This is a genomic window from Limnoglobus sp. (assembly GCF_059499385.1).
In genome coordinates, this window is the sequence record NZ_JCABYM010000056.1 from 1 (window position 1) to 57,671 (window position 57,671).

The following is a 57,671-nucleotide window of genomic DNA, read 5'->3' on the forward strand; positions in this document are numbered from 1 at the left end:
CGCACACCACCGGCACGCTTACGCCGTGCCGTTCGCCTTGCTGCGGCAACGTGTACGTCCGTGGGTGTCGCACCACGCCACACACCGGCACGCTTACGCCGTGCCGTTCGCCGGTCGTCGCGTCTACAATACATTTGCCCACCGCTCGCCGTCGTCAGGACGACCGCAATGCAGAACGACATCGACGCCCCGCCGCCGCTCTCCTTCCAGACGCCGGACGCCCGGCCGACCGCCGCGGAGAAGGTCCGCACGTTCCCGCAGACGCCCGGCGTCTACCTCATGAAGGACGAAAACGGGAACGTCATCTACGTCGGCAAGGCCAAGAATCTCCGCAGCCGGGCGGGGAGCTACTTCCTCAAGGAAGCGGCGGAGAACCTCCGCACCGCCGAACTCGTCAAACACATCCGCGACATCGACTTCATCCTGACGGAAACGGAAGTCGATGCCCTGCTGAAAGAGAACCGGCTCATCAAGGACATCCGCCCGAAGTTCAACAAGGACTTGAAGGACGGCAAGTCGTACCCGTACCTGCAAATCCGCGTGCGGGAGGAGTACCCCCGTGTCGAGATCACCCGCACCCCACGGCGACGGGGGGTGCGGCTGTACGGGCCGTTCACGAGCGTGAAGTCGCTGAAGGCGGCCGTCAACGTGCTCCAGCGGGTGTTGCAGTTCCGCACCTGCACGCTGCCGATCCAGTCGAGCGAGGACCGGTGGCGGTGGTTCCGGCCGTGCCTCTTGCACAGCATCCGGCAGTGCACCGCCCCGTGCGGGTTCCGCGTTAGCCGGGACGACTACCGCAAGCAGATCAAGAAGCTCATCCTCATCCTGGAAGGGAAGAAGGGGAAGCTCGTCCGCCGGATGGAGCGGGACATGAAGGCCGCGAGCGCGGCGTTGCAGTTCGAGAAGGCCGGCCGCATCCGGGACGAGATCGCGGCGCTGGAGAAGCTCGACCTCCGCGGCGACGCCCGGAACGACGATCAGCCCGAAGTCTTCCCGCTCGACCCGAAGAAGGGGCTACTCGGCCTGCGGAAGGTGCTCGGCCTGTCGAAGACGCCGCGGTCGATCGAGGGGTTCGACATCGCGCACCTGAGCGGGCAGGACACGGTGGCGTCGCTCGTGTCGTTCCTGGACGGCCTGCCGTTCAAGGACTACTACCGGCGGTTCAAGATCAAGACGGTGGAGGGCGTGGACGACTTCGCGTCGATGCGGGAGGTGATCTTCCGCCGGTTCAAGCGGCTGCACGACGAGGACAGCGTCTTCCCCGACATCGTCCTCATCGACGGCGGCAAGGGGCAGCTGAACGCGGCGCTGGATGCGTTCCGCGCCCTCGGCATCGAGCCGCCGACGCTGATTTCGCTGGCGAAGCAGGAGGAGGAAATCTTCCGCCCCGGCGAGTCGGCGTCGATCCGGCTGAGCCGGCACTCGGCGGCGCTGCGGCTGTTACAGTACGTGCGGGACGAGGCCCACCGGTTCGCGCAGCACTACCACCACACGCTGCGGAAGAAGAAGCTGACGGAATAGGGCGAAAGCCCAGGCACGGCCGTGCCTGGGCTTTCGCCCTTACACCTCCGTCACCACCGGGTGCGGGATGCGGCTCATCTCGACGGGATAATTCTCGAACGACATCGAGTACTGCTGCTGGAACAGCGGCTTGAGGTACGCCTCGATCGCCGGGTCGTAGCTCGGCCTCGTCACGAACCCGTGCCCCTCGACGGTCGTGCGGATGTCGCCCTCCTCCACCACGACCTCGCCGGCCTTGATGACGTACCGCGGGTGGGCGAACATCTTCGCGATGTCCTTGCTCCGGTTGTAGATCGCCACGTCCGCGTCCGCCCCGACGCCCAGGTGTCCCTTCTGCGGCAGGCCCAATGTCCTCGCCGGGCCGGCGCTCGTGATGATCGCGATCTCGCTCAGCGTGTACTCCCGCGTCAGGTCGGCGAGGCACGTCCGCGCCTTCGCCTTCTCCGGCAGCTTCGCGAACTCCTCCTTGCGGAACGTCGCGTCCATCAGCAGTTGCAGGATTTCGGGATATCGCCAGAAGCTCGCCCCGTTCGGGTGGTCGGTCGTCAGCGACACCCGCCACGGGTCGTCGATGAGCAACAGCAACTCCAGCCCGGCCGCCCACTGCACGGCGTTGACGATGTTCTTCTCCCGGTAGACGTAGGGCACGACGCCGCAGCCGGTTTCGTTCTCGACGTCGATGTTGCCCCACTTCTTGCCGGTGAGCTGGTACAGCAGGTACTGCCACGGCCCGTCGGCGGACAGCGTGACCGTGTTGCCGAACAGCACCGCCCCGGCGTCGGTCGTCAGGTTCTTGTGCGCGTTGAAGTAGTCCGCGATGACGGGGGCCTCCGAGCGGATCGACTCCCAGTCGTCGCCGCCGTAGGCGTGGTACTGGAGGTGGGCCATGTGCGCCCGGTGGCTCTCGAGCGTCTTCATCGTCTCCAGCGTGGTCGAGACGTTCCCCGGCGCGCCGAGGTTGTTGCAGTGCAGGTGAACGGGGTGCGGGATGTTTAACTCGTCCACGATGCGGGCCATGCTCGACACGATCTTGCCCGCGGTCAGCTTCTTGTACCCCTCGACCACATCGCTCAGCTGCTTCGCGTCCTTGCCCCACTTCCACGCGGCGACGCCGCCGGGGTTGACGCACTTCACGCCGTACCCCTTCGCCGCCCACAGGTACCACGCGACGACTTGCTTCGCCCGCTCGAACTCGTCGTTCTCCAACAGGTCCAGGACGACCTCGTTGTTCCCCATCAAGACGCAGCACGCCTTGTCCACGATCGGCGTGTCGTGCAGCTCCTCGTGCGTGTGCTTGGCGCTCAGCACCGGCACGGCCGCCTCGTTCACCGTCGTCCAGCCCATGCCGGCGTACAGGTAGCCGGTCGCGTAGGTGGTCGGCGTCGTCCCGCCGACGCCGGCCCGCCGCGTCGCCGACCGGAGGATCGGCACGGCCCGCCGGTGCTCCTCCGGGATCATGGAGCGGGCGAAGTTGAGCGCCGCCCCGGCGACGTGCGTGTGGACGTCCACCCCGCCGGGGAAGACGACCATCCCGGTGGCGTCGATGGTCCGCCCGCCCTCGCCGGCCGCGACGACCTTCCCGCCGTCGAGGACGATGTCCTTGACGACGCCGTCGATCCCGTTCGCCGGGTCGTAGACCGTCCCGCCCTTGATCCGCAGCATGGGCACTCCAAAAAAACCGATTTCACCGCGGAGGGCACGTGAGGGCACATGAGGAAAACCAAGAGAGATTTCAAAGACCGGGTTTTGAACTCTCTTTTGTTTTCTCTCGTGCCCTCATGTGCCCTCTGCGGTGAAAATTCTTCTAAGCCATCGCCATCAGCGCGTCGGTCGTCGGGTACCACGCCGGCTTCGCCCGGACGGCGGCGACGATCCGCCGCAGCACGTCCTCGTCCGTCGGGTACGGGGACACCAGCGGCGGGCGGAGCGGCATCGGCACCTCGTCCATCCGGTACGCCGTGCCGGGGGCGCTGATGCCGGTCGCGGCCGTCGTGATGTGGACCCTCGCCAAGCGGCTCGTGTGCGTCACCTTCGGGTCGAGGACGATCGTGTTCGTCCGCGCCAGGTGGTCGATCGCCGGCTGCGGCATCGTCGCGCCGGGGTCGGCCCCGATGATGATCGTCGCGTCGTTGTCGCCGCGGACCAGCACGTCCACCGTCGAGAACTCGCCGGGGTTGTTCCGCGGGTAGCCGCGGCTCAGGTTCACCGCGAACGGGTAGCCGGTCGTGTACCGGATGACCACGTCCGCCCCGGTCACGTTCCCGTGGCCCCGCATCGGCATCGTCACGAACTTCGTGAACGCGTTCAGCTCCGCCGCCAGCGTCATCGCGGCGGCGGAGTTCATGTGTTTACCTCGCGTCATCGACAGGCCCATGCCGAAGAACAGCACGCCGAACTTCGCCTTCTTCATCCGGTCCGCGAGGTCGCGGAGCTGTTCCATCGACAGCCCCGTCTCGGCGACGGACGACTCATCGACGCGGTGGCCCTTCACGATGGCGCGGAGGGCGGTCAGCACCTCGAAGTCCTTGCCCGGCCGGACCTGGAGGAAGATGTCGGCGGCCTTGGAACTCGGCGTCTCGCGGATGTCCACGAGGACCATGGTGCGGTCCTTGCGGCCGTTCGGGACGTGCTTGCCCTTCGGCATGAGCGCGTACTTCGTGAAGTGCCGCGGGTGGCACTCGGCCGGGTTGCCGCCCCAGTAGATGATGAGGTCGGCCCGGTTGCGGACTTCGCCCAAGGTACAAGATGCTTTCCCGCCCAACTGGGCGGCGATCTCGGTGGGGCCGTGTCACAACGACGTGTGGCTGTCGATGATGCCGCCGGTCATCTCGGCCAGCGACACGGCCTGCCGGGTGGCCTCGCACGTCGTGTTGCTGAGGCCGTACACCAGCGGCATGTGCGCGTCGTACAGGTAGTTCGCGGCGACCTCGATGGCTTCTTCGACGGTGGCTTCCTGGCCGTCGATGAGGGCGTCCGGGTAGTCCCGCTCGGCGGTGTGGTTGAGGAACCACGACTTGCCGAGGACGCACGCGGCCTTCGTCTCGACGATCCGCGTCTCGTTCGAGTGCAGCTCGATGTCGTCGCAGACGCACCCGCAGAAGGTGCAGGTCGCGTTCTTGGTGACGGTCAGTTCCATGAGGGCCTCATAGTAGTAGGCACACTCCGTGTGCCGTTTGCTGCGGGGTCGCAACAACGTCGTGCCGCTCGCCGCGGCATAGTAGTAGGCACACTCCGTGTGCCGTCTGCTACGGGGCGCAGCGGCTCGGACGAACTCTCCGGGCGCATGAACGAGACGGCACGCGGAGTGTGCCTACTACTTTGTGTCGCCGTCCGAACCGGACGGCTTCACAAACGTTCACCCCAGCTCGCGGCCGACGCAGCTGCCGCGGATGCGGCGGGGCATGTACCGCCCCTCCGCGATCTCTTCCCACGGCTTCACGTCGGCCGGCGGTTGCGCCGGCGTCGGGTCGAGGTCCGGGCCGTCCGGGTTCGGTTTCGCGTTCATATGGTCCTCCGCTTCGCGGTTAAATCAGTTCCAGGTCGATCTCCCACCCCTTCGACTGCGGCATCCCCGTGCCGTCGGTGTCGCCGCCCATGAGCTTGCACGTCGGCGGGCCGTAGGGCACGAACGCCATCCCGCGGGGCACGTTCCCATCTTTGCAGACGAACTCCGCTTCGCCGTGGTCGGTTCGGACGAGGACCTTGCTGCCGCTGGGGATGTTCCGCTCCTTCAGGTCGTCGGCGTGGACGGTCAGTGTCGTCGTCATGGTGCGGTAGTCGTCGTGGTCCTTGCCGATGTTGACTTGCTGCCCCTGCTTGCTGGTGCGGATCGGGAACAGGAGCAATCGCGGCAACGGCATGTCGGCGCACCGGGGACGAGTTTTCAAGGTGGGACAGTGGCAGGTTTATAAAATGTCGGCACACCCGACCACGGACTTCATTCCAGAATGGCCCGCCGATGACCGAGCTATATAGCCGCCGGTTTACCGGCGGGGTTTTCCGAACGCCGAAACCCCGCCGGTAAACCGGCGGCTATATTGGAACCCGCCGCGTGCGAATCAACAACGTCCCCATCGAAGACACGTTCGCCGAAGCTTTCCCCATCACCGGAACCCGGCTCGTCGTCACGGCCGAGGAGACGGCCTGGGCGCACACCGCCGGGCAGGTCGCCACCGGCTACGCCGCGTCCGTCATCGGCTGCGACGTGGAGGCCGGCGTCGAGCGCGAACTGTCGCCGGATGAAACGCCCGACGGCCGGCCGGGGGTCGCGCTGCTGTTCTTCGCGTTCAGCCGCGACGCACTTCAGAAGGCGCTCATCAACCGCGTGGCCCAATGCATCCTGACGTGCCCGACGACGGCGTGCTACAGCGGCCTCGTCGGCGACGCGGGGAAGAACATCAAGATCGGCGGGGCGCTGCGGTTCTTCGGCGACGGCTGGCAGGTCAGCAAGCGGCTCGACGGGCTGCGGTACTGGCGCATCCCGACGATGGACGGCGAGTTCCTCTGCCAGGACGTGTTCGGCACGGTGAAGGGCGTCGCCGGCGGGAACTTCCTCATCCTCGGCACGACTCAGAAGGCCGCCCTCGTCGCGGCGGCGGCGGCGGTGGCGGCGATCAAGCAGGTGCGGAACGTCATCATGCCGTTCCCCGGCGGGATCGTGCGGGCCGGGAGCAAGGTCGGCAGCAAGTACAAGGCGCTGAAGGCGAGCACGAACGACGCCTACTGCCCGACCTTGCGGGGAAGCGTGCCGACGAAGCTGCCGGACGGCGCGAACGCCGTGTACGAGATCGTCATCGACGGGTTGGACCTTGCGAGCGTCGAGACGGCGATGAAGGTCGGCGTCGAGGCGGCGTGTCGGCCGGGCGTCGTCGGCATCACCGCCGGGAACTACGGCGGCACGCTCGGGCCGTTCCACATCTACCTGCACGGCAAGAAACCCGCGTGACCGGCCGGGTCCGGGGTGGTATGCTCGCCGAATCCCCCCCATCCCGGAGCCGCCATGAAGCACCTCCCCCTCCTCGTCGTCCTCGCGGCCGCCGCCCCGGCGGCGGCGCAAGACGTGAAGCGCGACATCCCCTACGCCGAGAAGCCGCACGAGCGGCAGGTCCTCGACGTGTACGCCCCGGCCGGCGCGAAGAACCTCCCCGTCGTGTTCTGGATTCACGGCGGCGGGTGGCAGGTCGGCGACAAGAAGGAAGTGCAGCTCAAGCCGCAGGCGTTCACCGAGAAGGGGTTCGTGTTCGTCGCGACGAACTACCGGCTGCTGCCGCACGTCGAGATGGGCGAGCTGATCCGCGACGTGGCGAAGGCCGTCGGCTGGACGCACAAGCACGTCGCCGGGCACGGCGGCGACCCGGCCAAGCTCTTCATCATGGGCCACTCGGCGGGGGCGCAACTGGCGGCGATCCTGTGTACGGACGACCGCTACCTGAAGGCCGAGGGCGTGCCGCTGACGGCGGTGAAGGGGTGCGTGCCGGTGGACGGCGACACCTACGACATCCCGGCGATCATCGCGACGGCCGAGGCCCGGTGGGCGGCGCACGGGCTGCCGCGGGCGAAGTTCGGCCACCGGGAGAAGTTCGGCAACGACCCGGCCAAGCACAAGGACTTCTCGGCCGTCACGCACGTCGCGAAGGGCAAGAACATCCCGCCGTTCCTGATCCTGTACGTGGCGGACCACCCGGACGTGAGCGCGCAGGCGCAACGGCTGAACCGGGCGCTGAAGGAGGCGGACGTGCCGGTGGCGCTGTACGGCGGGCGGGACACGACGCACGGCCGGATCAACGCCGACCTCGGCAAGCCGGACGACCCCGGGACGAAGGCGGTGTTCGAGTTCGTGGGGAAGCACAAGTAGGGTAGGCATCGCCCAGCCGTGGCGGTGGCGGTGGACGAGTGGTGAAAAACGCCGGGGAAACGCCCACACCGCCACCGCCGCCACCGCCACGGGTGGCCCCGTGGCGGAATCGCCACCTGGGTTGACGCGACGGTTATAATGTCCTTTTGTACACACTCCCGGCCGGCGTCGCATTTTCTGCCCGGTCCCGAATTCCAACACTCTGGCAAAATTTCATCAAACGGTGGTGGCAGCACGTTGTTCGGCTTGTTACGGTGTTGATGGTTGTGAGACGCACTTCAAGGGGAATGGCATGTTCGCCCGCCGCAAAGACCTTCGCAAGAGGCCGATTGCCACCCGTTGAAGCTGACGCAACTGGAGCCGCGGGACGTGCCGGCCCTGTGGTCGCTGCAACTGCTCTCGCCCTCGGCCGGCGACCCCGGCGACACGGCCGCGACGCACTCCGGCGGGTTGACGCTCAGCACGACGACCATCGAGGCCCCGAACCCCGTAGACGCGGTCATGATGGCGCTCAGCGGGACGGTTCACGCCACCGTTCCCGGCGCGGCGTACAGCTACCCGTTCCCGAGCTCGGCGTACAGCCCGTATCAGGACGGGAACACGGTCGTGGTGCGGTTCGAGGACTTCGCGGCGGCCGCGCCGGGGCAGTGCGACTGGGACTACAACGACCGGTCGTGGACCGTCGCCGTCGAGTTGGTCAACCCCGGCCCGCCGGTCCCGCCGTCGCCCCCTACCACGCCGCCGACGGTCCCTCCGACCAGCCCGCCCACGTCGCCCCCGACGAGTCCACCGCCGTCGCCCCCGACCTCCCCGCCGACCAGCCCGCCGCCGACGAGTCCTCCGGTCGGGACGATCAGCGTGACGACGACGAACGGGGTCGAGGGGTCCCAGGCCGGGACGTTCACGATCATCCGGACCGGCGACCTGAGCCAGCCGGTGACGGTCACGTTCACCCTCGGCGGCACGGCCGTGCCGGGCGAGGACTACACGCAGGTCGCGTGGGCGGTGACGTTCGAGGCGGGCCAGGCGGAAGCCGACGTCATCATCCAGAACTGGGACGACGGGGTGGCGGACGGGGACGAGACGGTGCTGCTGACGCTCGACCCGGTGGAGGGGTACGAGATCCCGGCCGTGCCGACGGAGTCGATCCTGATCGCCGAGCCGATCCCCGGCGTGCCGCCGACCATCCCGGTCCCACCCCCGCCGCCGCCGCCCCCACCTCCTCCGCCCCCGCCCCCGCCCCCGCCGGGTTCGGTCGGGGACTACGTGTGGTTGGACGCCAACCAGAACAACACGCAAGACGAGGGCGAATCGGGCGTTCCCGGCGTGACCGTCAACCTGTACGCCTCGCCGGCCGGCTACCTCGGCGAGTTGCTGCAAACCGTGGTCACCGACGCCGCGGGACACTACGAGTTCTCGGGCGTCGAGGTCGGCGCGTTCCACCGCATCGAGTTCGTGAACCCGGACCCGTCCGTGTTCGAGTTCGTGTACCAATACGCGGGTACGACGAAGCTGAACGACAGCGACGCGATCTACGTCGAACCCGAGAGCGGGCTGTACGGGTTCACACACGACTTCGTGCTCCAAGCCGGTGAGACGGACATGACGATCGACGCGGGGTTGAAGACGAATGCGACCCTCGGCGACGCTTACGTTTCGGGCCGCGTATGGGAAGACCAGAATCAGGACGGCATTCAAGACTACGGCGAACCGGGTATCCCGGACGATACCGTGAAGCTCGTCCGGCCCAACGGTGAGGTCGTGCGGACGACAAGTACGAACGAGAACGGCGACTACTCCTTCGCATTCGTCCCATCGGGCGAGTACGCAGTGCAATTCGCCGTGCCGGATGGGAAACCCTTTACCGATTTCAGCCCGCCTGATGTCGGATCGGACGACGCGATCGACAGTGATGTCATCATGGCCGACGGCCGGACAGCCGTGTTCGCGCTCAACCCACAGGGCAATAAGAAACAAGACGGAGGTAAGTTCGACGAAACCAAGCCGATAGTCATCTTGGTCAATGTGTCCGGCCAACAAGTCGGGAAGGAAGGGCTGCGAGTTGCCAAATGGAGTGGCGCGTTTTCGGGCGTTAAGAAGGTGGACGCGAACGGAAATCCTGTGCTAAAGAACGGCCAAGAGCAATGGGATCCCGTGATGCGGGGACTCGACCCCGGCACGAACCACGACTTCATCGACCGCGACCCGGACCGGTTCAACGTCTACGTGTACGACTCCACGTCCTGGAACGCGGGGGTCGCGATGATCGAGGTGGACCTCTCGACCGAGAACGTCCAGGAGTTCAAGGAATACAACGATGCCCCGACCACCATCCGTCTCGTCCGCTACACGAATGCATACAACCAGAAAACGGGTTGGTACTGGTCGGACTCGCAACTGCTGACGGCCGCATACGGCGGAAAGACCCCCAACGGCACGTTCCTGGGTTTTTTTGACGACACCTACACGGCAGAACAGGTAGGAAAAGACGAGGCCGGGCCGAGTGCGACCCAAACGTACCAGAAGAACGGGTACACGTTCGCCCTGCAGGATAGAACGCACGGGATTGCCCTGGGCGGCGACGTGGTCGTGACCTACAAGAAAGGCGCGCAGACCGCAACGACTCGCGGTAAGGCAGCGGTGAAGAAAGTGGTTGACGTAAACGTGGTTCTCGCCACCCCGAGACCTGCCGGGTACATCGACCTCGACTATGACAATTGGGTGCGGTCGGCCCACCAACTCTACGCCCAGGTCGGCATCCGGCTGAATTTCCCAGCCAAGCCGAGAGAACTGCCGGCCCCCAACAACGTGACGCTGGGCAACGGGATCGACTTCCCAGACCGAGAATACCAGAACCCAACAGACACAACCTACTGGATGACGCAGGAGCAGAAAAACTTGCTTGACGGGACGAACTACCGCCAGGCCAAAAAGATCACCGTTGTGATCGGTTCGTATTTCGTCAACAGTATGGGCACGGTTGGTGACACATTGGCCCAATCTTTCACCCTGGCCGGCGTGCCACAGGCCCAATACGCGGACAGCATAATTGTTGCCGGAAATAAGGCCGGTGCTGATATGTACGTCCTAGCCCACGAGATCGGCCACGTACTGCTCAACGACCGCTACCATCCTGGGGGCGAAAGCAATCCAGGCTGGGCGGACAAACTTAACCTGATGGTTTCTGGAAACTTTGCGAAACGGCTGTCTGACTTCGGTGGTGATCGTAACTTGGGAGTTCTCGAATCCCGGCGGTTTACGAAAGAACAAGAAGAACAGATGTGGGCGCTGCGGGACAAGGTTGTGATTTTCGACCCGCAGTAGGATTTGGGGGATTTTCACGCCACGCTCGGCTGCACATAGCCTGTGGCACGGGTCTCACATGAAGATGCCATCCAAGTGTTTTTGCACCCTGTTGATTGTTGCCACATTAATCGGTGGGCTTGTGGCACTGCTTGTGCGATCCGGTGAGCAGGTACATCCAATCCAGCAAGCGGACGTGAAACAGTTCCAGCGCGTGGGCGGCAGTTTGGATGTCCCAGGACCACCGGTTGACCGGCGGCGGTTGGGGGGCTGGACGCCGAGCAGCGAACTGCCCCAGTCGGAGATTGAAGACTCGATCCGCGGTTTGCTGAATCGGACCGAGTTCTGGGAGCCGTGGGACGAAGTGTTCGCTGACTACGGCGAGCGGGCTCTGCCGCTGCTGGAGCGGATCGCCGCCGACCCGACCACTGGCTCAATCCGGTTTGGCAACCTGATGGGCTCCAGACTGGTGGTCAAGCGCCACCCGCACCGGTTCATGCCGTACGCGATCAAGCGGGCCGCCGACGGTGACGTCCGCATCCAGCATACGGTCTTCTTCTTCCTCGCCCGGCAGGACGTGGACCCGTCGGTCCTCCCGCTCTTGGTCAGTGGGTTGTACAGCGAGGACTACATCGTGGTCTACAAGGTCGCCGAGGCAATCGCGGACAAATTCGGCACGCGAAACGAACTGGTCGTGTTCGACCTATGGTTGCAACAGCATCGGGACAAGCCGGACCCGGCCAAGACGTTCGAGGCGGTCATGGCCGCCCGCAACCGACTCGCAGATCGTCTGGACCGCAAGTAATGCGTCGGCATTCAAAAATGAGTCATGAATTGCGGCATTAATGACCCGACGCGCTTTCATCGCAACCCACACAGCCCCGCGATTCGTAAAAACTTCACTACCACTGGGTTCGCACTCTGGTGCCGCGCCCGGCATCGCCTCGGCCCGTTCCGGGGCCGGTGGCTCGGGGGCCTCGTACCCCTCCACGCAGATCGGCGACGGCGTCCGCGGCCCGGGCACCCACGCCCGCTTGCCGGGGCGAAACGACCGCGACCTTCGATGCCCGGCCTTGCGATGCCCGGCCCCACGGGGTCCGCCGTCAGTGCCCGCGGCGGATGTCGGACGGCGGGTAGCGGACCTCGACGCGGTACACCTTCTTCACCCGGCACTTGATCTCCCACGTGTCCGGGTCGATCCGCTCCGGGACCTCCAACTTGTGCAGGTCCACCGTCGCGTGGAACCCCCGCTCGGAGAACACGTCGATCATCATCCGCAGCGCCAGCGGGTCGTCCAACAGCGGCTCCTCCAGGTTGATCTGCGCGTGCCCGGACATGGCGTGCGCCCGCACGATCGGGATCATCTTCGCGTCGATCAGGCCGACCACCGTGCGGAACAGGTCCGCGTTCCCCGTGTGGTACTGCTCCAGCCGCTTCACCAGGTCCTGCCGGGCGTGCAGGGCCAGTTGCGTCGCCACCGGGATCGTCTGGATCAGGTCGAACACGCCGGGGCTGAGCTCCAGCGAACTCTGATACGTGAACTCGCGGACGATGTTCGCCTGCACCGCCGGCAGGTCGCCGGCCGCGTCGATGAAGTGGAAGTGGAAGATCTTCCGCAGAGATTGCAGGGCGTCGAACGTCGTGTCCTTGAACGCCTTGTACCGCTTCCGGCACAGCACCGGGTCGAGGTCCGTCACCCGCTCCTCCAGCAACTCGCCGATGCCGGACTCGCGGACCTGGCGGTTGTGCTCGCGGATCTCGCGGCCCCGCTTCAGTTGCCGCTCGACGCTCACGTCCTCCGTCACGAACAAGAGCGCGATGCGGAACATCGGCTTGCCGTCGCCGTCGGCCGTGCCCGCGGCGGGGTCGAGGAGCTTGTGGTAGAACAGCTTCAGGAATTCGACCTGCACCTTCGTCCGCGGGAACCCGTCCACGATCACGCCGTCGCGGTACTGCGGGTCGAGCAGTTCTTCGAGCAGTAACCCGATCACCTCGCGGTCGCCGACCATCTGCCCGGCGTTCTTCAGCGCCGTCGCCTGGGGCGTGGTGAGCAGGTTGCTGATGACGACCGGCGGGGCGGTGATGTCGCGGGCGGTGGCGATGAACGGCGTGTTCGTCCCCTTCCCGGCCCCCGGCGCGCCGCCGAGCCAGATGAACTCCTGCGGGAACGCGAGTTGCCCGCCGTGCCGGGCCTTGAGGTCGGCCCAGACCGCCGGGAAGATGAGCTGCGCGTCCTTGATTTCCAGGTCGGCGTGCGACGTCGGCGGGCGGCCCGGCGGCGGGGGTTGGAGTTCGCTCACGGCCACTCCTGGCGGAAGGGTGAAAACGGCGAACGCGATCCGCCGCGGGGTGCGGGTTCGATTTTAGGGTATTTCCTCCACCGAGGCACCGGCGGCGTCCGACCGGTGGCCGGAAACGCGGCCGGCCGCCGGGGTCTTTCGATCCCCGGCGGCCGGCGCGGTGCGAGACGCGTCTCGACTTAGGCTGCCGTCGCCCGGTTGCGGAGCGTCCGGCGGATTTGCGAGAGGCCGACGCACGCCATGCCGATGCCGAGCATCAGCACGGACGGCGGGGCCGGGACGGGGTTGGTCGAAGACCCCCGGAGGACCGCCCACTCCTCGATCCCGTCGTTCGTCCCGGACCCGCCCGGCGGCGTCCCGAAGTGTGAGTACAGGATCACGTTGTTGGTCGGCCCGGTGAACGAACTGTCCCGCACGTACAGGAACATGTCGCCCGACCCGCTCCCGGCGTTGAGGGAGTAGTCGAGCTTGATCTCGTGGGACGACGAATTGATCGTGGCGTTGTTGAGCCGGAAGACTTCGGTGGCCCCGGCGAACGAGATCACCGCATTCGCCGAGACCGTCGCCGCGCTCAACCCCGTGTGAAGCATGTCGGTATTGGCCTGGAAGATCTGAATCTGGTTGAGCGAGAGGGTCGGGTTGGCCGTGGTCTGGTTGATGTCTAGGAGGAACTGCCGATAGGCGACGCCCGAGATCGTCACCACCGGAATGTCCGCCAACGAGATGGCGTGCGTAAAGCTGCCGAACTTTGTGTCGAGGGGCGAGTTGCCTTGATTCGTCGGAATACTCGTGTTGTACCCCTGCTCCGTATCGTTGTTTCCTTGAGCTTGAACCCGTACGAAGGCGTCGATGACCCCCGTGCCGGTCGATTGGTCGGGAACTTGTTGGACGATGAACTGGCCGCCGATGGCCCCGGAGTGGTTGTCGAGGATGTTGTTCGCGCCGGCCGTCGTCAGGTCGATGAAGGCGGCGCGGGCGTCGGCCGTGAACCCCAAGAACATCGCGATCGCGATTGCAAACATGATGCGGCGCATCATGGTAGACCTCCTGATTCGGACCCGTCCCGGATCGAGTCACTGACTCGGGAGACGAGTTCCTTGTTGTGGGTAATGCGTGACAGGAACGGCATAGGTCCGCTAGCACGGGGCCGGCGTGACCGAAATCATTCACGCCACCCGCGGGGGTCTGAAGAGGTAGGAGGTTGCCGGGACGGCATCGCAGTCGTCGGTCGCCGGGAGCGGACCGCCCGCCGAGGGCGGGAGGGGGAGGACAAAGGCCGTCCACGTGCCGACCACTTGCACCGCGTTCGGCCCGCCGCCGGTCGAGGCGGGAGCGCCCGCGGAGCCGTTCGACATGTGTTGGACCGGCAGACGGTCGGTCGGTCGGTCGTCGTCGCGGATCGGTTCCGCGGCATCCGTCGGGCGGCCGACAGTATCGTCGAGGGAGACCGAGCCGGTTCGTTCCGCCCGCGGTTGGTAACCCGCGTCGGCGCGAGCGGCGAACGCACCGATCATCGAAACGATCAGCACCGTTCGGGCAACGGTAAATGAGGGCGAGCCGAGCACGATTGAGTACCGGTTGGGGAAGGCCCGGCTGTCCGGTTTCCGTACACGCCGCGAAGTTCACGAACGAGGTGAAGCCGTCGCGTGTAAGGAAAAACCGAAAAGCCGAACCTGATCCGACTCAATTTTTCTCTAACACTCGTTAGTAAAGCCAGATTATGAACGAACGACAAGGGAAATCTACTGCGACGCATGGACATTAATAAATTTGTAATGAATTTGAAACGACCTGCTTCCTCCGGTTGACGGCATAGGTGGCGGACTCCGGCGGGGGTGTAGTCGCTGGACGCGAGACGGGTCATCGAACACAATGAGGCTGTCGTGCTACACGACCCCTCTCGTTGTTCGCCCGGGCCGACATGAGTAACGTTCACCCCCTCCCGAAGTACCAGCGGGTCGCGGACGCCATCGAGGGCGAGATCCGCGGCGGCAAGTGGGACGGCGGCAAGATGCCGAGCGTCCGCGAGGTGGCGTCCGCCCACCGGGTGTCGATCGTCACGGCGTCGCGGGCCATCCAGGTCATCCGCGACAAGGGGCTGATCCGGACCGTCGAGCGGGCCGGCACGTTCCGGATGCCGGCCCCGACCGCGGACACGTTCGCCCTCATGATCCGCGTCACCCACGGCGTCCTCGCCGGGGAAGTGTTCAGCGCCGTCCGGCACGGGTTCGAGCGGTTCGCCCGCCGCAGCCCGATGCACCTCGTCAGCGACGCGTTCCAGCTGGCCGCCGGGATGACGCCGGCCGACGCGACGGCCGCGGCCGGGGCGGCCGTCGCCAGCGGCATCGACGGCGTCTTCCTGTTGCCGTCCCGCGCCAGCGCGGCCGAGGCCGCCCTGGAGGCGACGTTCCTGGACGGCTGCCGCGCCGCCGGGCTGCCGGTCGTGCTGATCGAGCGGAACCTCCGCGGCCGGGACGAGCTGGAGCACGACCTCGTCGCGCTGGACGACGTGGGCGTCACGGCCGCGTGTACGCGGCACCTGATCGCGCTGGGCCGCAAGCGGATCGGCATCGCCGTCGCGTCGCCGACGAGCAGCCACCGGCACCGCGTCGCCGGCTACCTGCTCGGGCTTCAGGCGGCCCGGAAGCGGGCGGGCGACCTGCCGCCGGTCGTGCTCCACACGCCGGAGGAGCACCCGACGCCGCGGGTCGGCGAGTTCCTGGCGGACGAGGTCGTCGCCAAGCAGCTCGACGCGATCGTCTGCTACCACGACTACATCGCCCTGAGCGTCATGGTGGAACTCCTCCGCCGCGGCCGGCGGGTCCCGGCCGACGTGGCGATCATCGGGTTCGAGAACCTCCAGGCGGCGTCCGTGGCCGCCCTCGGGCTGACGACGTGCGAGTACCCCGGCGAGGCGATGGCCGAGCACGCCGTCCGGCTGTTGCACGAGCGGCGGGCGGCCCCGGACCGGCCGCCGGTCACGGTCGTCGTGCCGACGCGGCTCATCGTCCGCGGCAGCACCGACCCGACCGCCGGCCGATGACGGCGCGCGACACACTGTAACAGACGCGGGTGGCGAACATGGACCGACGGGTGGACGTGGCGGTCGTCGGCGGCGGGATCGTCGGCCTGGCGTTCGCCTGGGAGGCGGCCCGGCGGGGGAAGGCTGTCGCCGTGTTCGAGCGGTCGCCGCGGGCGGCCGGGGCGTCGGTCCGGAACTTCGGCATGGTCTGGCCGGTCGGCCAGCCGCCCGGCGAGCTGCACGACACGGCGCTGCGGAGCCGGCGGCGGTGGCTGGACCTGCGGGACGCGGCCGACATCTGGGTGGGCGAGTGCGGCTCCCTGCACGCCGTCCACGCGGCCGACGAGTGGCGGGTACTGCAAGAGTTCGCGGCGGTCTCGGCCGCCCCGTGCGAACTCCTGTCCGCCGCCTCGACGGTCGAACGGTTCCCGGCGGTGAACCCGGCCGGGCTACACGGCGCGCTGTACAGCCCGACCGAACTGGCCGTCGATCCGCGGCAGGCGATCGACCGGCTCGCCCTCTGGCTCGCGGAACGGCACGGCGTCGATGTCCTGTTCCGCACCGCCGTCGTCGGCATCGACATGCCGCGGGTGCGGACCGCGGCCGGCGACACGTGGACGGCCGACCGCGTCCTCGTCTGCTCCGGGGCGGACTTCGAGACGCTCTTTCCGAAGGAGTTCGCCGCGACCCCGCTGCGGCGGTGCAAGTTGCAGATGATGCGGACCGCGCCGCAGCCGAACGGGTGGCGGCTCGGCCCGCACCTGGCCGGCGGGCTGACGCTCGGCCACTACCCGGCGTTCGAGGCGTGCCCGTCGCTGCCGGCGGTGAAGGCGCGGTTCGCCGCCGAGTACCCGGAGTACGGCCGGTTCGGCATCCACGTCATGGCGGCGCAGAACCACCTCGGCGAGGTCGTGATCGGCGACTCGCACGAGTACGACGACGAGATCGCGCCGTTCGCCAGCGACCGGATCGACGAGTTGATCCTGGCGTACCTCCGCAAGATGCTCGTGCTGCCGGACGCCCGGATCGCGGCCCGGTGGAGCGGCGTCTACGCGAAGCACCCGACGCGGCCCCTCTTCACGCTCGAACCGCAGCCCGGCTGCCACGTCGTCGCGAGTCCCGGCGGCGCGGGCATGACGCTCTCGTTCGGCTTCGCCGAGGCGTGGTGGGACCGGAATTAATTCGCCCCGAACGACGACCCCCCGCCGATCTCACCGACCCGGTTTTCACCCCGAAGGGGTGGGAGATGTCAGCCCAGGGCAAGGGCCGCAGGCCCGCCGCCCTGGGTGGGGACCCCAACCACCCCGCAGGCTGAAAGCCTGCGACAAGGCGGTCCCAGACACGCACGTGTCCCCGCACCCCCGCGCCCAGGGCGTCGCCCTGGGCTGAGCGCTCCCAGGCTTTCAGCCTGAAAACCGCGCGACGAGATGCCCGTGTCCCTGTCCGCGGCGGCCGTATCATTTGGGTATCCGCCGTCGTTCTTCGGACCCGCCGCCGTGTCGAAACCCCGCCTCATCCTGATCCTGCTACTGACCGTGACCGCCAGCGCCGCCGGCGGGTTCCTCGCGAACGCGCTCCGCGCCCGGAAGCAACCGGACCCCGTTCCGGCCGTGGACACGAAGCTCGCGCCCGTGCCGCCGTTCAAGCTCACGGAACGCGGCGGCCGGACCGTCACGAACGATGACTTGAAGGGGAAGGTCTGGGTCGCGTCGTTCGTGTTCACCCGCTGCACCGGGCCGTGCCCGGCGGTCGCGGCCACGCTCGCGCGGTTGCAGGGCGAACTCGCGGACGTGCCGGAGCTGCGGCTCGTCACGTTCACCATCGACCCGGACCGCGACACGCCGGACGAGCTGAAGAAGTACGCCGACCACTTCCGCGCCGACAAGGACCGGTGGCTGTTCCTCACCGGGCCGGAAAAGGAGATTCACGCCCTCGCGAACGACGGGTTCCTGCTGCTCGCGAAGCGGCACGCCGACGGCAAGCCGGGCGAGGAGTTCGACCATTCCTCCCGCATCGTGCTGGTGGACAAGGCCGGCGTCATCCGCAACTACTTCAACGGCGTCGCCGACCGCACCGGCGGCCCGGACGGGTACGAGGACGGGCTGAAGCAGTTGAGCGCCCGGGTGAGAAAGTTGGCGAAAGAGTAACCGCCGGCTTCCCGGCGGCGCATCGTGTTCTACGCTTCGGCGTCTCGCCCCCGCCGGAGTCGGTCATGTCGCTCAGCGAACTGGTCTGCGACCTCAGCCTGGACCGCCTGCGGCGGTTCACCCCCGCGAAGTACACGAGCCTCGACCCGCACGACCTGCACGTCCTCGCCGATTCCGGCAAGGACGCGGAGGCGATGTTCGAGGTCGCGCACCGGTGCGAGACCGGCACGGACACGGCCCGCAACCTGCCGCTGGCGGCCACGTGGTACGAGCGGGCGGCCGGCCACGGCCAGGCGTGCGCCGCGTTCAACCTCGGCCTGATGCTGTGCGAGGGGCCGGCCGCGTTGCGGGACGAGGTGCGGGCGGCGAAGTGGGTCCACTACGCGGCCGAGCGGGGCTTCCCGGAGGCGGCGTTCGCCCTCGGCACGTTCTTCCACACCGGCCGCGGGGTGACGAAGAACCACCACGAGGCGATCCACTGGTACCGCGTGGCGACGAAGCAGGGCTACCGCCCCGCGAAGCTGAACCTGGGGTCGCTGTTGGTCGCCGGCGAGAACGTGAAGCCGAACCACCTGGACGCGGCGCAGCTATTCCGCGAACTGGCGAAGTCCGACCACCCCGGCGGCATGGCGAACTTCGGCCTGATGCACGACCGCGGCTGGGGCGTGCCGGAGAATCCGGGGCTGGCGGTGAAGTGGTACCTGGAGGCGGCGGAGCACGCCGTCCCGCAGGCGATGTACCACCTGGGGAAGCTCCACCTCGACGGCCGCGGCGTGGCGCAGGACGCGGCGACGGCGATCGACTGGCTGAACCGTGCCGCGGAGGCCGGGTCCGAGGACGCCGCGTCGGCGCTCGGCGAGATGCTGGTGGTGGAGTGAGGGGCGCTACGCCCGGTCCAGCTCGGCGCGGAATTCGTCGATGCCCGCACAGACGGAAGCCGTGTGAAGGAGTGCCTTTAGCCGGGTCAAGTCGGTCAACTCGTTCACCCGATTCACTACGCTCGCCGGGAGAGGGCCGAAGCGGGCATCAAGCACGGACAACAAGTATTCCCGCGACACGCGCAGACTTATTTCCGCTTCGGCCTTCGCAGTGGCCTTCGCCGTAGCTTCTTCGATTTCCCATTCAATCAGTGGAAACTGGACCATTCCCTTTCCTCCACGAAAGCGGTTCAGGAGCATTCGGTCGAACACCAGACTCGCCAGGATCAGCGTCACACTTTGAAGGCTGTCACGCGCCGTTGCATCGTCCACGACCGCGATCCGGTCCCAGCAGACGTTCAGCAATTCTTCGGGCTCCCGCGCCGTCCGCGTCAACGGCAACCACGGGACCAACCCCACGTCGTTGAATTGTAACAGGTCGTCGTCGGAAAGGTCCCACAACCGCACGACCGGCCACGTCCCCGTCAGCCGCGTCGAGCCGCGCGGGCTGGCCCGCTCGACGCCGCCCGCCAGTTGAACGTTGCCCTTCGGCCGCAGCACGAGGGACACGACCTCCGGGATCACCCGCCGCTCCAGCGCGGTCAGTATTAGGTCGTCGAACACCTGCCGGTCCGCACCCCGGTCCGGGTACGTCTCGATCTCGATTAACACCAGCGTCGGCTTGTCGTTGCCCGCGAACTGGACTTCCAACAGCCCGTCCGGCAGCCGCCGCGGGGCGATGGTTTCCGACGCCACCGTCCGCCAGGACGTGAACCCGGTCAGCCCGGCGAGCTTCAGAATCGAGTCGCCGTGGTTCGCGATGAGCCACTTCGCACTCCGGTCCTTGTCCTGGCGCATGGGCGGCTCGCGGGGGCGGTTTCCATCCGAAGTGTACCATCGAACACCCGCCGGGTGAAACGATAGCTTTTCCCGGCCGGTTCGGGTATGCTCACACCATCCCGCCGGGCCTCCCCATGCTGAACCTCGGCCAGCAGACGCAACGCACCTGCCGCACGCTCGACCGCCGGGCGTTCGTCCAGGTCGGCGCGTCGTCCGTCCTCGGCCTGTCGCTCGCCGACCTGCTCCGCGGCCGCGAGTCCGGCCTCACGCCCGGCTCGGCGAAGGCCGTCATCCTCGTCTGGCTGTGGGGCGGGCCGAGCCAGCTCGACACGTTCGACCCGAAGCCGAACGCCCCGCTCGAATTCCGCGGGCCGTTCGCCACCATCCCGACCCGCATCCCCGGCGTCCGGTTCACCGAACTGTTCCCGAAGCTCGCCGCCGTGTCCGACAAGCTCACCGTCCTCCGCACGCTCGCCACGCAGTCCAACGACCACGGCATCGCCGGGACCATCGGCCTCACGGGCAGTCCGGCCGGGGGAACGGGGTTGGACGGCAAGCCGCTCGCCGGGTCGCCGCGGCCGGCCGTCGGGTCCATCGTCGCGAAGGGGATGGCCGCCCGCGGCGGCAACCTGCCGTCGCCGTTCCTCGTCGTCGGCGGGAAGCTGCACCAGGGGAAGAAGCCGATCATCGGCGAGGGCGGCGGCCCCCTCGGGCCGGGGTACGACCCGTTCCGCCTCGAGTACGACCCGGTCCGCGGCACGAAGGTTCCCGCGCTGGAGCTGCCGAAAGACCTCACGCCGGAGCGCCTGACGGACCGGCAGAAGTTGATGGAGTCGCTCGCCGCGACGGAGCGGAAGGCGGACGCGGTCCTCGCCACCGCGCGGCTGGCCGACTACCGGGCGCGGGCGCTGGCGATGCTCACGTCCGCCAAGTCGCACGGCATGTTCGACCTGTCGAAGGAGTCGCCGCAGGCGGTGAACGCCTACGGCCGGACTCGGTTCGGCCAGTCGTGCCTGCTCGCCCGGCGGCTCGTCGAGGGCGGCGTGCCGTTCGTGCAGGTGAACTGGAGCGACCACGTCGAGGCCGAGGAGGACGCCGGGGACGGCGGGTGGGACCACCACTACCGCAACTTCCAAATCATGCAGGACCGCCACGCCATGTGGCTCGACCAGTCGCTGTCCGCGCTGATCCGCGACCTCGCGGACCGCGGGCTGCTGGCGTCCACCCTCGTCCTCGCGGTCGGCGAGTTCGGCCGCGATCCGAAGGTGAACGACAAGGCCGGCCGCGAGCACTGGCCGGGCTGCTACTCGGCTCTGCTCGCCGGCGGCGGGGTGGCCGGCGGGCACGTCGTCGGCACGAGCGACGCGAAGGCGGCGAAGCCGGCCGACACGCCGGTGACGCCCGGCGACCTGTGCGCGACCGTCCACCACGCCGTCGGCATGACGAGCGAGCACATCACCGGCATGGGCCTGACGCCGTCCGGCCGCGTGATCGAGGAACTGTTCGTGCGGAAGTAGGCCGACTTCCGAAGTCCGGCTTCGACTTCGGAAGTCGATCCCGCGCAGGGACATTTCTCCCCAGCCCGTGGGTGCTGGTTCCGCTCGACTTCCGAAGTCGAAACCGGACTTCGGAAGTCAGGTCTCACTTCCCCCCTTCGGCCGGGCCGTCCCATGCGCGACACCCTCTCGATGCTCGTGACGGTCGGCGTCGGGCTGTACGTCCTCTTCCTCCTGCTGCCGATCCTCCTCGGCGTCGTCCAGTGGTTCCGCCTCCTCTTCGTCAAAGACCCGGCCGGCGAACCGATGAAGGCCGAGCCGCGAACGGGCGACCTCGCGGACGTGCTCGAACCGGTCCGCCGCAAGTTCAAGGTTCCCGCCCTCGCCGCGGCCCTCGTCCGCGACGGCAACCTCGCGGCCGTCGGCGCGGTCGGCGTCCGCAAGGTCGGCAGCCCGGAACGGGTGACGCCCGACGATCGCTTCCACCTCGGCTCCTGCGGCAAGGCGATGACCGCCACCGTCTGCGCCCGGCTCGTCGAGCAGGGGAAGCTGCGGTGGAACAGCACCGTCGCGGAGGTCTTCCCCGACCTCGCCGAGAAGATCGACGCGGACTTCCGCCCGGCGACGCTCGAACACCTCCTCACGCACCGGGCCGGCATCTCGGAAGGGGTCGCGTTCAACACGACGACCTGGCCGAAGATTTGGGAGCTGACCGGGCCGCTCGACGAGCAACGGCGGCAAGTGATCGAGTTGGTCCTGCGGGACAAGCCGGCCGCGCCGCTCGGCACGGCCTACGAGTACTCGAACTGCGGGTACGCCATCGCCGGCGCGATGTGCGAGCGGGTCGCCGGGCGGCCGTGGGAAGAGTTGATGCGCGAGCTGCTGTTCGACCCGCTCGGCATGGCCACCGCCGGGTTCGGCCCGCCGGGGACGATGGGAACCGTCGATCAGCCGTGGGGCCACCGGTTCGGGTTCTTCACCGGGAAGTGGACGCCGATGCCGCCGGAGCCGAAGTCCGACAACCCGGCCGCCATCGGCCCGGCCGGCCGCATCCACTGCACGCTCGCGGACTGGGCGGCGTTCGCGGCGCTCCACCTGCGGGCTTACGGCGGCGACCCGCTGATTCGCGCGGACACGGTCCGGCTGTTGCACAGCCCGACGCTCGGCGGCGACTACGCCTTCGGGTGGACGGTGCAAGAGCGGGACTGGGCGGGCGGGAAGGTGCTGACCCACACGGGCAGCAACACGATGTGGTACGCCGTGGTCTGGCTGGCCCCGGCCCGGAACTTCGCCGTGCTGGCCGCGACGAACCTCGGCACGCAGGCGGCGTTCAGCGCCTGCGACGCGGCCGTGTCGAAGCTGATCGAGATCGCGGGGAAGGATTCGTAGGGCGGGTCAAGGCTTTGCGCCGACCCGCCGGGGGGACCCAACCACAGGGAAGATACGTCGAACCGGCCGGGATCGTTGCGGCGGGTCGGCGCAAAGCCTTGACCCGCCCTACAAGAAGGCCGGAACGTGGGACCGACGGTTACTTCGCGTCGTTGCCGAACAGGTCGCTGATGACGCGGCGGAGGATTTGGCCGGTCGTCATCCCCCGGCGGTTGGCGGCGGCCTCCAGGGCCTGGGCCTGCCACCGCGGCAGCAGCAGCGGGAGTTCGACCACTTCCATGTCGGACCGAGCGGCGTCGCTCACCTTCGGGGCGGTCGCGTGCATCGGCGGAGTCATCGTAACTGCGGTCATAGGACACGAATGGGTCAGCGGGTCGTGCGAGTGGTTAGGGGTGTTGTCCGGGTGCATCCGAGGGCCGGGGCGAAGCCATCTTATGCTATGGGAGATTGTGTGAGGAACAACTAAAAGACTAGAGGCAAACAGGATGCCAGCCCAAAGGATTTACCCGCCCGTTCGAGCGCGAACCGGCCCGGACGGGGGCCGGCCGCGGCGGACCGCCCACCGCGTCCGTGAGGAGTGGTCGAGAATTCGGCACATATTTGAGGAAAATTTCCGCTTTCCATCATTTCCACCCTTGCCGCTGGTGGGTTTCCCCGCGGGAAGTTGACCCGACCGGTGCGGTTTCATTCTGACGAAAATCTCATTCCTCGCGGCCGCCCCGGTTGCACGCGGACCCGGCATTCCCTGCACGCACTTCACTCGGCCGGCGTCCGACGCCCGCGTCTCGTGGAACCCGGAGCGACATCGACGGGGGTGTGTAGCACACCATCTACCCCGTTGCTACCGCTCCGGGTTCTGATTTTCACCCGTCCGTCCGGTCGCGACGCCGGCGCGGGGCGGGCAGGGTTGGAAAATTGGGAAATCCCTTGAACGACCCTTTTGGTGTGAAAGAATACGGTTACACTGTTTGCGCTGTTGCACTTCGTCCGCCGGGGCGTTCACTCGGGAGATCGGCTGATGGCCACGAACAATCCGCAGGGTCCCAACGGCCCCGACGACGACAAGGACAAGAAGCACCCCGAACTGCCGGAGTGGCTGCGGACCGACGACTGGCTGCAAATCACCCCGCCGCCGCCGAGCAAGATCATCACCAACCAGCCGGACGACCCGCCGCCGGCCGGGTCCCCCACGCTGCCGGGCGAGGACCAGGCGACGGACATGATCGAGCTGGAGGAGGACGAGAACGTCTACAACGTCGAGGTCCCCCCCTCGACGATGCTCTTCTCGGACCCGGACGACTCCGTCAACCTCACCGACGACCTGCCGATCGTCGGCCCGATGAGCGGCAAGCTCAAGAGCGGGCAGTCGAGCATCAAGCTCCGGTCCACGAAGGCGGCGAAGCCGGCGACCGACCCGGACATGCCGCCGCCGGACGCGATCCCGCCGGTCGGGTCGGGGCAGCCGGCCAGCGACGACGAGATCGACCTCGGCGCGCTGCCGACCGTCGAGAACCCGCGGGCGGCCGGCCCGGCCACGTCCGGCATCCTCCGGCCGGCGAACCCGGCCACCGGCGTCACCCCGATCACGCCGGCCGCGGCCGAGGACGCCGTCGGCCAGCCGCTCGACCCGACCGGCCCGGCGTCCGGGTGGCTGAGTTCCGCCACCAAGCTCCCCGCCGCCCCGGCCCCGACGCCCCCGCCGGTCAAGCAGCCGACCGTCCCGTCCATGACGAGCGTGGCCGGGACGTGGGCCGAGCTGGACGTGCCGCCCGCGTCCAAGCTGCTGCCGCCGACCCCGGCGGCGACGCCGCCGGAGGACACGTCGGACAGCTGGCACCCGTCGTCCGGGAACGTCGGGCTGCCGTCCCTGGCGAACATCGACCTGCCGCCGCAGGCGGTCGAGGAGGGGTCGGACGTGTTCAGCCGGGCCACCCGGCCCGGTACGGGGTCCGGCCCGGTGGCCTACGAGCCGCCGAAGATAGCCAAGCCGGCGGCCCCGACCCCGCCGCCGGAGCAGGGGAAGCTGCCGCCGACGCCGACCCCGCCGGCGCTCAAGCTGCCGTCCCAGCCGGACGCGCCGGCCGAGGTCCCGCCGGGCAGCTGGCACCCGTCGTCCGGGGAGGTCGGGCTGCCGTCCCTGGCGAACATCGACCTGCCGCCCGGCGCGGGCAGCTCGGCGGACGTGTTCAGCGCCGCCACCCGCCCCGGCCGCCCGGCCGACCCGCCGGCCGCGAAGCTCGTCACGCCGAAGCCGCCGGCCGCGCCGCCGGAGGGGCTGGAGGCGACCGTCATCGGCGGCATGGCCCCGGTCGCGAGGCCGAAGCCGGTCGCCCCGGAACCGGACTGGCTGGAGGCCACGAACCTCGGCATCGTCCTGCCGCCGACCGAGAAGCCGACCGACCCGGCGTCCGGGTGGCTGGCCGGGGCGAGTAACGTCGCGAAGCCGGCCGACCCGCCGGCCCTCGACCTGGAGCCGACGACCGACTTCGGCCAGGGGTCGAACGCGGACATCGACCTGCCGCCGCCGCGGACGGAGGAGGCGTCGGACATCTTCTCCACCGCCCGCGAGGGGATCGAGAAGTCAGCCCTGCCGCGGCCGTCCACCGACTCGGAGCTGTACAGCGGCGCGATGCCGTTCGACCCGCGGGACTTCAAGAACCTGTCCGGCACGGCCGGCGACTCGAACCTGTTCGCCGACCCGCCGGAGCCGCCGAAGCCGAAGGCCCAGGAGACCGGCCGGGTCGAACTCGCCCCGCCGAAGCCGATGTTCGAGGGCACGGTGGACCTGCGGCTGAGCCAAATCCTGCCCGGGTCGAAGTCGGACGCCGTCAACTTCGCCCTGCCGCCCGGCTCCGCCGACGACTCGGCCGCGTCCGGCGGGATCGAGGTCGTGGACACCGGGGCGTCGGCCGACGACCAGCCGGCCCGGCCCTACGAGAACCCGCTGGCCGACGACGTGGTCCCGGAACCGAAGTTCGGCAGCCTCGGCGACGACCTGGGCGACCACCTGGAGGCCGAGCTGCTCCGCGACGAGGGGAAGCCGGACTTCAACCTGTACCCGTCCGGCCAGCCGTCGGACTCGAACCTGCTCGGCGACCGGACGTTCGCGGACGACCCCCCGACCCGGCCGGCGCACTCGTCGAGCGTGAACCTGACCGACCCGAACGCCTTCTCCTACGACCCGGCCGACTCCGGCCAGCCGTCGAGCATCTTCAACAAGCTCGACAAGTCCGCCCAGGCGTCCGGCGGGCAGATCGACCTCGACTCGATCCCGCTCATGGGGTCGTCCGACGAGGCGACGAACCGGATGGACGCGGGCGGGTCGGCCGTCCTCGGCGGGCGGCTGGACGACCCCGGCCTGGAGGAGTCCGTGTTCGACGTGAAGATGCCCCGGCCGGAGGGGGCGGACAGCGGGATGATCGACTGGTCCACGGACGCCCGGGTGACCGACCGGCTCGGGCAAACGTCCCTCGAGCAGACGCAGCGGAGCGACTACGCGGACCCGGAGTCCGCGTCGGCCGTGCCGGTCGTGCCGAAGCCCCGCGGGTCCGACGCCGTCCGCCCGCGGTCCCGGCCGGAGCTGACGCCGGAGGAGCTGGAGGACCTGGAGCCGAAGGCGAAGCGGTCGCCGTGGCTGTTCGCCGCCCTCGGCCTGCTCGCCGGGGCCGGCCTCGGCGCGGTGACGATGTACAACGCCGGCGGGTCGTCCACGGGCGGCGGCAACGGCGACGCCGGCGGCAAGGTGGCGGCGCTGGAGAAGCGGGCCACCGACCTGTCCAAGACGGCCGAGCAGCTGGACGCCGACTACAAGAAGCTGGTCGCCGACACCGACGGGCTGAAGAAGAAGGCCGCGGACGGCGCGACCGCGTCGGCCGCCCTGAAGCAGGCCGAGGACGACAAGCAGAAGATGGCGATCGAACTCGGGGCCGCGAAGGAGAAGCTGACCACGGAAGTCGCCGTCGCCAAGAAGCTCGGCGAGCAGGACGCGGCGAAGAAGTTCGACACCGAGAAGGCGAAGCTGACCGCCGACGCGAAGAAGGCCGCCGAGGAGCGGACGAAGTTGCTCGGCGACGTGAAGAAGGCGGCGGACGAGAACGCGGCCCTGGCGAAGATGGTCGAGGCGGCGAACAAGGACGTGGCCGCCAAGGGAATGGAACTGGACCGGGCGAAGGCCGCGGCCGAGGCGGTGGCGGCGAAGCTGAAGGCCGCCGACGCGACGCTCGACCCGGTGATCGACAAGCTGAAGGCGGCGAAGCTGATCGACGACAAGGCCGACCGCGAGAAGGCCGTCGCCGCCCTGCCGGAGGCGCTGAAGAAGGCGAACCTCATCACCGGCGAGGGCGAGTCGGCGAAGCTGGCGAAGGAACTGACCGAGGCCCGCGACGCATTGAAGAAGCAGCGGGACGACGCCGAGAAGGCGATCAAGACGGCCGAGGACAAGCTGGCGACGGCGAAGACGGCGGCCGACAAGCAGCTAGCCGACGCGAAGGTCGCCGCCGAGAAGTCGAGGGCCGACCTCCAGGCGAAGGTGGACGGCGCGGACAAGCGGACGGCCGACGAGGTGAAGAAGGCCGTCGCCGACGCGACGAAGGACGCGGAGGCGAAGGTCGCGAAGGCGCAGGAGATGGTCGCCGCCCAGAAGCAGGCGGCCGACGCCGAGGTGCAGCGGGAGCGGACGGCGCGGGCGGCGGACCAGAAGCAGTTCGAGGCCCGGCTGTCGGCGATGCAGGAGCAGTTCGCGCGGGACGTGGAGTCGGCCCGCCGCGGGTTCACGCCGACGAACAACGACGTGCTGATCCGGCAGGCGGAGCAGGCGGTGAACAGTTACGACGCCGGGACGGCGGCGTACTTCGCCGGCCGGTACGCGGACGCGGAGAAGCTGTTCGCGGCGGCGGCGAAGGCCGACCTGGCGGACGCCCGGTACTGGTACTTCCTGGGGCTGAGCAAGTACGCCCAGGGGAAGGCGAAGGAGGCGGACGCCGACTTCAAGACCGGGGCCGAGTGGGAGGGCCGGGCGAAGCCGGGCCGCCGCGTGGTGGCGACGGCGCTCGAGCGGGTGCAGGGTCCGGCGCGGCTGGCGCTGGAAGCGGCACGGCCGTAACGTGTAGTTGAAGAATGGAAAAGCCCAGGCACGGCCGTGCCTGGGCTTTTCCATTCTTCAACCCTTACTTCAACAGCCCGTAATTCACCAGCGTCTGCCGGACCTTCGCCTCGCCGGCGGCGTCCATCGCGCACATCGGCAGCCGCAGCTCGCCGTTGCCGCGGCCGAGCAGCTTCACCGCCGTCTTCACCGGGATCGGGTTCGTCGCCACGCTCAGCATGTCCCGGCAGAGCGGGAACAGCTTCCGGTGCCACATCAGGGCCTCCGCGAACTTCCCGGCCGCGAACGCCCGCACCAGCGCCATCATGTCCTTCGGCACGACGTTGCCGACCACGCTCACCACGCCCTTGCCGCCGATGCTCATGAGCGGCAGCGTCAGGCTGTCGTCCCCGCTGAGGATCGTCAGGTCGCACAGGGCGGCGATCTGCGACGCCTGGTCGAGCGACCCGGTCGCCTCCTTCACGGCCACGACCGTCGGGTACTTCTCCGCGAGCCGGGCCATCGTTTCGGGAAGGATGCTCGACCCGGTCCGGCCGGGGATGTTGTAAATGACCTGCGGCAGGTCGCACGCCTCGGCGACGGCCCCGAAGTGCCGGTAGTACCCTTCCTGCGTCGGCTTGTTGTAGTACGGCCCGACCTGCAACGTGCCGGTCGCGCCGGCCTTCTTCGCCGCCTTCGTCATGCGGACGGCCTCGGCCGTGCTGTTCGAGCCGGTGCCGGCCATGACCTTGATGCGGCCGTTGGCCTTCTCGCAGACGAACGCGACGACCCTCTCGTTCTCGTCGTGGTCGAGGGTCGGCGACTCGCCGGTCGTGCCGCACGGGGCGAGGGCGTCAGTCCCCTGTTCGACGTGCCACTCGACGAGCTTGCCGAGTTCGTCCCAGTCGACGGCTCCGCCCTTGAACGGCGTGATGATGGCGACGGTGACACCGGCGAACAGTTCCCCGCGGGTCTTCATGGCGGCCTCGGCGTTAGACGAACGGACAAGGGGAAAGGCTACGGACGGGGACATAGAGAGGCAAACGTCACTCAACGTTCGGGCTGAGATGTTGGTGGGCGAACCACCTGCCGAAGTACCAGCCGCAAACGGCGGAACAGCCCTGGAACGCGAGCCAGGGCACGGAACCCCAAAGACAGACCTCGAGGAACAGCGTTTTCCCCGGCGAGTGTCGGGAGAAGATTCGATGCTGAAGGATGTAAACGTGATAAACGTCTTGGCTCGATTGTTGGACGGAGAGGGTAGATTTGTGGCTCAGCATCGCACCCCATGAAGTTACACAAGGCACGAGGACGGCGGCAACGATGGCAAATACGAATGCGATCCCGCGACTGCCGCGCGGGTCAATTGTGGGGGAGGCGTCAGCCATGAGGTCCTCTCGGTGCCAGCCCGCGGCGCAAGCAAGGGTGGCCGGGAACGGTGTTCGTTACGCCTCTCCGTCTTCTTGGGTGCCCCGCGTTCGATGCTCGACACTCGGGCGAGGCGGCGTGAATTCCTTGTACATCATCATCCGCCAAGCTGTCTCGGCCTGCACGCGTTCCTTCGACCAATCCGGGTGAAGTCGGATCAGTTCGACTTTAATCAAGTCCACAAGAACCTCGTGCGCGGTGAACGAGAAAGCCAACTTCTCGGCCACCGGCATGGCGCGGTAGGCGGCCGCGAGTTCGTGACTGATGACCTCAATCCGCTTCGAGACGTGTGGCACGCATGGTCCCCCTTCGCCGATCATTGTACCCGGCCGCGTGATTCCGGTGGCGGCATCCCGGTTGCGAGACTAACGATAACCCATACGCCCGGCCGAACCATCCCCAGGGACCGCGACCGTGGCCTACCAACCGATCGAAAACTACGGCGTCATCGGCAACCTCCGGACCGCCGCCCTCGTCGGCCTCGACGGGTCGATCGACTGGCTCTGCCTGCCGCGGTTCGACTCGCCGAGCGTGTTCGCCGCCGTCCTCGACGACGCGAAGGGCGGCCGGTTCCGCATCGCCCCGGCCGTCAACGGCGCGCGGCACAAGCAGTTCTACTGGCCGGACACGAACGTCCTCGTCACCCGGTTCCTCCACCCGGACGGCATCCTCGAACTCATCGACTTCATGCCGGTCCCGGTCGCCGGCGACCCGTGCGAGCATCAACTCGTCCGCCGCGTTCGCGTCGTCACCGGCGAGCTGCCGGTGCGGGTCGAGTGCCGCCCGGCGTTCGACTACGCCCGGTTCACGCACGCCACCGTCCCGGACGAGTGCGGCACGCGGTTCGTTGGCCCGGACATGGACCTCGTCCTCACGTCGCCGATTCAAATGGCGAACGACGGCCCCGGCGTCGTCGGCGAGGTGACGCTGAAGGCCGGGGAGGAGCGGACGTTCGTGCTCCAGTACCAGCCGCACGGGGCGAAGGCCGGCGGCTGTCCGACACCGGCCGGGTCGATGGCCCTGTTCCAACGGACCGTGGACTACTGGCAGCGGTGGCTGAAGAAGTGTACCTACGCCGGCCGGTGGCGGGACCAGGTGTACCGGTCGGCCCTCGCGCTGAAGCTGATGACCTACGAGCCGACCGGCGCGATCGTCGCCGCCCCGACGACGAGCCTTCCCGAAGGGATCGGCGGCGTGCGGAACTGGGACTACCGGTACACCTGGATTCGCGACACGGCGTTCACCCTGTACGCGCTGTTGCGGATCGGGTTCACGGACGAGGCGGTGCGGTTCGAGGACTGGCTCCGCGAGCGGTGGCGGGACCCGAACGCGCACTGCGACGGGCCGCTCCAGCTCATGTACGGCATCGACGGCCGGTCCGACCTGGAGGAGTTCGAGCTGCCGCACCTGGACGGCTACCGCGGGTCCAAGCCGGTCCGGGTCGGCAACGGGGCGCACGGGCAACTCCAACTCGACATCTACGGCGAGCTGATGGACGCCGTGTACCTGTTCAACAAGTACGCCGCCCCGGTCGGGTACGACGACTGGCTGCGGCTGCGGGGGATGGTGGACTGGGTGGCGGCGAACTGGCAGCGGCAGGACGAGGGCATCTGGGAGGTCCGCGGCGGGCGGCGGGACTTCGTCTACTCGCGGGTGCTCTGCTGGGTCGCGCTCGACCGCGGCCTGCGGCTGGCGGACAAGCGGTCGTTCCCGGCCGACCGGCCGCGGTGGGTCGCCGCCCGCGACGCGATCCTCGAAGAGGTCATGGCGAGGGGGTACGACCACAAGAAGAAGGCGTTCGTGCAGAGCTACGGGTCGGACGCGCTCGATGCGTCGCTCCTCCTCATGCCGCTCGTGTTCTTCACGGCCCCGAACGACCCGCGGATGCTCGGCACGCTCGACGCGATCCGCCGGCCGCTCGCCGCCGGCGGGCTGGCGGCCGACGGGCTGGTCTACCGGTACGACCCGGCCGTCGCCCCGGACGGGCTGCCCGGCACGGAGGGGACGTTCAACATGTGCTCGTTCTGGCTGATCGAGGCGCTGACCCGCGCCGGCCGGACCGACCCGAAGCTGCTCGCCGAGGCCCGGCTGCGGTTCGAGCAGATGCTCGGGTACGCCAACCACCTGGGGCTGTACGCGGAGCAGACCGGGCCGAGCGGCGAGGCCCTCGGCAACTTCCCGCAGGCGTTCACGCACCTCGGGTTGATCTCGGCCGCGTTCAACCTCGACCGCGCGCTCGGCGGCAATTGCCGCGGGGGCGTGGACTGACGGGGCTATAATTCCCGCATGTCCTCACCGAAACGAATTTCCCTCGACCTGTGGCAGGAACGGTACGCCGCCCCGCTCGCCCCGACGGCGGCGGAGGAAATGCGCGCCCGCGGGTGGGACGCCGTGGACGTGGTGTTCGTCACCGGCGACGCCTACGTCGATCACCCGAGCTTCGCGATGGCGATCCTGCACCGGGCGCTGGAGGCAGCCGGGTTCCGCGTCGCGATCCTCAGTCAGCCGGCGTGGACCAACTGCGAGGCATGGCGGCAGTTCGGTCGGCCGCGGCTGTTCTTCGCCGTCAGCGCGGGGAACATGGACTCGCTCATCAACCACTACACGGCGAACAAGAAGGTCCGCAACGACGACGCGTACTCGCCCGGCGGCCGGATCGGGCTGCGGCCGGACCGGGCGACGCTCGTGTACGCGCAGCGGTGCCGCGAGGCGTTCCCCGGCGTGCCGGTCGTGGCCGGCGGCGTGGAGGCGAGCCTGCGGCGGCTGGCCCACTACGACTACTGGTCGGACACGGTGAAGCGGTCGATCCTGCTCGACAGCAAGGCGGATTTAGTCGCGTATGGCATGGGCGAGGTGAGCATCGTCGAGATCGCCCGGCGGCTGCAGGGGGGCGAGACGGTGAAAGACTTGCGCGACATGCGCGGGGTTGCCTATGCGCTCGGCGCGAAGGAAACTCCCCACGGACGTTCGTCCGTGGGCTTCGCACAGGTTCAGATTCCGAGTTACGAAGAGGTGAAAGCCGACAAGCTCGCGTTCGCGGAAGCGACGCGGCTCATCCACCAAAACACGAACCCGTTCAACGCCGCCGCCCTCGTGCAGTTCCACGACCGGCAGGCGGTGGTGCAGAACCCGCCGTGCCTGCCGCTGACCCAGGCCGAGATGGATCGGTTCTACGACCTGCCGTACACCCGGCGGCCGCACCCGAGCTACGCCGAGCCGATCCCGGCCCACGAGATGATCAAGGACTCGATCACGATCATGCGGGGCTGCTTCGGCGGCTGCACGTTCTGCAGCATCACCGCCCACCAGGGCCGGATCATCCAGAACCGCTCGCAAGAATCCATTCTGAAAGAGGCGGAAAAGATCGCGGCCGACCCGGACTTCAAGGGCGTGGTCAGCGACATCGGCGGGGCGACGGCGAACATGTACAAGATGCGCTGCACCCGCCCGGACGTGGAAGCGAAGTGCAAGCGGCTGTCGTGCATCCACCCGACCGTGTGCAAGCTCCTCGGCACCGACCATCAACCCACCATCGAGCTGATGCGGAAGGTCCGCGAGACGCCGGGCATCCGCAAGGTGTTCGTGGCGTCCGGCATCCGCATGGACCTGGCGCAACTGTCGCCGGAGTACGTCAAAGAGCTGGCCGCGCACCACGTCGGCGGCCGGCTGAAGGTCGCCCCGGAGCACACCAGCCCGGCCGTCCTCGACCTGATGAAGAAGCCGAGCATCGACAACTTCGGGGTCTTCGCGGAGCAGTTCCAACAGGCGTCGTCGGAGGCGGGCAAGCCGAGGCAGCAGCTCGTCCCCTATTTCATCGCGAGCCACCCCGGCAGCACGGTCGCGGAGATGATCGACCTGGCACTCTACCTGAAGCGGAGCGGCTACCGGCCGGACCAGGTTCAGGACTTCATTCCGGCCCCGTTCGACATCGCGACGTGCATGTGGTACACGGGGATCGACCCGTTCACGAAGAAGCCGGTGCGGATCGCGAAGGGGATGAGCGACCGGCGGGCGCAACGGGCGCTGATGCAGTTCTTCAAGCCCGAGAACTACTTCGAGGTCCGGCAGGCGCTGATCGACGCCGGCCGCGGCGACCTGATCGGCGGGTGCGACGGCCTGATCCCGGCGAACCCGCCGAAGGAGGCGCTCGACGCGCGGCGGAAGCGGGCGAACGCGGACCATTACCACGCCGTCGCCAACCCGACGACGGGCGAGCCGCCGGGCGAGCGCGGGCTGCCGAACAGGGGCTACCGGCCGGGGCGGAAGAGCCAGCAGAGACGCCAGGAGAAGAGGACGAAGAAGCCCGGCCCGTGACCGCACGGGCTTACGGGCCGCCTCTCGATTGCCGTTGGCGGCGGTACTCGCCGGGGGGGACGCCCAGTTCCCGGCGGAACACCTCGTACAGCCGCTGGACGTTGCCGAACCCGACATCGCGGGCGACGGCGTCGAGGGGCCGGTCGCTCCGGGCCAGCTCCCGCTTCGCCCGTTCGAGCCGGACGCGGCGGATCTCGGTGGCGACCGGCCGCTGGATCGCCTTCCGGAAGTAGTTCTGGAGCGTCCGCGTCTCGGCCCCCACGGCCGCCGCCACGTCGTCCGGCCCGATGCGGCGGTGGCTGTTCGCCGAGATGTACGCCAGCGCCGCCGCCACGGTCGGGTCGTCCACGGCGAAGAAGTCGGTCGATTCGCGGACGACCAGGCCGCGCGGCGGGAGGCGGACGGGGCCGGGCGGGGCCGCGCCGCCGGCCATCAGCCGGTCGAGCAGTTCGGCCGCCGCGTACCCGATGCGGTCGTACCCGATCTCGACGCTCGTGAGCGACGGGCGGGGCTGCTCGCACAGCGCCTCCTCGTTCTTCCCGGCCACGATCGCCATGTCGTCCGGGACGCGCCACCCGCGGCGGTGCCCCGCCTGTACCACGAGCCGCCCGCACACCTCCTGGCCGACGTACACCCCGACCGGCGGCACCCACCCGCGCATGGCGCGGTCGAGGAGTTGCACCGTCTTCCGCCAGTGGGCGAGGTCGCGGTACGGGTCCTGCGGGACGACCGCCGACGCGCACCCGAACCCGGCCCCGCGGACGAGGCGGGTGAACTCCCGCACCTCCAGCTCGTTGTCCACGTTCTTCGGCGAGGTGAGGGTGGCGAACGTGCGGAAGCCGCGGGCCAGCAGGTGCTCGGCGACCAGCCGGCCGGCCTCGGTCGAGTCGGGGAACACGCCCGGCAGCAGGTGCCGGGCGGGCGAACTCGGCCACACGTTCACCGCCGGGACGCCCGCCCGCGCCGCCACCCGGGCGAGCGGGTGGTTCGCCCGCGCGATAACGCCGTCGTACCGTTCGGCCCCGCGGTTCCGCCGCAAGGTGTCGTGGGCGAACTCGTCGATGATCGACACCCAGCCGTGCCCCTCGGCGTACCGCTGCACCCCGGCGAAAACCTCGGAGTGCCGCTTGTACGGCCACTGGAGGTCGAGCATGAGGGCCACACGGGGCGGGCGACGGGCCATGAGTGCCGTTCCGAGATTCGTTATTCTTTTTCCTCGGAACAATACTCGGGTCTGTCAAGATGGGTACGGCAATCCCGCCCGATACCCGTCGAATCCCGCCCGCCCGTGGTGCCGCATGAGATGTCCCCGGATTCGTGCCGCCGTCGTCGCGCTCCTCGCGCTGGCCGTTCCCGCGGCCGCGGCCGACAAGCCGCTCAAGGTGTTCATCCTGGCCGGCCAGTCGAACATGCAGGGGCACGCCAACATTTCCACCTTCGACAGCCTGGCCGACGACCCGAAGACGGCCCCGCTGCTCGAGGCGATGCGCGGCCCGGACGGCAAGCCGCGGGCGTGCGAGCGGGTGTGGATCACGTCGGTGGGGTGCCAGGGCGACGCCTACACCGACCTCCGCGAGCAGACCGGCAAGCTGACCGTCGGGTACGGCGCGTTCGGCGTGCAAGGGAACCGCATCGGCCCGGAGTACCTGTTCGGCCTCACGATGGAGGAGCGGCTGAAGGAGCCTGTGCTCCTCATCAAGACCTCGTGGGGCGGGCGGAGCCTGCACACCGACTTCCGCCCGCCGAGCGGCGGGGCGTTCGAGTGGAACGCGGCGGAGCTGGACCGGCGGAAGAAGCGGGGCGACGACATCGAGAAGCTGAAGGCCGAGAAGGTGAAGGCGACGGGCGTGTACTACCGCGAGATGATCGCGCACGTGCGGAAGGTGCTCCAGGACATCAAGCGGGTCGTGCCGGCCCACGACGAGAAGCGGGGGTACGAACTGGCCGGGTTCGTGTGGTTCCAGGGGTTCAACGACTACGTCGATGGCGGCGTGTACCCCGACCGGATGAAGCCCGGCGGGTACGACCTGTACGCCGACCTGTTGGGGCACTTCATCCGCGACGTGCGGACGGATTTGAACGCCCCGAAGCTGCCGTTCGTCGTCGGCGTGATGGGCATCGACGGCGTGGAGAAGGGGAAGAGGCCGCCGATGGCGAACTTCCGCGCCGCCCAGCGGAAGCCGGCGTCGCTCCCCGAGTTCAAGGGCAACGTGAAGGTGGTGGAGACGGCGGAGTTCTGGGACGACGACCTGGACGCGCTCAAGCAGCGGATGGACAAGCTGAACGACAAACTGAACGCGGACTTCAAGAAGGACCCGACGCTGACCCGCGCGGCCAAGGACGCGGCCCGCGACAAGGCCGTCGCCGCCGCCTTCACGCCGGCGGAGGCGAAGCGGCTGAAGGCGGGCGTGTCGAACGGCGGCTACCACTACCTGGGGGCCGCGAAGATCCTCGCCCCCGTCGGCAAGGCGTTCGCCGACGCGCTGCTGGAACCCGAACGGCGGCCGGAGAAGGGGCCGGCGAAATTGCCCGACAAGCCGCCCGTCGCGGCCGAGATGGCCGGCTACCTGCTCGTCCCGCACTCGAAAGTGAGCAAGGAGTTCAACGGCGGGTTCTCCCTGTACGTGGCCGCGTGGCCGCTGCTGAAGAACTACCCCGGCCAGGACTTCCAGAGCGGGCTGTTCGGCACCTGGATGTTCGCCCAGTACGACGGGAAGAAGCCGGAGAAGGCGTACTCGGACATCGAGGGCGGCCTCGGCTGGTGGCGGGACACCCGGTTCGCCACCGAGACGCCGAAGTTCATCATGGGCGGGGTGGCGCTTAACTTCGTCGAGTGGGCGAACGGCCCCGGCGCGGGCAAGGGCCGCGACTGGAAGAAGCCGAACGGCAAGTACGCGGTGGCCCAGCTCAGCCCGTGGGTGCTGTGGCCGCCGGACGGCCTGAACCTGAAACAGGGCACGTCCGGCGAGTTGTTCGGGTATGGCTACCTGCCGCTGCCGCTCGCGGCCGCCAAGCCGACGACCGCCGGGAAGGACGTGCCGACCGGCGACCAGTGCTGGACGCTGTTCCTGAACGCCGGCAACTTCAAGGGGCCGGCGACGTTCTTCGTGCCGTACTTCTGGTCGAAGCCGACGGTCGAGAGGCCGGACCTGGCCGGGATGTTCATCGACGCCCGACCGTCCGAGCCGAACAAGGCGGTGCAGATGGAGACGCAGCACGTGCCGGCGTACATCGGCACGGACGCGAAGGGCGACGCCTACGCCCGCGTCGCCCCCACGCGATTCCCGGCGAGTCCAGGCGGCGACGCGCCGCTCATCCACCGCATCACCGCGTACAAGAAAGAAGCCCTCTGGGCCGGCGTGAAGGCGTGGTTCGACGGCGGGAAGGAGGCGTCGGGGCGGATCGACCCGACGGCGGCCGCCGTCCACACGTTCGAGAGCAAGGGCGGGGCGACGTGGCGGATCTACCCGCCGAACGCCGAGCGGGACAAGAGGGTGCCGCTCGCGTGGGGTTCGTTCGCCACGCCCGCCGCGCTCGACGACACGACCTACGGGTACAAGTGGAACAAGGACGCGGTGACGAAGGACGGCGGCACGATCACCCTGCCCGAATACTACCGCCTGACGAAGGACAAGAAGGACAAGGAGCAGTGGGCGGTGGTGACCGCGAAGGACGTGCCGGCCGAAACGGGGCTGGCGAACGTCGAGTTCCCGCGGAAGCGGACGGCCAAGCCGCAGCCCTACGTCACGCCGGACGATGCGGACGGTTCGTGGAAGAAGCCGGGGCCGGCGGCCGGGCCGTTCGAGGCGAAGCTCGGCGACGGCAGCGTCGTCACGTACTTCTGGTATCGCTTCGCCGACCAGCCCGCGTTATTGAACGCCGACCTGACCGCCGCCGAGCGCGAAGCCCTTCAGAAGCGCGTCGAGCTGCTGCACAAGAAGTGGACGAAGGACAAGGAGTACTTACCGCTGCCGACCGTCGGCCGTTTGGCCGACCTCGACCCGGCCGTCCTCGTCACCCCGCCGAAGGGCCTGGAAATCGGCTACGTGCCGATCGTCACCCGCCAGGCCAAACCCGAGGAGAAATAAACATGCCCCGCCTGTGTTGCCTCATCGCCGCGCTCGCCGTGGCCGGCGTCGCCTCCGCCCAGAAGACGCCCGACGTGGACCTGAGGCCGGACGGCAAGCCGGGGGCCGCCGGCAAGCCGGTGAAAGTGTTCATCCTGATGGGGCAGTCGAACATGGTCGGCATGGGCGACATCGGCCCGGAGACGGCCAAGGGAACGCTCACCTACCTGACGAGGGTGGAGAAGAAGTACCCGTGGCTGGTGGACGGCGACGCGTGGACCGTCCGGGCGGACGTGTTCTACTACGACGCCCGCGTCAAGAAGGGGGCCCCGCTCGGCCCGACCGCGAACAACGGCAAGGCCATCGGCCCGGAGGTCGGGTTCGGGTACGTCATGGGCCACGTGCTGGACGAACCCGTCCTGGTGCTGAAGTCGTGCATCGGCAACCGCAGCCTCGGCTGGGACCTGCTCCCGCCCGGCAGCAAGCAGTACACCTTTGAAGGCAAGACCTACGCCGGGTACAAGGACACGCCCGACGCGTGGGTGGAGGGGCAGCCCAAGAAGGAGGTGAACTGGTACGCCGGCAAGCAGTACGACGACGACATGGCGAACGCGAAGGCGGCGCTCAAGGACCTCGCCAAGATTTACCCCGGCTACAAGGATCAGGGGTTCGAGATCGCCGGGTTCGTGTACTGGCAGGGGCACAAGGACACCGGCAACAAGGCCCACGCGGGCAAGTACGAGGAGAACCTGGGGCGGCTGATCGAGAGCCTGCGGAAGGACTACGCCGCGCCGAAGGCGAAGTTCGTCCTGGCGACGGGGTGCGGCAACCCCGGCACGGAGGGAACGGGCAAGCAGATCGCCGAGGCGCAGCTCGCGATGAACGACGCCAAGAAGTACCCGAAGTTCGACGGCAACGTGAAGGCGGTGGACACCCGCGACTTGTGGCGGGCGGCCGACGTGTCGCCCAAGAACCAGGGCTACCATTACAACCGGAACGCCGAGACGTACCTGGAAACCGGCCTCCGCCTCGGCCGGGCGATGGCCGACCTGCTGGAGGGCGACACGAAATGACCCGCACGCTCTCCCTCGGCCTGTTGCTGCTCGCGGCCGCCGGCCTCCCGGCCGCCGGGCCGCCGAAGCCGAACGTCGTCTACATCCTGGCGGACGACCTCGGGTACGGCGACGCCGGCTGCTACAACCCGGCGTCGAAGATTCCCACGCCGAACATCGACCGGCTGGCGAAGGACGGCGTGCGGTTCACGGACGCGCACTCGCCGTCGGCCGTGTGTACGCCGACCCGGTACGCCCTGCTCACCGGCCGGTACGCCTGGCGGACGCGGTTGCAGCGGGGCGTCCTCGGCCCGTTCTCGCAACCGCTCATCGCCGAGAAGCTGCTCACCGTCCCGGCGATGCTCCGCGGGCAGGGGTACGCCACCGCGTGCGTCGGCAAGTGGCACCTCGGCTGGGGCTGGCCGAAGCCCGGCGACGGCGGCCGGCGGGACTTCACGCAGGCGATCCCCGACGGCCCGACGGCCCGCGGGTTCGACCTGTACTTCGGCACCGACGTGCCGAACTACCCGCCGTACTGCTTCATCGAGAACGACCGCACCGTCGGCATCCCCTCAGAAACGGCACCGGTGGGCCGCGACTCGTTCAACATCGCCGGCCCAATGCTGCCCGGCTGGAAACTGGCGGACGTGCTGCCGGGGTTGGAGAATCGCGCGGTCGAGTACGTCGAAAAAGCCGCGACGGGCGGCAAGCCGTTCTTTCTGTACCTGCCGCTCACGTCGCCGCACTACCCGGTCGTGCCGACGGCCGCGTTCCGGGGGAAGAGCAAGGCGGGCGACTTCGGCGACTTCGTGGCGCAGACGGACCATGTGGTGGGACGGGTGCTCGACGCCTTGAAGACGGCGGGCGTGGCGGACAACACGCTCGTCATCTTCACCAGCGACAACGGCCCGGAGATCACCGGCGAGGTGAAGAACGGGGCCTACGACCGGCTGAAGGAGTTCGGGCACGCCAGCATGGGCGACCTCCGCGGCACGAAGCGGGACGCCTGGGAGGGCGGGCACCGCGTGCCGTTCGTCGCCCGCTGGCCGGGGAAGATCAAGGCCGGTACGACCTGCGATGCGACGACTTGCCACGTTGACCTGATGGCCACGTTGGCCGCACTGCTCGGGGTGACGCTGCCCGCCGACGCCGGGGTGGACAGCGTGAGCGTCCTGCCCGCTCTGCTCGGCGAGAAGCGAACCGCCCCGCTGCGGGAGGCGACGGTGCATCACAGCGCGCAGGGCAAGTTCGCCGTCCGCAAGGGCGACTGGGTGCTGATCCTCGCCCCGACCGGCGACGACAACGGCAAGAGGGGTGAGCCGGACTGGTTCCGCAAGGACCGCGGGTACGCGCCGCACGCCGACCCCGGCGAGCTGTACGACCTCGCGACCGACCCCGCGCAGAAGAACAATCGGTACGCGGCCGAACCGGCGCGGGTGAAGGAGTTGGCGGCCCTGATGGAGAAGTACGTGGCCGCCGGCCGTAGCACGCCGGGGCCGCGGCAGAAGAACGACGTAGAAATCACCTGGGACAAGCGGGCCGACTGACGGCCCGGCCCGACCGCTCACCCCCGGAGGCGACCGGATGACCCCCGCCGTTCTGCTCGCGCTGACCCTCCTCGCGGCCGACCCGGATTTCAAGCCGGACCAGGGCAAGCTGCCCGTCCCGCCCCCGAAGGGGGCGACGGCGCTCCTCGACGACAAGGGCAACCACGCATTCCTCAGCATGGCCGGCGAGAAGATCGACTGGCCGGTGGAAGGCGGCGTCATCACCTCCACGTCGAACAAGAAGAACCAGAACCACATCGTCTCGAAGCTACACTTCCGCGACGCCGACATCCACGTCGAGTTCCTGCTGCCGGAGAAGGGGCCGGGGAACAGCGGCGTGTACGTCCACGGGCACTACGAGATCCAAATCCTGAACTCGTTCGGCAAGGGGAAGGTGACGCAGGACGACGCCGGCGCGGTGTACGGGTTCTCGGCCCCGAGCGAGAACGCCTGCCGCAAGCCGGGCGAGTGGCAGGTGTTCGACATCCGCTACCGCGCACCCCGACGGGACGACGCCGGCAAGATCGCCGAGAAGGGGACCGCCACGGTCTGGTTCAACGGCAAGAAGGTGCAGGACGACGCCGCGTTCGGCGAGCCGAAATCGACGTTCCACCCGTTCCGGTTCGGCAACACGCCCTACCTGGACGCGATCCGCGACCGCCAGAAGAAGACGATGACCGGCCCGGTGTTCCTCCAGGACCACGGCAACCCGGTGAAGTTCCGCAACGTGTGGGTGCGGCCCGCCGACGACCACGCCTTTACCTACGAGCCGGACAAGAAATGAACGCGAACCGAACGCGCGGGCGGGCCATCCGATGGGCACTCGCAATCGTCACGGCTCTCGCCGCGTGCGGCACGCCCCGCGCCGACGATTCCCTCCTCACCGTCGGGCGGCTGTTCGGGGCGAAGGAGTTCGACGCCGAACAACTCCCGGCCCGGCGGTGGGGCAAGCGAACCTCCGCCTACTTCACCCTGGAGAAGGCTGCCACCGGGAGCGAGTTGGTCCGCCGCGACCCGGCGACCGGCAAGAAGGAGGTCGTCGTCCCGGCCGCGGCGTTCGTGCCGGGCGGCGCGAAGGAACCGCTCGCGGTGGAGGGCTACGAGTTCTCGGCCGACGAGTCGCGGCTGCTGATTTTCACGAACGGCCAGCGGGTGTGGCGGCGGAACACCCGCGGCGACTACTGGGTGCTCGACGTGGCGGCGAAGAAACTCCGCAAGCTCGGCGGGGACGCGGCCCCGGCGTCGCTCCTGTTCGCCACCCTCTCGCCGGACGGCACGCGGGTGGCGTTCGTCCGCGACAACAACCTGTACGTCCAGACCCTGGACGACCTGACGGTCACCCCGCTCACCGCCGACGGGTCGAAGACGCGCATTAACGGTACGTCCGACTGGGTGAACGAGGAGGAACTCGACCTGCGGAACTGCTTCCGCTGGAGCCCGGACGGCCGGCACGTCCTGTTCTGGCAGTTCGACACCACCGGCGTGGCCGAGTTCCACCTGGTGGACACCGTCGTCAGCAAGTCGCCGCGGGTCACGTCGTTCGCGTACCCGAAGGTGGGCGAGAGGAACTCGGCCACGCGGCTCGGCGTGGTCCCGGCCGCCGGCGGCAAGGTGCGGTGGCTCGACCTGCCCGGCGACCCGCGGGAACACTACCTGCCGCACGCCGACTGGACGCCGGACGGTAAGGGCGTGCTGGTCCAGCAGTTCAACCGCCCGCAAACGGAACTGAAGGTGTGGCGAGCCGACCCGGCCACCGGCAAGGCGAGCGAGGTGTTCGCGGAGACGGACGCGGCGTGGCTGGAGAACGAGAACCCGTGGCGGTGGCTCGACGGCGGGAAGGCCGTGCTCTGGCTGAGCGAGCGGTCCGGGTGGCGGCACGCGTACCGCGTTCCCCTCGACGGCTCGCCGGCCGTGCCGGTCACGAGCGGCGACTTCGACGTGATGGGGGTGGAAGCCCTCGACGAGGCGGGCGGGTGGCTGTACTACGCGGCCTCGCCGAAGAACGCGACCCAGCGCTGCCTGTTCCGGGTGAAACTCGACGGGAGCAAGACCGAGCAGATTTCCTCCGAGAAGCTGATCGGCTGGCACGAGTACGACTTCTCCCCGGACGCGAAGTGGGCCGTCCACACGTGGTCGAATTTCACCACCCCGCCGGTGGCGGAGCTGGTGAGGGTGAGTGACAACACGGCCGTCCGCACGCTGACCGACAACGGGAAGCTGCGGGAGAAGCTAGCCGCGTTGACGCGGCCGCAGATCGAGTTCATGAAGGTTCCGATCGGCAACGGCGTCACCCTCGACGGGTGGGCCATGAAGCCGGCGAAGGTCGAACCGGCCGCGAAGCTGCCGCTGCTCATGCACGTGTACGGCGAGCCGCACGGCCAGACGGTGCGGGACGCGTGGCCCGGCCCCCGCGGGCTGTGGCACTGGATGCTCGCCCAGCAGGGGTTCGTCGTGGCGAGCGTGGACAACCGCGGGACGAACGTGCCCCGCGGCCGCGCGTGGCGGAAGGCCGTGCATCGCAAGATCGGCACCGTCGCCCCGGCCGAGCAGGCGGCCGCGGTCCGCGAACTGCTGAAGCGGTGGCCGTTCGTCGATCCGACGCGTGTGGGGTCGTGGGGGTGGAGCGGCGGCGGCAGCATGAGCCTGAATGCCATCTTCCGCCACCCGGACCTGTACCGCACCGCCATCGCCGTCGCCCCGGTCGCCGACCAGACGCTGTACGACACCATCTACCAGGAGCGGTACATGGGGCTGCCGGCGGACAACGCGGCCGCCTACCGCGACGGCTCGCCGATCGCGCACGCCGGCAAGCTGCGGGGCAACCTGTTGCTCGTCCACGGCACCGGCGACGACAACTGCCACTACCAGGGGACCGAGCGGCTGATGGAGGAACTGATCGCGAAGGGGAAGCGGTTCGACGTGCTGCCGTACCCGAACCGGACGCACGCCATCAAGGAAGGCCGCAACACCGACCAACACCTGATGGAGGCGATGACGCGGTTCCTTCAACTGAACGTGCAATCCCCGCACGCCCCGGCCCCGGACCCCGTGTACGAGACGCGGACCGTCCGCGGGTGGTCGGTCCACGTCAACCGCGAGCTGCTCGCCGCCGACGCGAAGCCGACGGCGAAGGTGATGGAGCTTTTGGACGGGCAGTTGGAGGACATTGCGAAGGTGGTGCCGAAGGCCGCGTTGGCGAAACTGCAACAGGTGCCGCTCTACTTCAACCCGGAGTACCCCGGCGTCCGGCCGACCGCCGAGTACCATCCCGGCGCGGACTGGCTGCGGAAGACCGGCCGCGACCCGGCGATGGCCCAGGCGGTCGAGTTCACCAACGTCCGCATCTACCAGCAGGAAGTGAACCGGATGCCGTGGTTCGTGCTGCACGAACTGGCCCACGCCTACCACGACCGCGAGTTGCCGAAGGGGTTCGGCAACCCGGAGGTCGCCGCCGCTTACGCGCGGGCGAAGGAGTCTGGCAAGTACGACAAGGTCGAGCGGCACTTCGGCAACGGCCGGCCGAACGCGGTCGAGAAGGCGTACGCGATGACCACCCCGATGGAGTACTTCGCGGAGGCGACCGAGGCGTACTTCGGCCGCAACGACTTCTTCCCGTTCACCCGCGACGAGTTGAAGAAGCACGACCCGGACGCGGACGAGCTGCTCGGCAAGCTGTGGCAGGCGGCCGCCGACCCCGCACCGCCGACGCTCGTGCAGGAGCTGCTGAAGGAGTCGCCGGCGGCGTTGGCGAAGGCGGCCCGCGAGCGGGGCGACGCCGGCCGCGGGGCGGTGCTGTTCTTCCAGCCGTTCCTGACGTGCGCGAAGTGTCACGACGCCGAAACCGGCACGCACCTCGGACCCGACATCGCCGCGGCGGGGAAGGAAGCGACCGCCGAGTACCTGATTGAGTCGGTGCTGCTGCCGTCGAAGGCGATCAAGAAGGGCTACGAGCCGCTGACCGTGACCACCGCGGACGGGCAGGTCGTCACCGGCTTGCTCGTTGAGGAGAAGACCGGCACGCTCACGCTGCTCGACCCCGCCGGCGGGAAGAAAGTGACCGTCGCGGTTGCGGACATCGAGAAGCGGACCGTCGGCACGGTCTCGGTCATGCCCGACGGGTTGGTGAACGCGCTCTCCGACCGCCAGCAGTTCCTCGACCTGGCGAAGTACCTGATCGACGTGGCCGAGGGCGGGCCGCGGCGGGCGAAGGAACTCCGCCCCGCGGTAACGACCTTCACCGTTCCCGAGTACGAGAAGGAGATCGACCACGCCGGGTTGATTCGCGCCCTGGACGACAAGGCGTTCAAGCGCGGGGAGGCGATCTACGCCCGCGTGTGCGCCAACTGCCACGGCACGCACACGCAGCCCGGCTCGCTGCCCACGTCGCCGAAGTTCGCCGCGCATACCTTCAAGAACGGCGGCGACCCGCACGGCCTGTACCGCACCCTCACGCACGGCTACAACCTGATGGCCCCGCAGACGTGGATGGTCCCGCGGCAGAAGTACGACGTGGTCCACTACCTGCGGGAGGCGTACCTGAAGCCGCACAACCCGACGCAGTACGTGAAGGCCGACGCCGCCTACCTCGCGAAGCTTCCCGCGGGCAAGAAGAACGCGTTCGGCCCGGCCCCGGCGAGCGTCGAGCCGTGGATGGCGATGGATTACGGCCCCAGTCTGATGAACACCTACGAAGTCGGCGGGCCGGGGCCGAACATCGCGTACAAGGGCGTCGCCGTGCGGCTCGACGCCGGCATCGGCGGCGTGTCCCGCGGCAAGAGTTGGGCACTGTTCGACCACGACACTCTGCGGTTCGCGGCCGGCTGGACCGGCGACGGATTCATCGACTGGAAGGGCATCCACTTCAACGGCCAGCACCAGGTTCACCCGAAGCTGGCCGGCGACGTTCACGTGGCCAACCCGGTCGGGCCGGGCTGGGCCGACCCCGAGACGGGCCGCTTCAACGACCCCCGCTCCCGCGGCCGCGACGGGCGGCCCTACGGCCCCCTCCCGCGGGCGTGGGCGCGGTTCAACGGCACGTACGCCTACGGCGACCGGACGGTGATCGCGTACACCGTTGGCGACGCGGCGGTCCTCGAACTGGAAGGGGCGGAGGCGGACGGCCAGGCAGGGACGGTGTTCACCCGCACGCTGGAGGTGGGCAAGTCCTCCCGCGACCTGCACGCCCGCGTCGCCCCGGCCGCGGCGGCCGCCGCCGTCGTCGGTGACAGCAGGGTGTCAGTGGCGAAGCGGGACGGCTTCCACGTGCTCACCATCCCGGCGGCCGCCACGCCCACGCGGGTGAAGGTGCTGATCGCGAAAGCGCCGACCGCGTTCGCCACGATCACGCCCGCCCCGATCCCGTTGAAGCCGCTCACCGCGGGCGGGCCGAAGCGGTGGCCCGAGGTGCTGAAAACAACCGTCGTCCCCGGCAAGGGCGACGGCCCGTTCGCCGCCGACACGTTCGGCCTGCCGGACCGCAACCCGTGGAACGCGCTCCTGCGGCTGACCGGGTTCGACTTCCTGCCCGACGGCCGGCGGATGGCGGTCTGCACGTGGGACGGCGACGTGTGGCTGGTGACGGGCATCGAGGAGCCGGACGCGGGCCTGACGTGGCAGCGCATCGCGTCGGGGCTGTTCCAACCGCTCGGGTTGAAAGTCCGCGCCGGGGGCATCTTCGTGGGCTGCCGCGATCAGATCGTGCAGCTGCACGACCGGAACGGCGACGGCGAGACCGACTTCTACGAGTGCTTCAACAACGACCACCAGGTGACGGAGCACTTCCACGAGTTCGCGATGGGGCTGCAGACCGACGCGGACGGGAACTTCTACTACGCCAAGAGCGGCCGGCACGCCCTGCCCGCGCTCGTGCCGCAGCACGGCACGCTCCTGAAGGTGGGCAAGGACGGAAGTACGACGGAGATTCTGGCGACCGGCTTCCGCGCCGCGAACGGCGTCTGCCTGAACCCCGACGGCACGTTCTTCGTGACCGACCAGGAAGGCTTCTGGACGCCGAAGAACCGCATCAACCGCGTCGAGAAGGGCGGGTTCTACGGCAACATGTTCGGCTACACGGATGTCACCGACACGTCCGACGCGGCCATGAAGCAGCCGCTCTGCTGGGTTACCAACGAGTTCGACCGCTCGCCGGCGGAACTGATATGGGTGCCGAAGAAAACGTGGGGGCCGCTCGCCGGGGCGCTGCTGAACACGTCCTACGGGATGGGCAAAATCTACGTCGTCCCGCACGAGACGGTGAACGGCCAGGCCCAGGGCGGCCTGTGCGCGCTGCCGCTGCCGACGTTCCCCACCGGCGTCATGCGGCCCCGCTTCCACCCGACCGACGGCAGCCTGTACGCGTGCGGCATGTACGCCTGGGCCGGCAACCAGACCGCCCCCGGCGGGTTCTACCGCGTGCGGTACACCGACAAGCCGGCCGACCTGCCCGTCGGGTTGAAAGCCAAGACCGGGGCGGTGGAACTCACGTTCACGGACGCACTGGATGCGAAAGCCGTGGACGGGAAGAACTTCGACGTGACGGCGTGGGGACTGACGCGGACGAAGAACTACGGGTCGAAGCACGTCGGCGAGAAGCCGCTGGCGGTGGCGAAGGCGACCGTGAGCGAGGACGGCAAGACGGTCAGGCTGGACATTCCCGACCTGACGCCGACGTGGGGCATGGAGATCAAGTATCGGCTGACGGGCACCGACGGCCGGGCGGTGGTCGGCGTGGTCCACAACACGATCCACGAACTCGGGAAGTAGCCGACGACCGAGGCCGTTGCCGACGGACCTGGTCGCTCACCGTACAGTTCCGGTCGGGTTTTCTCGATGTCCGGGAAGACCTCGCGGCGTGCATGTGGACGGGGTCGGCGGCCGGTTCGCCGCCCTGTCCCCACGAGAGGCGAGTTTCCCGCTCGGCCCGCGGACGGCTTTCAAGCGCCGACCGCGACCGCGACTTCCATCGAGTACACCTCGGCGAGTTGTCGCATCGTCACCACCGCCGCGGCAATCACGTCGGCCTCGTCCCCGGTCGAGAGAGGCAGCGCGGCCAGCTTCGCCCGGAATGCCTGCCACGTCCGCGGCCGGTCCGCCGCCCCCTCGACGTGGTAGTCCAGCCCGGCCCCCGGCCGCGGGTCCACGCCCAGCGCGCGGGCCACCGGCCGGGCCAGCGCCAGCGACCCCATCCGCGACCCCTCCAGCACGTACAGCACGCCGACCAGGTTCCACGGCGGCACGCTCGTCGTCTGCGACAGCGCGCAGATCAGCGTCTCGACGGCGGCGCACGGCGGGTCCGACAGGTCCAGGTCCAACGCCGCGGCGTCCCGCCGCAGCGCGTCGGACCGGGTCATCGTCCGCGGGTCGTAGATCGCCGCCAGCCCGACGCTCGCGGCCAACAGGTCTTCGACGGCCGAATGTAAATGGAACATCTGCGTCAGCCAGAACCCGTACTGCTCGCGGGTGATCGTCCCGCCGATCATGGCGGTGGCGAGCGGCGTGGCCTCGATGGACGTGTGCAATTGGCCGATGGCCTGGCGGAGCTTGTCGGGAAGCGTCATGGGCGATCCTCCGAAGGTGAACGGTACGTCCGAGGATAGAACGGCAAAACATCGCGGGCGCGGCAAAACGTCCGAATCGAACAAATAATCAACACGAATTCCGTTCGGCGCTTCTCCCGGTTTACACCGGACGTTTGCACATTGCCTAAATCTTTAGGATTTTCCCCGCATCCGGCTCCCGTGTCGATTTCGTGGGCTAAGTAATCGGGTCGTTAAGAACGATTTGCCGGCGACCATCGGGGGCGTGCTCCCGTCGCCGGCCCGCCTGGCCCGCCGTCCCGATGGGAGCATCGATGAACCTTCGCCTACGCGTCCGCCTGCTGCTCGCCGTCATTCCGCCGTTCGTGCTCGTCGCCGCCCTCGCCGGGTTCAACGCCCCGCCGACGGTCGTGGCGGCCGTCGCCGCCGCCGCGGGCGCGGCCGCGGCCGTCGCCGTCGTCGCACTGACGGTCCCGTTCGAGCGGTTACGGGTCGCCGCCGACGAGGCGCTCCAACAAGTGCCCGACGCGGGCGGGGAACCGGCGACGCCCGGCCGCCCGACGGACGGGACGGGTGAGATCGCCCACGCCATTTGGGTGATCCTGGACCGGCTCACGAAAACCCACGCCAGCCTGCTGGAGCGTAACCACCAGTTCTCGAACGCCGTCGAGCAACTGACGGCGGCGACCACGGCGATGGTGGAGGAGAACGGCCGGCCGCCGACGAAGCTCAACCTCGTGTCGCCGTGGGCCGAGCGGACGAAGGCGCTGGAGGCGAACGTCGGGCACGCCGCGCACATGATGGCCTATGCGTTCCGCCGGGTGCGGACGTTCCACGCGATGCTGAACGAGCTGCCGGACGGCGTGCTGGTGTGCGACGAGAAGCTGACCGTCACGTACGCGAACGCGGCCGCCGCGAAGCTGTTCCCGCACCTGGACGTGCCGAAGACCCCGCAGCTGGCGAACTGCTTCGCGGACCCGCCGGCGGGTCCGGCGGGCGACCCGGACACGCCGGTCCCGCTGCCGAAGCACCAGGTCCTGGCGTGGGTCCACCAGCCGAAGGCGGGGCACTGCGTTGCGGCGGCGGACGACGGCCAGGGCACGCCCGTCTCCGTCCGACAACTCCTCGCTCCGACGGGCAAGCTGCTCAAGGGGTACAAGGTGCTGCAGCTGCGGGACGCGGCGGCCGAGATCGGGGAGGCCGCGGCCGCCCGCCACCGCCACCGCCGGGACGTGGGCCACCGCCTGTGCCTGATGGTGAACAACGAGGCGACGCCGGCGCTCGAGGCCGTCCGCACGCAGGCCGGGCTGCTGTCCCAGACGGCCAAGCAGACCGGCCAGAAGGACCGGTTCCTGCCGAAGGTCAACCGGCTCCTGGAGGAACTGAGCCGGCAGGAGGTCGTCGTCACCCTCCTCGGCTGGCTCGGCCGGTTGAACAAGTCCGAGGGGACGACCCAGGACGCGATCGAGGTCCGGCTGCGGGACGTGGCGGACGCCGCCGCGGAGAAGGTGCAGCCGATGTTCCGCGAGCGGACGAACGCGCTCGACGTGAAGGGGGACGGCGGGTGGCTGGTCGCGGACGAGGAGTGGCTGTCCGCCCTCGTCACCGGGTTGCTCATGCACGCGAACCACGTCGTCGAGCAGAAAGCCGTGGCGGTCGAGCTGAAGCGGCGGACCGGCGGCGTCGGCCAGACCGAGCAGAGTGAGCTGATCGTCCGGTATCCGGGGCCGCCGGTCCCGGCGGAGCTGGCGGCGGACGTGAAGGAGCCGTTCGGCCGGATGCACTCGACGGCCCTCGCGTCGTCCGGGGCGGACGGGTTCCCGCTCGGCCTGGCGGTCGCGGCCCGGATCGCGAAGCTCATGGGCGGCGAGTTGCAGTTCGACCACGCGGACGGGACCGTGTTCATCCGCACCCTGCTGCCGACGCGGGCGACGCACACCCCGCCGCCGCGGATGGCCACGGTCAGCCTGGGCAAGGACGAGCCGGAGTTCGAGCAGACGGACATGCTCGGCGGGTGGGACGTGGGCGGCGGGAAGGTGGACCTGGACCTGCCGGACGACGGCGGAGCGCACCAGGCCACGAAGAGCATGGCCGTGTCGCAGACCGCCTTCGAGCCGGAGCCGACGGTCGTGGACGACACCGTCGGCAACTGGTTCGGCGGCCCGGCGGAGTAACGAACGACCAGAGGTGACCCGCCCATGCGACTCGCACTGTTCCCGATCAACAAGGCCGTAGACGTGGACCCCGGCGCGAACCTGCTCGTCACGCTGCTGGCGAACGCGGTGCAAATCCGCTCCGTCTGCCGCGGCCGGGGGATTTGCGCGACGTGCCAGGTGAAGGTGAAGGGGTCGCCGACCGCCCTCTCGCCGAAGACGCCGCAGGAGATGAAGACGCTCTCGCTGATCGTCGGGGCGGACGAATCGACGCGGCTGGCGTGCCAGTGCCGGGTGCTGGCGGACGGCGTGACGATCGAGCTGCCGGCCGGCCTGTTCATCGAGAAGCTGGACGAGATTCTGGAGCTGATCGGCGAGGAGGCGGTGGCCGACTACCGCCACCCGATCACCGGCGGGGTGCTGATCCCGAAGGACAAGATCATCACCCGCAGCCTGCTGCAACTGTTCAAGAACCTGACGGAAGAAGTGAACAAGGTTTCGCAAGAGTAGGGCGGGCATTGCCCACCCTACGAACCAGAGTAACCGGAAGGGCGTGCGATGAGCCGTGCCGCGATCGAAACGGAAGAAACCCTCGACAAGCCGTCGCCGAAGACGCTCCAGATGATCTGGAAGGAAGGGGCGGACTGGAACGCCGTCAACCTCCTCCGCCGGCCGGGGGCCGTGGACGAGGTGAAGCCGTCCATCGGCATCGTCAAAGGGCTTCAGCCGTTCGAGCACAACTACTACACGTCCGAGGCGTTCTACCGGAACGACGTGGACCGCGGCGTCGTCAAGAACGTCTACGGCCAGCGGATCATGCGGGTCTCGGAAGACTTCATGATCGCCATGCTCGGCGCGCTGGAGGACGAGGTCGGCCAGGCCGGGGCCACCGAGATCATGTACAAGTGCGGCTACCGGTGGGGCCTCGAGGACATGCGGTCGTTCTGCGGCCGGGCGCAGGCCGAGTTCCAGGTGGAACTCGAGAAGATGCGGGTCGGGTTCCTCCTGGAAGAGTGGTGGTGGCCGCTGACGATCACCGGCTGGGGGACGTGGCGGTACGATTTCCGGCAGAAGGACAAGGGCCTGCTGTACGTGGAGCTGTACGAGAGCGCGGTGGCGAAGAGCATCGGCGACATCGGGTCGGCCGTGTGCTACTTCTACGCCGGCATGTTCGCGGCCGTGTTCAGCGTGCTGGCCCGGCGGAACCTGTCGTCCGTCGAGATGCAGTGCTACTCGATGGGCGAGGACTTCTGCAAGTTCGTGATCTCCGACTACGACAAGGTGGACGCGGCCGGGTTCTGGCGGAGCCAGGGGGCCACGTCGAAAGACATCATGAAGAAACTGTCCGCGATGTGACCGCTCCCGAAAGGACCCCGATGACGACGCCCATACCCCGCCGCCGGCAGCCGTGGGGGGCGGTCCTGGCCGCCGCCCCGTGGGACGGCGTGCCGGTCCGCCCGGACCCGGTCCGCATCCCGGCCACGGCGGCCGCGCCGGTGGAAGTAACGTCCCCGCCGCGGCCGACGACCCGCCGCCGGACGGCGTTCGGCGCGCTGCTCGCCGCCGCCCCGTGGGCCGGATCGGACAAGGTCACCCGCGTGGCCGCGGCCGCCGTAACCGTTACGGACCTGGAATCCGCCGAAGAGTTCACGACGCTGGAGGTGGTCGGATGAGCGCCGCGACCGCGAGTTACGTTCGGATCCTCAACGGTTACTTCACCCGGCCGGACTACTTCACGGCCGACGTGGAGAAGGGGACGATCCGCACCCCCACCGGCGTGCGGACGTGCGCCCTGACGGACGACTTCCTGCTCGGCTTCCGGTCCGCCCTCGTGTTCGAGTGCGGCAAGGCCAGCGACCGCGTGTTCAAGTCGTGCGGCCGCAAGTGGGGCGTGTCGTTCGTCGAGCGGTTCGACCGCGAGCTGGGCGAGTACTACGGCGTCCCGGTCCGCGACCTGAGCGCCGGCATCGTCGAGAAGTGCCTGGACGACGCCTTCCGCGCCCACGGCTGGGGCCAGCTCGCCGTCGATTACGGCGAGTACGACAACGGCCTCATTCAAGTGACGATCCACGACTCGGTGCTGCCCGCCATCTTCGGCACCGGGGACAAGCCGAGCGACGCGCTGATGGCCGGGTTCCTGGCCGCCGTGTTCTCGTTCTACGCGAACACCGACCTCGACTGCCAGCAGACGGACTGCCCGTCCCGCGGGGCGGACGCGAGCCGGTTCGTGATCGGCTTGGCCGGCCGCCTGACCGACGTGCCGAAGTGGACGAAGGACAAGCTCGCGCACGCCACCGTCGTCCGCCGCCTGGTCGCGGCCCGCCCGGAGAAGACGTCATGACGAACTGGATCACCCGCCTCGCCCACGCCTCGAACGGCCGCGTGCTGACGCCGGCCGAGTCCGAGTCCGTCGCCGAGTACGTCGAGTCGCTGCCGGACCGCTTGGCCGCGGCGAGGAAGCTGGACGAGAGCCAGAAGTGGCTCGTGAAGCACCTGTCGGACTACATCGCCCCCCGCGCCGCCGAGTGGGGGCTGCCGAAGGACCCGTTCGCCAACGACTTCGCCCAGTGCCTGACGGCCGTGGCGCACGCGATGGTGTGCAACGACAAGGAGCTGCTCAAGGACAGCGTCATCACGCCGTACACGCTGACGGCCGACGCGCTAGAGGTCCCGCGGGGCGTGTTCGCCGGGCTGTTCGACTCGACCTGGCAGGCGCTGAGCCGGAGGCTGGATTCGCGGTCGGCGGAGCTGCTCGTGCCGTTCTTCAGCCACGTCGTTTACGGCCTGCGGGTGGCCGACGGGTGGACGCCGTCCGCCGCGGCCGCGAGTGCGTACACCCCGGTGGAGGTCTAACCGATGCTCGCGATCACGACCCTGGACGTTCTCCGCGACCGATTCCCGACGCCGGGGGAGCGGGACCGCTTGACCGAGTACGCGGCGTCGATCCGCGACCGGCAGGCGGCGATGGCCGAGATCGAGTCGCTCGGCGACGCCGTCGTCGAGGACTGCATGGCGAAGATGAAGGGGATGTACCCGAACATCCCCCGCTACCACGCGAGCGGGTTCGAGCGGGGCTACCGGGACAACCGCATCCTGCTGACGTACATGGCGAAGGCGATGTACTTCGACGACGTGAAGCTCCTGGACGACCAGGTGTTGACGTGGGTGCGGACGCTGTTCAAGTCGTTCAACTTCACCCCGAAGTTCATGCGGGACAACTTCACGCTGCTCCGGGAGGCGGTCCGCCGCAAGGCGAAGCCGCGGACGTTCGCGCTGATGGAGCCGTACCTGACGCACACGTTGGAGTACCTCAGCGACATCCCCGAGCCGGTCCGGCCGGAGGTGTGACGCCGAAACGCGCGGGCCGGTCCCAGGCCGCGCGAACCTTTCCGGCCCGGCCCCGTCCCTTCCGGAATCGTTCCGTTCCGGAGGGCGGTCATGGGCGCGACCCGCGACGAGTTCGTCAAGTACCCGCGGACGCCGCACCTGTTCGGCTCGGCCGGGACGGCGGACGACAAGCACCTCGGCGAGCGGGCGTCGGCCCGGTTCCTCGCCGACCCGTCGCTGGTCGTCGAGGAGAAGCTCGACGGCACGAACGTCGGCGTCCACTTCGACGCCGCCGGCCGCCTCGTCCTCCAGTGCCGCGGCCACCTCGTCACCGCCGGCATGCACCCGCAGTACGACTTGTTCAAGCAGTGGACCGGGGTGAAGCGGGACGTACTCGCCGACCGGCTACAGGGCCGGTACATCCTGTTCGGCGAGTGGCTGTACGCCCGGCACTCGGTCCACTACCGGCAGTTGCCGCACTACTTCTTCGAGTTCGACATCTACGACAAGGAGGCGGCCGCGTTCCTGTCGCTCGACCGGCGGTTGAAGCTGATCGACGGGACCGGCGTCCGCACCGTGCCGGTCGTCCACGCCGGGCCGCTCCGCAAGGACGACCTGCCGGCCCTCGTCGGCCCGTCCCGATACGACAGCCGGTTCGACAACCCCGCGACGAACCGGCCCGACGACCTCATGGAAGGGCTGTACCTGCGGACCGAGAAGGACGGCGTGGTGACCGGGCGGGCGAAGTACGTCCGCCCGGAGTTCGTCGAGCGGGTGAAGCAAAGCGAGCACTGGCAGCACCAGCCGATGGTGCCGAACCTCCTCCGGGCCGACGCGGACATCTGGTCATGACCTGGGACGCGCTATCGACGGCGGCGCTCGACGACGTGCTCGCGTGGGCGGCGGACCAACCCTGGGGCCGGGCGATGGCGGCGTGCCGCCAGGACGCCGGCTGGCACGCCGAGGGGGACGTGTGGACGCACACCCAGATGGTCTGCCGCGAACTCCTCGCGCTCGACGAGTGGCCGGCGCTGTCGCCGCACGAGCGGGCCGTGCTGACGTTCACCGCCCTGTTCCACGACGCCGGGAAGCCGCTCACGTCCAAGGTCGATCCGACGACCGGCCGGGTCACGTCGCCGAAGCACGCGGTGAAAGGGGAGCACCTGGCGCGGGCCGCCCTCCGCGACCTCGGCTGCCCGCTGGCCGTGCGGGAGGAGATCGCCCGGACGGTCCGGTTCCACGGCCGCCCGGCGTTCCTGCTGGAGAAGCCGGACCCGCGGCGGGAGGTCGTCACCCTCTCGTGGTGGGTGTCGAACCGCTTGCTGTTCCTGTTCGCCCTCGCCGACACCCGCGGCCGCCGCACGGCCGAGACGACCCGGCCGGAGGAGAACCTGCACCTGTGGAAGCTGGCCGCGGAGGAGGTCGGGTGCTTCACGGCCCCGTACCCGTTCGCCAACGCCCACGCCCGGGTCCTGTACTTCCGCGACCCGGCCGCGAGCCTGTCCTACGTGCCGCACGAGGCGTACCGCGCCACCGTGACAATGCTGTCCGGCCTGCCCGGCAGCGGGAAGGACACGTGGCTGGCGGCCCACCGGCCGGACCTGCCGGTCGTGGCCCTCGACGACATCCGCGGCGAGCTGGCCGTTGACCCGACGGACGACCAGGGGGCGGTGGTGCAGCTGGCGCGGGAGCGGTGTCGGGCGTTCCTGCGGGCGGGGACGCCGTTCGCGTTCAACGCCACGAACCTGCTGCGGCAGACGCGGGGGCGGTGGATCGACCTGTTCGCCGACTACGCGGCGCGGGTGGAAGTGGTGTACGTCGAGCCGCCGCTGCCGGCGGTCTTGCGGCGGAACAAGGGGCGGCCGCGGCCGGTCCCGGAGGGGGTGATCCGGTCCCTCGCCGCCCGGTGCGAGCCGCCGACGTGGGCCGAGGCCCACGGGCTGACGCTGTGCGACGGGGCGTGACGGGCGGCGGCCGGGACGGTCGAGCAGTGCCTTCTATACCCCGTACCGGGTACTCAGTACCCGGTACGGGGTACTCGGTACTCAGTACCCGGTACTCAGGGTTTGAAGTCGCATCGGCCCCGGCTGAAACATCCCGGCGGCCCGTCAGTCCTTGTACGGGTCCACCACGTCCTTGCCGGCCATCGCCACGCCGATCGGCGTCAGCGTGTGCAGGACGCGGATCGTCTCGGCGTGGTAGCCGAGCACCTCCGGCAGCCGCTTGTAGCACTGCGGGGCCTCGTCCAGGTCCGCGCCCCGCAGCTCGACGCCGGCGTCGGCCACCCACTTCATCATCTCGTCGTGCCGGACCAGGCCGGGCTGCCGCTGCTTCTTCCCGGCCGCGTCCGTCACGAACTTGCCGATCGCCGCCCGCCGGCCGATGACCCGGCCGGCCCCGTGGACGGTCGAGTACAGCGACGCCGCGGCCTCCGCGTGCTCGACGCCCTCGACGATGACCGACACGTCGCCCATCGACCCGCCGACGAACCCCTTCTGGCCGGGGAACGCCGGCGTCGCGCCCTTCCGCACGACCCACAGGTCCTTCCCGCCGTGCGTCTCCTTCCACGCGAAGTTGTGGTGGTTGTGAATCTCCTCCTGGATCGTCGCCCCGAGGATCAACGCGACCTTCCGGCACACCCAGTCCCGGCCGGCGTAGGCGTACTCGCCCGCCAGGTGCATGGCCCGCAGGTACTGCTCGCCGAGGTCCGAGTTCACCGGGATCGTGACCGGGTCCACCATCATCCCGTCCCGGCCGCCGGCGAGCGCCAGGAACCGCGTCGCGAGCTTGTGGCCGAGGCCGCGGCTGCCGAAGTGGACGCCGCACCAGACCCGTTCCTGCTCGTCCACGAACAGGTCCACGTAGTGGTTCCCGGACCCGACCGTGCCGAGCTGCGCCGCCGCGTCCGCCTTCAGGTCGCGGTACGGCTCCTCCTTCCAGACCGGGTCGTCGAACAGCGGGTGCTCGACCCGCTCGGCGTTCTTCCGGCCGACGCCGAAGGAGATGTTGCGGAACACGTCGTCCATGACCGTCTTGATCTTGGCCCGCACCTCCGCCGCCGGCGCGTCGAGCCGGACGGCCTTGTTCCCGCACGCGATGTCGTACCCGACGCCGGACGGCGACACCTTGTCCTCGTAGGCGACGACGCCGCCGATCGGGACGGCGTATCCGAGGTGGTGGTCGGCCATGAGCGCGACGTGCGCGGCCTCCTTGCGGCAGTTCTTGATCTGCTCGACGGCCGCGTCTTCCGGCTTGCCCCAGACCGGGATGTCGTCGATGAGTTGGTGCATGATTGCGTCTCCTGTTCGCGAGTGTTGTAGCGGGAACGGCTCCCGAAGATGGAGGAGACGCGGCCGGCGGCCGCGAGGTTCGGCCGGCGGAAAGTCCTTTCATATCGCGGTCCGCCCGATTATCTTACGCTCGTGACGACCATGGAACCGCTCGCGGACGCCGGCCGGGTGGCGGCCAGTTTGACCCGGCACGCGACTCGCCGGGCCGCGGGGATACCCACCGTGTCCGCGCTCGTCGGCCCGGCCGCGGCCGGGCGGCGGGCGTGGCGGGACGCGCTAGCCGGCCCGATGGTCGCCGTGGGTCCGGCGGGTTTCTCGTGGGACGTGTGGTTGCACGCGGCCGCCGCGGGCCGGGATTGGGCGGCCGCCGCGGTGAGATCGCTGGCCGACCGGGCCGGCCGCGACCCGGCGGCGCTGCTGGCCGAGTGGCCGAACAAGACGGCCGCCGACCGCGAGCGGTTCTGGGCGTTGCTCGCCCCGCGGGCCGGGGACGACGTGGTCCGGCAGCTGGCGGACGGCCGGCCGGTAGCGGAATGGGCGGCCCACGGCGAACGAGCCGTCGCCGCCCTGCTTTCGCTCGCGGACCCCGCGACCGCATGGCCGGGGCTGCTGTTCGCCGCCGCGGCCCGGACCGAACTGGAAGCGGTCGCCGGCCCGGCCGCGGCAGTCGCGGTCCGGTTCCCGGCCCTGCCGGGGGCGGTCGTCGTTCCGCGCGACGCGTGGACCGACTACCTCGCGGCCGCGCCGGAGACGCGGGCGAAGGCGATCCTCCGCGAGGGCGAGTGCCCGGTCCCGGTCCCCGCCCCGGACGCCGTGGAACGACAACTCGCCGCGGCCGGGCTGCCGGACCCGGTGGCCGCGGCCGGCGTGCTGGCCGCGGTCGGGGCGGACGCCGCGCTGGTGGCCGCGGCCGCCGCGGTCGTCCGCGCCACGACGCCAGAGCAACCGGAGCCGGACGCCGCCCGTAGCGCCGCCGAGCGGTTCCTGTTCGCGTTCCTCGAGTCGATCCCGGAGACGGCCGGCCGGTTCGAGCTGAACGGCACGCTCGACTTCCGGTTCGGCCCCCGGCCGGCGGAGGTGGACCTACTC

Annotated in this window: 42 protein-coding genes and 1 pseudogene (1 of these 43 running past the window's edge); 29 read left to right on the plus strand and 14 right to left on the minus strand. The window is 69.0% G+C overall.

What is annotated here, in order from left to right; all coding sequences use genetic code 11:
* Positions 1-168: 168 nt before the first annotated feature.
* A complete protein-coding gene (locus AC5JJ2_RS10690; protein WP_495857972.1) occupies positions 169-1,521 on the plus strand; it encodes an excinuclease ABC subunit UvrC in 1,353 nt (450 codons plus the stop codon).
* Between the two features lie 39 nt (positions 1,522-1,560).
* On the opposite strand, the gene AC5JJ2_RS10695 is transcribed toward AC5JJ2_RS10690, so the two are convergent.
* The 5 genes and pseudogenes from AC5JJ2_RS10695 to AC5JJ2_RS10715 form a co-directional block, all read right to left on the minus strand.
* On the minus strand, positions 1,561-3,183 hold the full coding sequence (locus AC5JJ2_RS10695) for a formylmethanofuran dehydrogenase subunit A (protein WP_495857973.1): 1,623 nt from the start codon (positions 3,181-3,183) through the stop codon (positions 1,561-1,563).
* 142 nt (positions 3,184-3,325) lie between these two features.
* A pseudogene (locus AC5JJ2_RS10700) lies at positions 3,326-4,297 on the minus strand (formylmethanofuran dehydrogenase subunit B); the annotation flags it as partial.
* Positions 4,298-4,309: 12 nt separating this feature from the next.
* Complete coding sequence (locus tag AC5JJ2_RS10705) at positions 4,310-4,657, minus strand: hypothetical protein (RefSeq protein WP_495857974.1); 348 nt, start codon at positions 4,655-4,657, stop codon at positions 4,310-4,312.
* A gap of 219 nt (positions 4,658-4,876) precedes the next feature.
* On the minus strand, positions 4,877-5,026 hold the full coding sequence (locus tag AC5JJ2_RS10710) for a hypothetical protein (RefSeq protein ID WP_495857975.1): 150 nt from the start codon (positions 5,024-5,026) through the stop codon (positions 4,877-4,879).
* A gap of 19 nt (positions 5,027-5,045) precedes the next feature.
* Complete coding sequence (locus AC5JJ2_RS10715; protein ID WP_495857976.1) at positions 5,046-5,381, minus strand: molybdopterin dinucleotide binding domain-containing protein; 336 nt, start codon at positions 5,379-5,381, stop codon at positions 5,046-5,048.
* Positions 5,382-5,572: 191 nt separating this feature from the next.
* Here AC5JJ2_RS10715 and fhcD point away from each other — a divergent pair, with 191 nt between their 5' ends.
* The 4 genes from fhcD to AC5JJ2_RS10735 all read left to right on the plus strand — a co-directional run bounded on the left by fhcD (position 5,573) and on the right by AC5JJ2_RS10735 (position 11,483).
* Positions 5,573-6,466 carry a formylmethanofuran--tetrahydromethanopterin N-formyltransferase gene (fhcD, locus tag AC5JJ2_RS10720; RefSeq protein ID WP_495857977.1) on the plus strand — a complete coding sequence of 298 codons (894 nt, stop codon included), beginning with the start codon at positions 5,573-5,575 and terminating at the stop codon, positions 6,464-6,466.
* A gap of 54 nt (positions 6,467-6,520) precedes the next feature.
* The gene (locus tag AC5JJ2_RS10725) at positions 6,521-7,375 is read left to right on the plus strand and encodes an alpha/beta hydrolase (protein WP_495857978.1); all 855 of its coding nucleotides are present in this window, start codon (positions 6,521-6,523) and stop codon (positions 7,373-7,375) included.
* Between the two features lie 339 nt (positions 7,376-7,714).
* Positions 7,715-10,699 (plus strand): SdrD B-like domain-containing protein, encoded by a 2,985-nt coding sequence (locus AC5JJ2_RS10730; protein WP_495857979.1) that lies wholly within the window; start codon positions 7,715-7,717, stop codon positions 10,697-10,699.
* A gap of 58 nt (positions 10,700-10,757) precedes the next feature.
* Positions 10,758-11,483 (plus strand): hypothetical protein, encoded by a 726-nt coding sequence (locus AC5JJ2_RS10735; RefSeq protein ID WP_495857980.1) that lies wholly within the window; start codon positions 10,758-10,760, stop codon positions 11,481-11,483.
* A 298-nt stretch (positions 11,484-11,781) separates the two neighbouring features.
* On the opposite strand, the gene AC5JJ2_RS10740 is transcribed toward AC5JJ2_RS10735, so the two are convergent.
* Positions 11,782-12,978, minus strand: coding sequence for a nucleoside/nucleotide kinase family protein (locus tag AC5JJ2_RS10740; RefSeq protein WP_495857981.1), 1,197 nt, complete (start codon positions 12,976-12,978; stop codon positions 11,782-11,784).
* 179 nt (positions 12,979-13,157) lie between these two features.
* Positions 13,158-14,015, minus strand: coding sequence for a PEP-CTERM sorting domain-containing protein (locus AC5JJ2_RS10745; RefSeq protein ID WP_495857982.1), 858 nt, complete (start codon positions 14,013-14,015; stop codon positions 13,158-13,160).
* A gap of 884 nt (positions 14,016-14,899) precedes the next feature.
* Here AC5JJ2_RS10745 and AC5JJ2_RS10750 point away from each other — a divergent pair.
* The 4 genes from AC5JJ2_RS10750 (at position 14,900) to AC5JJ2_RS10765 (ending at position 19,025) form a co-directional block, all read left to right on the plus strand.
* Positions 14,900-16,021: a LacI family DNA-binding transcriptional regulator gene (locus AC5JJ2_RS10750; protein ID WP_495857983.1), complete on the plus strand. Its 1,122-nt coding sequence runs from the start codon at positions 14,900-14,902 to the stop codon at positions 16,019-16,021.
* 38 nt (positions 16,022-16,059) lie between these two features.
* Positions 16,060-17,181, plus strand: coding sequence for a TIGR03364 family FAD-dependent oxidoreductase (locus tag AC5JJ2_RS10755; protein ID WP_495857984.1), 1,122 nt, complete (start codon positions 16,060-16,062; stop codon positions 17,179-17,181).
* A gap of 315 nt (positions 17,182-17,496) precedes the next feature.
* Positions 17,497-18,147 (plus strand): SCO family protein, encoded by a 651-nt coding sequence (locus tag AC5JJ2_RS10760; protein WP_495857985.1) that lies wholly within the window; start codon positions 17,497-17,499, stop codon positions 18,145-18,147.
* Positions 18,148-18,212: 65 nt separating this feature from the next.
* Entirely contained in the window at positions 18,213-19,025 is an 813-nt protein-coding gene (locus AC5JJ2_RS10765) for a tetratricopeptide repeat protein (RefSeq protein WP_495857986.1), read from the plus strand.
* Between the two features lie 6 nt (positions 19,026-19,031).
* Here AC5JJ2_RS10765 and AC5JJ2_RS10770 read toward each other — a convergent pair whose 3' ends face one another.
* On the minus strand, positions 19,032-19,922 hold the full coding sequence (locus AC5JJ2_RS10770) for a hypothetical protein (protein WP_495857987.1): 891 nt from the start codon (positions 19,920-19,922) through the stop codon (positions 19,032-19,034).
* Between the two features lie 116 nt (positions 19,923-20,038).
* Between AC5JJ2_RS10770 and AC5JJ2_RS10775 the strand changes: the two genes are divergently transcribed.
* Together AC5JJ2_RS10775 and AC5JJ2_RS10780 are read left to right on the plus strand one after the other, a co-directional pair.
* The gene (locus tag AC5JJ2_RS10775; RefSeq protein WP_495857988.1) at positions 20,039-21,421 is read left to right on the plus strand and encodes a DUF1501 domain-containing protein; all 1,383 of its coding nucleotides are present in this window, start codon (positions 20,039-20,041) and stop codon (positions 21,419-21,421) included.
* Between the two features lie 153 nt (positions 21,422-21,574).
* Complete coding sequence (locus AC5JJ2_RS10780) at positions 21,575-22,789, plus strand: serine hydrolase domain-containing protein (protein WP_495857989.1); 1,215 nt, start codon at positions 21,575-21,577, stop codon at positions 22,787-22,789.
* A gap of 139 nt (positions 22,790-22,928) precedes the next feature.
* Here the strand turns inward: AC5JJ2_RS10780 and AC5JJ2_RS10785 are convergent, their stop codons facing one another.
* Positions 22,929-23,114, minus strand: coding sequence for a hypothetical protein (locus AC5JJ2_RS10785; RefSeq protein ID WP_495857990.1), 186 nt, complete (start codon positions 23,112-23,114; stop codon positions 22,929-22,931).
* Positions 23,115-23,807: 693 nt separating this feature from the next.
* Here AC5JJ2_RS10785 and AC5JJ2_RS10790 point away from each other — a divergent pair.
* The gene (locus AC5JJ2_RS10790; RefSeq protein ID WP_495857991.1) at positions 23,808-27,890 is read left to right on the plus strand and encodes a hypothetical protein; all 4,083 of its coding nucleotides are present in this window, start codon (positions 23,808-23,810) and stop codon (positions 27,888-27,890) included.
* A 64-nt stretch (positions 27,891-27,954) separates the two neighbouring features.
* On the opposite strand, the gene dapA is transcribed toward AC5JJ2_RS10790, so the two are convergent.
* Complete coding sequence (gene dapA / locus AC5JJ2_RS10795) at positions 27,955-28,848, minus strand: 4-hydroxy-tetrahydrodipicolinate synthase (protein WP_495857992.1); 894 nt, start codon at positions 28,846-28,848, stop codon at positions 27,955-27,957.
* 466 nt (positions 28,849-29,314) lie between these two features.
* Entirely contained in the window at positions 29,315-29,593 is a 279-nt protein-coding gene (locus AC5JJ2_RS10800) for a hypothetical protein (protein ID WP_495857993.1), read from the minus strand.
* Between the two features lie 118 nt (positions 29,594-29,711).
* Here AC5JJ2_RS10800 and AC5JJ2_RS10805 point away from each other — a divergent pair, with 118 nt between their 5' ends.
* Together AC5JJ2_RS10805 and AC5JJ2_RS10810 are read left to right on the plus strand one after the other, a co-directional pair.
* Complete coding sequence (locus tag AC5JJ2_RS10805; RefSeq protein WP_495857994.1) at positions 29,712-31,565, plus strand: glycoside hydrolase family 15 protein; 1,854 nt, start codon at positions 29,712-29,714, stop codon at positions 31,563-31,565.
* Between the two features lie 18 nt (positions 31,566-31,583).
* Complete coding sequence (locus AC5JJ2_RS10810) at positions 31,584-33,611, plus strand: YgiQ family radical SAM protein (protein WP_495857995.1); 2,028 nt, start codon at positions 31,584-31,586, stop codon at positions 33,609-33,611.
* A gap of 10 nt (positions 33,612-33,621) precedes the next feature.
* Here AC5JJ2_RS10810 and AC5JJ2_RS10815 read toward each other — a convergent pair whose 3' ends face one another.
* On the minus strand, positions 33,622-34,794 hold the full coding sequence (locus tag AC5JJ2_RS10815) for a substrate-binding domain-containing protein (RefSeq protein ID WP_495857996.1): 1,173 nt from the start codon (positions 34,792-34,794) through the stop codon (positions 33,622-33,624).
* Between the two features lie 115 nt (positions 34,795-34,909).
* On the opposite strand from AC5JJ2_RS10815, the gene AC5JJ2_RS10820 reads away from it, so the two are divergent.
* The 5 genes from AC5JJ2_RS10820 to AC5JJ2_RS10840 are packed head-to-tail and all read left to right on the plus strand — an operon-like array spanning position 34,910 to position 47,039.
* Positions 34,910-37,699 carry a sialate O-acetylesterase gene (locus tag AC5JJ2_RS10820; protein ID WP_495857997.1) on the plus strand — a complete coding sequence of 930 codons (2,790 nt, stop codon included), beginning with the start codon at positions 34,910-34,912 and terminating at the stop codon, positions 37,697-37,699.
* 2 nt (positions 37,700-37,701) lie between these two features.
* A complete protein-coding gene (locus AC5JJ2_RS10825; RefSeq protein ID WP_495857998.1) occupies positions 37,702-38,751 on the plus strand; it encodes a sialate O-acetylesterase in 1,050 nt (349 codons plus the stop codon).
* The gene (locus AC5JJ2_RS10830; protein ID WP_495857999.1) at positions 38,748-40,277 is read left to right on the plus strand and encodes a sulfatase family protein; all 1,530 of its coding nucleotides are present in this window, start codon (positions 38,748-38,750) and stop codon (positions 40,275-40,277) included. The genes AC5JJ2_RS10825 and AC5JJ2_RS10830 overlap by 4 nt, the downstream gene beginning before the upstream one ends.
* A gap of 37 nt (positions 40,278-40,314) precedes the next feature.
* A complete protein-coding gene (locus tag AC5JJ2_RS10835; protein WP_495858000.1) occupies positions 40,315-41,061 on the plus strand; it encodes a 3-keto-disaccharide hydrolase in 747 nt (248 codons plus the stop codon).
* A complete protein-coding gene (locus AC5JJ2_RS10840) occupies positions 41,058-47,039 on the plus strand; it encodes a DPP IV N-terminal domain-containing protein (protein WP_495858001.1) in 5,982 nt (1,993 codons plus the stop codon). The genes AC5JJ2_RS10835 and AC5JJ2_RS10840 overlap by 4 nt, the downstream gene beginning before the upstream one ends.
* Before the next feature lie 170 nt (positions 47,040-47,209).
* On the opposite strand, the gene AC5JJ2_RS10845 is transcribed toward AC5JJ2_RS10840, so the two are convergent.
* Positions 47,210-47,833: a biliverdin-producing heme oxygenase gene (locus AC5JJ2_RS10845; RefSeq protein WP_495858002.1), complete on the minus strand. Its 624-nt coding sequence runs from the start codon at positions 47,831-47,833 to the stop codon at positions 47,210-47,212.
* Between the two features lie 293 nt (positions 47,834-48,126).
* On the opposite strand from AC5JJ2_RS10845, the gene AC5JJ2_RS10850 reads away from it, so the two are divergent.
* The 9 genes from AC5JJ2_RS10850 to AC5JJ2_RS10890 all read left to right on the plus strand — a co-directional run bounded on the left by AC5JJ2_RS10850 (position 48,127) and on the right by AC5JJ2_RS10890 (position 55,256).
* The gene (locus AC5JJ2_RS10850) at positions 48,127-49,986 is read left to right on the plus strand and encodes a PAS domain-containing sensor histidine kinase (RefSeq protein ID WP_495858003.1); all 1,860 of its coding nucleotides are present in this window, start codon (positions 48,127-48,129) and stop codon (positions 49,984-49,986) included.
* A 24-nt stretch (positions 49,987-50,010) separates the two neighbouring features.
* Positions 50,011-50,475: a 2Fe-2S iron-sulfur cluster-binding protein gene (locus AC5JJ2_RS10855; protein WP_495858004.1), complete on the plus strand. Its 465-nt coding sequence runs from the start codon at positions 50,011-50,013 to the stop codon at positions 50,473-50,475.
* Positions 50,476-50,523: 48 nt separating this feature from the next.
* A complete protein-coding gene (locus AC5JJ2_RS10860) occupies positions 50,524-51,321 on the plus strand; it encodes a V4R domain-containing protein (RefSeq protein ID WP_495858005.1) in 798 nt (265 codons plus the stop codon).
* A 20-nt stretch (positions 51,322-51,341) separates the two neighbouring features.
* Entirely contained in the window at positions 51,342-51,638 is a 297-nt protein-coding gene (locus AC5JJ2_RS10865; protein ID WP_495858006.1) for a hypothetical protein, read from the plus strand.
* Positions 51,635-52,306 (plus strand): V4R domain-containing protein, encoded by a 672-nt coding sequence (locus AC5JJ2_RS10870; protein WP_495858007.1) that lies wholly within the window; start codon positions 51,635-51,637, stop codon positions 52,304-52,306. The genes AC5JJ2_RS10865 and AC5JJ2_RS10870 overlap by 4 nt, the downstream gene beginning before the upstream one ends.
* The gene (locus tag AC5JJ2_RS10875) at positions 52,303-52,818 is read left to right on the plus strand and encodes a globin family protein (RefSeq protein ID WP_495858008.1); all 516 of its coding nucleotides are present in this window, start codon (positions 52,303-52,305) and stop codon (positions 52,816-52,818) included. Before AC5JJ2_RS10870 ends, AC5JJ2_RS10875 begins: the two co-directional genes overlap by 4 nt.
* A 3-nt stretch (positions 52,819-52,821) precedes the next feature.
* The gene (locus tag AC5JJ2_RS10880; RefSeq protein ID WP_495858009.1) at positions 52,822-53,313 is read left to right on the plus strand and encodes a globin family protein; all 492 of its coding nucleotides are present in this window, start codon (positions 52,822-52,824) and stop codon (positions 53,311-53,313) included.
* A 90-nt stretch (positions 53,314-53,403) separates the two neighbouring features.
* Entirely contained in the window at positions 53,404-54,144 is a 741-nt protein-coding gene (locus AC5JJ2_RS10885) for an RNA ligase family protein (RefSeq protein WP_495858010.1), read from the plus strand.
* On the plus strand, positions 54,141-55,256 hold the full coding sequence (locus AC5JJ2_RS10890; protein ID WP_495858011.1) for an AAA family ATPase: 1,116 nt from the start codon (positions 54,141-54,143) through the stop codon (positions 55,254-55,256). Before AC5JJ2_RS10885 ends, AC5JJ2_RS10890 begins: the two co-directional genes overlap by 4 nt.
* A gap of 144 nt (positions 55,257-55,400) precedes the next feature.
* Here the strand turns inward: AC5JJ2_RS10890 and AC5JJ2_RS10895 are convergent, their stop codons facing one another.
* Positions 55,401-56,582, minus strand: a complete 1,182-nt coding sequence (locus AC5JJ2_RS10895; protein WP_495858012.1) for an RtcB family protein — start codon at positions 56,580-56,582, stop codon at positions 55,401-55,403.
* Between the two features lie 141 nt (positions 56,583-56,723).
* On the opposite strand from AC5JJ2_RS10895, the gene AC5JJ2_RS10900 reads away from it, so the two are divergent.
* On the plus strand, positions 56,724-57,671 hold the 5' portion of the coding sequence (locus tag AC5JJ2_RS10900; protein ID WP_495858013.1) for an endonuclease domain-containing protein. Its footprint extends 207 nt past the window's final position; the window shows 948 of its 1,155 coding nt (coding positions 1-948); the start codon lies at positions 56,724-56,726; the stop codon falls past the right edge of the window.

Bases quoted from the DNA above. Each gene is read 5' to 3' on its own strand.
- AC5JJ2_RS10875 (WP_495858008.1), top strand. From the start codon at position 52,303: ATGACGAACTGGATCACCCGCCTCGCCCACGCCTCGAACGGCCGCGTG.
- AC5JJ2_RS10850 (WP_495858003.1), top strand. From the start codon at position 48,127: ATGAACCTTCGCCTACGCGTCCGCCTGCTGCTCGCCGTCATTCCGCCG.
- AC5JJ2_RS10825 (WP_495857998.1), top strand. From the start codon at position 37,702: ATGCCCCGCCTGTGTTGCCTCATCGCCGCGCTCGCCGTGGCCGGCGTC.
- AC5JJ2_RS10880 (WP_495858009.1), top strand. From the start codon at position 52,822: ATGCTCGCGATCACGACCCTGGACGTTCTCCGCGACCGATTCCCGACG.
- AC5JJ2_RS10835 (WP_495858000.1), top strand. From the start codon at position 40,315: ATGACCCCCGCCGTTCTGCTCGCGCTGACCCTCCTCGCGGCCGACCCG.
- AC5JJ2_RS10725 (WP_495857978.1), top strand. From the start codon at position 6,521: ATGAAGCACCTCCCCCTCCTCGTCGTCCTCGCGGCCGCCGCCCCGGCG.
- AC5JJ2_RS10820 (WP_495857997.1), top strand. From the start codon at position 34,910: ATGAGATGTCCCCGGATTCGTGCCGCCGTCGTCGCGCTCCTCGCGCTG.
- AC5JJ2_RS10860 (WP_495858005.1), top strand. From the start codon at position 50,524: ATGAGCCGTGCCGCGATCGAAACGGAAGAAACCCTCGACAAGCCGTCG.
- AC5JJ2_RS10705 (WP_495857974.1), bottom strand. From the start codon at position 4,657: ATGGAACTGACCGTCACCAAGAACGCGACCTGCACCTTCTGCGGGTGC.
- AC5JJ2_RS10810 (WP_495857995.1), top strand. From the start codon at position 31,584: ATGTCCTCACCGAAACGAATTTCCCTCGACCTGTGGCAGGAACGGTAC.
- AC5JJ2_RS10715 (WP_495857976.1), bottom strand. From the start codon at position 5,381: ATGCCGTTGCCGCGATTGCTCCTGTTCCCGATCCGCACCAGCAAGCAG.
- AC5JJ2_RS10765 (WP_495857986.1), top strand. From the start codon at position 18,213: ATGTCGCTCAGCGAACTGGTCTGCGACCTCAGCCTGGACCGCCTGCGG.
- AC5JJ2_RS10890 (WP_495858011.1), top strand. From the start codon at position 54,141: ATGACCTGGGACGCGCTATCGACGGCGGCGCTCGACGACGTGCTCGCG.
- AC5JJ2_RS10710 (WP_495857975.1), bottom strand. From the start codon at position 5,026: ATGAACGCGAAACCGAACCCGGACGGCCCGGACCTCGACCCGACGCCG.
- AC5JJ2_RS10855 (WP_495858004.1), top strand. From the start codon at position 50,011: ATGCGACTCGCACTGTTCCCGATCAACAAGGCCGTAGACGTGGACCCC.
- AC5JJ2_RS10790 (WP_495857991.1), top strand. From the start codon at position 23,808: ATGGCCACGAACAATCCGCAGGGTCCCAACGGCCCCGACGACGACAAG.
- AC5JJ2_RS10750 (WP_495857983.1), top strand. From the start codon at position 14,900: ATGAGTAACGTTCACCCCCTCCCGAAGTACCAGCGGGTCGCGGACGCC.
- AC5JJ2_RS10690 (WP_495857972.1), top strand. From the start codon at position 169: ATGCAGAACGACATCGACGCCCCGCCGCCGCTCTCCTTCCAGACGCCG.
- AC5JJ2_RS10845 (WP_495858002.1), bottom strand. From the start codon at position 47,833: ATGACGCTTCCCGACAAGCTCCGCCAGGCCATCGGCCAATTGCACACG.
- AC5JJ2_RS10785 (WP_495857990.1), bottom strand. From the start codon at position 23,114: ATGCACGCGACCGCCCCGAAGGTGAGCGACGCCGCTCGGTCCGACATG.
- AC5JJ2_RS10885 (WP_495858010.1), top strand. From the start codon at position 53,404: ATGGGCGCGACCCGCGACGAGTTCGTCAAGTACCCGCGGACGCCGCAC.
- AC5JJ2_RS10745 (WP_495857982.1), bottom strand. From the start codon at position 14,015: ATGATGCGCCGCATCATGTTTGCAATCGCGATCGCGATGTTCTTGGGG.
- AC5JJ2_RS10840 (WP_495858001.1), top strand. From the start codon at position 41,058: ATGAACGCGAACCGAACGCGCGGGCGGGCCATCCGATGGGCACTCGCA.
- AC5JJ2_RS10780 (WP_495857989.1), top strand. From the start codon at position 21,575: ATGCGCGACACCCTCTCGATGCTCGTGACGGTCGGCGTCGGGCTGTAC.
- AC5JJ2_RS10830 (WP_495857999.1), top strand. From the start codon at position 38,748: ATGACCCGCACGCTCTCCCTCGGCCTGTTGCTGCTCGCGGCCGCCGGC.
- AC5JJ2_RS10865 (WP_495858006.1), top strand. From the start codon at position 51,342: ATGACGACGCCCATACCCCGCCGCCGGCAGCCGTGGGGGGCGGTCCTG.
- AC5JJ2_RS10870 (WP_495858007.1), top strand. From the start codon at position 51,635: ATGAGCGCCGCGACCGCGAGTTACGTTCGGATCCTCAACGGTTACTTC.
- AC5JJ2_RS10695 (WP_495857973.1), bottom strand. From the start codon at position 3,183: ATGCTGCGGATCAAGGGCGGGACGGTCTACGACCCGGCGAACGGGATC.
- AC5JJ2_RS10815 (WP_495857996.1), bottom strand. From the start codon at position 34,794: ATGGCCCGTCGCCCGCCCCGTGTGGCCCTCATGCTCGACCTCCAGTGG.
- AC5JJ2_RS10770 (WP_495857987.1), bottom strand. From the start codon at position 19,922: ATGCGCCAGGACAAGGACCGGAGTGCGAAGTGGCTCATCGCGAACCAC.
- dapA (WP_495857992.1), bottom strand. From the start codon at position 28,848: ATGAAGACCCGCGGGGAACTGTTCGCCGGTGTCACCGTCGCCATCATC.
- AC5JJ2_RS10755 (WP_495857984.1), top strand. From the start codon at position 16,060: ATGGACCGACGGGTGGACGTGGCGGTCGTCGGCGGCGGGATCGTCGGC.
- AC5JJ2_RS10735 (WP_495857980.1), top strand. From the start codon at position 10,758: ATGAAGATGCCATCCAAGTGTTTTTGCACCCTGTTGATTGTTGCCACA.
- AC5JJ2_RS10775 (WP_495857988.1), top strand. From the start codon at position 20,039: ATGCTGAACCTCGGCCAGCAGACGCAACGCACCTGCCGCACGCTCGAC.
- AC5JJ2_RS10895 (WP_495858012.1), bottom strand. From the start codon at position 56,582: ATGCACCAACTCATCGACGACATCCCGGTCTGGGGCAAGCCGGAAGAC.